46 protein-coding genes (2 of these 46 only partly in view) are annotated in these 57671 nt (G+C 50.9%); 28 read left to right on the top strand and 18 right to left on the bottom strand.

Annotation, left to right across the window (positions count from 1 at the left end; translation table 11 throughout):
* From ACTJJS_RS25425 to ACTJJS_RS25410, 4 genes are all read left to right on the top strand, one after another.
* Nucleotides 1-1387: the 3' portion of a RagB/SusD family nutrient uptake outer membrane protein gene (locus tag ACTJJS_RS25425; protein WP_440666046.1), read on the top strand. The gene continues 41 nt to the left of window position 1, outside the view; the window shows 1387 of its 1428 coding nt (coding positions 42-1428); its start codon lies off the left edge, out of view; its stop codon occupies nucleotides 1385-1387.
* Nucleotides 1388-1407: 20 nt separating this feature from the next.
* A complete protein-coding gene (locus ACTJJS_RS25420) occupies nucleotides 1408-2493 on the top strand; it encodes a redoxin domain-containing protein (protein WP_440666044.1) in 1086 nt (361 codons plus the stop codon).
* 24 nt (nucleotides 2494-2517) lie between these two features.
* Nucleotides 2518-3726, top strand: coding sequence for a redoxin domain-containing protein (locus tag ACTJJS_RS25415; protein WP_440666042.1), 1209 nt, complete (start codon nucleotides 2518-2520; stop codon nucleotides 3724-3726).
* A 69-nt stretch (nucleotides 3727-3795) separates the two neighbouring features.
* Nucleotides 3796-4155: a DUF2200 domain-containing protein gene (locus tag ACTJJS_RS25410; RefSeq protein WP_168874633.1), complete on the top strand. Its 360-nt coding sequence runs from the start codon at nucleotides 3796-3798 to the stop codon at nucleotides 4153-4155.
* 56 nt (nucleotides 4156-4211) lie between these two features.
* Here ACTJJS_RS25410 and ACTJJS_RS25405 read toward each other — a convergent pair whose 3' ends face one another.
* The 5 genes from ACTJJS_RS25405 to ACTJJS_RS25385 form a co-directional block, all read right to left on the bottom strand.
* Entirely contained in the window at nucleotides 4212-5813 is a 1602-nt protein-coding gene (locus ACTJJS_RS25405; RefSeq protein ID WP_440666040.1) for a RagB/SusD family nutrient uptake outer membrane protein, read from the bottom strand.
* A 55-nt stretch (nucleotides 5814-5868) separates the two neighbouring features.
* Nucleotides 5869-9024, bottom strand: coding sequence for a SusC/RagA family TonB-linked outer membrane protein (locus tag ACTJJS_RS25400; protein ID WP_343746210.1), 3156 nt, complete (start codon nucleotides 9022-9024; stop codon nucleotides 5869-5871).
* A 120-nt stretch (nucleotides 9025-9144) separates the two neighbouring features.
* Nucleotides 9145-10323, bottom strand: a complete 1179-nt coding sequence (locus ACTJJS_RS25395) for a FecR family protein (protein WP_440666037.1) — start codon at nucleotides 10321-10323, stop codon at nucleotides 9145-9147.
* Nucleotides 10324-10407: 84 nt separating this feature from the next.
* Entirely contained in the window at nucleotides 10408-10998 is a 591-nt protein-coding gene (locus ACTJJS_RS25390; protein ID WP_440666035.1) for an RNA polymerase sigma factor, read from the bottom strand.
* A 203-nt stretch (nucleotides 10999-11201) separates the two neighbouring features.
* On the bottom strand, nucleotides 11202-11684 hold the full coding sequence (locus ACTJJS_RS25385; protein ID WP_168874640.1) for a DUF4199 domain-containing protein: 483 nt from the start codon (nucleotides 11682-11684) through the stop codon (nucleotides 11202-11204).
* A gap of 327 nt (nucleotides 11685-12011) precedes the next feature.
* Here ACTJJS_RS25385 and ACTJJS_RS25380 point away from each other — a divergent pair, with 327 nt between their 5' ends.
* The 13 genes from ACTJJS_RS25380 to ACTJJS_RS25320 all read left to right on the top strand — a co-directional run bounded on the left by ACTJJS_RS25380 (nucleotide 12012) and on the right by ACTJJS_RS25320 (nucleotide 27175).
* A complete protein-coding gene (locus tag ACTJJS_RS25380; protein WP_440666033.1) occupies nucleotides 12012-12620 on the top strand; it encodes a DUF6630 family protein in 609 nt (202 codons plus the stop codon).
* Between the two features lie 111 nt (nucleotides 12621-12731).
* Nucleotides 12732-15140, top strand: coding sequence for a TonB-dependent siderophore receptor (locus ACTJJS_RS25375; RefSeq protein WP_440666031.1), 2409 nt, complete (start codon nucleotides 12732-12734; stop codon nucleotides 15138-15140).
* Between the two features lie 24 nt (nucleotides 15141-15164).
* Nucleotides 15165-15866 (top strand): hypothetical protein, encoded by a 702-nt coding sequence (locus tag ACTJJS_RS25370; protein ID WP_440666029.1) that lies wholly within the window; start codon nucleotides 15165-15167, stop codon nucleotides 15864-15866.
* Nucleotides 15867-15871: 5 nt separating this feature from the next.
* Nucleotides 15872-17077 (top strand): PepSY-associated TM helix domain-containing protein, encoded by a 1206-nt coding sequence (locus tag ACTJJS_RS25365; RefSeq protein ID WP_440666027.1) that lies wholly within the window; start codon nucleotides 15872-15874, stop codon nucleotides 17075-17077.
* Between the two features lie 56 nt (nucleotides 17078-17133).
* Complete coding sequence (locus ACTJJS_RS25360; protein WP_168874645.1) at nucleotides 17134-17793, top strand: response regulator transcription factor; 660 nt, start codon at nucleotides 17134-17136, stop codon at nucleotides 17791-17793.
* A 208-nt stretch (nucleotides 17794-18001) separates the two neighbouring features.
* Entirely contained in the window at nucleotides 18002-19321 is a 1320-nt protein-coding gene (locus tag ACTJJS_RS25355) for a lysine N(6)-hydroxylase/L-ornithine N(5)-oxygenase family protein (RefSeq protein ID WP_440666025.1), read from the top strand.
* A 1-nt stretch (nucleotide 19322) separates the two neighbouring features.
* The gene (locus ACTJJS_RS25350; RefSeq protein WP_440666023.1) at nucleotides 19323-20495 is read left to right on the top strand and encodes an MFS transporter; all 1173 of its coding nucleotides are present in this window, start codon (nucleotides 19323-19325) and stop codon (nucleotides 20493-20495) included.
* 2 nt (nucleotides 20496-20497) lie between these two features.
* Nucleotides 20498-21073, top strand: coding sequence for a GNAT family N-acetyltransferase (locus ACTJJS_RS25345; RefSeq protein WP_440666022.1), 576 nt, complete (start codon nucleotides 20498-20500; stop codon nucleotides 21071-21073).
* 27 nt (nucleotides 21074-21100) lie between these two features.
* Nucleotides 21101-22936: an IucA/IucC family protein gene (locus ACTJJS_RS25340; RefSeq protein WP_440666020.1), complete on the top strand. Its 1836-nt coding sequence runs from the start codon at nucleotides 21101-21103 to the stop codon at nucleotides 22934-22936.
* Entirely contained in the window at nucleotides 22933-23538 is a 606-nt protein-coding gene (locus ACTJJS_RS25335; RefSeq protein ID WP_440666018.1) for a nitroreductase family protein, read from the top strand. Before ACTJJS_RS25340 ends, ACTJJS_RS25335 begins: the two co-directional genes overlap by 4 nt.
* 26 nt (nucleotides 23539-23564) lie before the next feature.
* Entirely contained in the window at nucleotides 23565-24524 is a 960-nt protein-coding gene (locus tag ACTJJS_RS25330; protein WP_440666017.1) for a sterol desaturase family protein, read from the top strand.
* Nucleotides 24521-25639 (top strand): taurine catabolism dioxygenase TauD, encoded by a 1119-nt coding sequence (locus ACTJJS_RS25325; protein ID WP_440666016.1) that lies wholly within the window; start codon nucleotides 24521-24523, stop codon nucleotides 25637-25639. The genes ACTJJS_RS25330 and ACTJJS_RS25325 overlap by 4 nt, the downstream gene beginning before the upstream one ends.
* A gap of 24 nt (nucleotides 25640-25663) precedes the next feature.
* The gene (locus ACTJJS_RS25320; RefSeq protein WP_440666014.1) at nucleotides 25664-27175 is read left to right on the top strand and encodes a pyridoxal phosphate-dependent decarboxylase family protein; all 1512 of its coding nucleotides are present in this window, start codon (nucleotides 25664-25666) and stop codon (nucleotides 27173-27175) included.
* A 50-nt stretch (nucleotides 27176-27225) separates the two neighbouring features.
* Here ACTJJS_RS25320 and ACTJJS_RS25315 read toward each other — a convergent pair whose 3' ends face one another.
* The gene (locus ACTJJS_RS25315) at nucleotides 27226-28362 is read right to left on the bottom strand and encodes a hypothetical protein (protein ID WP_440666013.1); all 1137 of its coding nucleotides are present in this window, start codon (nucleotides 28360-28362) and stop codon (nucleotides 27226-27228) included.
* Between the two features lie 176 nt (nucleotides 28363-28538).
* Between ACTJJS_RS25315 and ACTJJS_RS25310 the strand changes: the two genes are divergently transcribed.
* Nucleotides 28539-29180 carry an NADPH-dependent F420 reductase gene (locus ACTJJS_RS25310; RefSeq protein WP_440666012.1) on the top strand — a complete coding sequence of 214 codons (642 nt, stop codon included), beginning with the start codon at nucleotides 28539-28541 and terminating at the stop codon, nucleotides 29178-29180.
* Here the strand turns inward: ACTJJS_RS25310 and ACTJJS_RS25305 are convergent, their stop codons facing one another.
* Nucleotides 29181-29750 carry a hypothetical protein gene (locus ACTJJS_RS25305; protein WP_440666010.1) on the bottom strand — a complete coding sequence of 190 codons (570 nt, stop codon included), beginning with the start codon at nucleotides 29748-29750 and terminating at the stop codon, nucleotides 29181-29183.
* Between the two features lie 234 nt (nucleotides 29751-29984).
* Between ACTJJS_RS25305 and ACTJJS_RS25300 the strand changes: the two genes are divergently transcribed.
* Both ACTJJS_RS25300 and ACTJJS_RS25295 read left to right on the top strand, forming a co-directional pair.
* Entirely contained in the window at nucleotides 29985-30530 is a 546-nt protein-coding gene (locus tag ACTJJS_RS25300) for a Crp/Fnr family transcriptional regulator (RefSeq protein ID WP_440666008.1), read from the top strand.
* Between the two features lie 67 nt (nucleotides 30531-30597).
* Nucleotides 30598-31065, top strand: a complete 468-nt coding sequence (locus tag ACTJJS_RS25295) for a nuclear transport factor 2 family protein (protein WP_440666006.1) — start codon at nucleotides 30598-30600, stop codon at nucleotides 31063-31065.
* A gap of 62 nt (nucleotides 31066-31127) precedes the next feature.
* On the opposite strand, the gene ACTJJS_RS25290 is transcribed toward ACTJJS_RS25295, so the two are convergent.
* The 8 genes from ACTJJS_RS25290 to ACTJJS_RS25255 form a co-directional block, all read right to left on the bottom strand.
* Nucleotides 31128-31520: a DoxX family protein gene (locus ACTJJS_RS25290; protein WP_440666004.1), complete on the bottom strand. Its 393-nt coding sequence runs from the start codon at nucleotides 31518-31520 to the stop codon at nucleotides 31128-31130.
* A 34-nt stretch (nucleotides 31521-31554) separates the two neighbouring features.
* Nucleotides 31555-32532: an alpha/beta fold hydrolase gene (locus ACTJJS_RS25285; RefSeq protein ID WP_440666001.1), complete on the bottom strand. Its 978-nt coding sequence runs from the start codon at nucleotides 32530-32532 to the stop codon at nucleotides 31555-31557.
* Nucleotides 32533-32534: 2 nt separating this feature from the next.
* Nucleotides 32535-32966, bottom strand: coding sequence for a hypothetical protein (locus ACTJJS_RS25280; RefSeq protein WP_440665999.1), 432 nt, complete (start codon nucleotides 32964-32966; stop codon nucleotides 32535-32537).
* The gene (locus ACTJJS_RS25275) at nucleotides 32963-33925 is read right to left on the bottom strand and encodes a heme-binding domain-containing protein (protein ID WP_440665997.1); all 963 of its coding nucleotides are present in this window, start codon (nucleotides 33923-33925) and stop codon (nucleotides 32963-32965) included. Before ACTJJS_RS25275 ends, ACTJJS_RS25280 begins: the two co-directional genes overlap by 4 nt.
* Before the next feature lie 123 nt (nucleotides 33926-34048).
* Nucleotides 34049-34825 (bottom strand): DUF1223 domain-containing protein, encoded by a 777-nt coding sequence (locus tag ACTJJS_RS25270; RefSeq protein WP_440665995.1) that lies wholly within the window; start codon nucleotides 34823-34825, stop codon nucleotides 34049-34051.
* Between the two features lie 77 nt (nucleotides 34826-34902).
* On the bottom strand, nucleotides 34903-35676 hold the full coding sequence (locus ACTJJS_RS25265; protein WP_440665994.1) for an alpha/beta hydrolase: 774 nt from the start codon (nucleotides 35674-35676) through the stop codon (nucleotides 34903-34905).
* Nucleotide 35677: 1 nt separating this feature from the next.
* On the bottom strand, nucleotides 35678-36103 hold the full coding sequence (locus ACTJJS_RS25260) for an organic hydroperoxide resistance protein (RefSeq protein ID WP_440665992.1): 426 nt from the start codon (nucleotides 36101-36103) through the stop codon (nucleotides 35678-35680).
* Between the two features lie 41 nt (nucleotides 36104-36144).
* Nucleotides 36145-36612: a protein-disulfide reductase DsbD domain-containing protein gene (locus ACTJJS_RS25255; protein ID WP_440665990.1), complete on the bottom strand. Its 468-nt coding sequence runs from the start codon at nucleotides 36610-36612 to the stop codon at nucleotides 36145-36147.
* A gap of 312 nt (nucleotides 36613-36924) precedes the next feature.
* On the opposite strand from ACTJJS_RS25255, the gene ACTJJS_RS25250 reads away from it, so the two are divergent.
* The 6 genes from ACTJJS_RS25250 (at nucleotide 36925) to ACTJJS_RS25225 (ending at nucleotide 44741) form a co-directional block, all read left to right on the top strand.
* A complete protein-coding gene (locus tag ACTJJS_RS25250) occupies nucleotides 36925-37950 on the top strand; it encodes a sensor histidine kinase (protein ID WP_440665988.1) in 1026 nt (341 codons plus the stop codon).
* Complete coding sequence (locus tag ACTJJS_RS25245; RefSeq protein ID WP_440665986.1) at nucleotides 37931-38692, top strand: LytR/AlgR family response regulator transcription factor; 762 nt, start codon at nucleotides 37931-37933, stop codon at nucleotides 38690-38692. The genes ACTJJS_RS25250 and ACTJJS_RS25245 overlap by 20 nt, the downstream gene beginning before the upstream one ends.
* 134 nt (nucleotides 38693-38826) lie before the next feature.
* Entirely contained in the window at nucleotides 38827-42117 is a 3291-nt protein-coding gene (locus ACTJJS_RS25240) for a phage baseplate assembly protein V (RefSeq protein ID WP_440665984.1), read from the top strand.
* A gap of 17 nt (nucleotides 42118-42134) precedes the next feature.
* Nucleotides 42135-42788 carry a hypothetical protein gene (locus ACTJJS_RS25235; protein ID WP_168874666.1) on the top strand — a complete coding sequence of 218 codons (654 nt, stop codon included), beginning with the start codon at nucleotides 42135-42137 and terminating at the stop codon, nucleotides 42786-42788.
* A gap of 9 nt (nucleotides 42789-42797) precedes the next feature.
* Entirely contained in the window at nucleotides 42798-43136 is a 339-nt protein-coding gene (locus ACTJJS_RS25230) for a DUF4280 domain-containing protein (RefSeq protein WP_440665982.1), read from the top strand.
* A 657-nt stretch (nucleotides 43137-43793) separates the two neighbouring features.
* Complete coding sequence (locus tag ACTJJS_RS25225) at nucleotides 43794-44741, top strand: terpene synthase family protein (protein ID WP_440665980.1); 948 nt, start codon at nucleotides 43794-43796, stop codon at nucleotides 44739-44741.
* On the opposite strand, the gene ACTJJS_RS25220 is transcribed toward ACTJJS_RS25225, so the two are convergent.
* Nucleotides 44742-46541 carry a hybrid sensor histidine kinase/response regulator gene (locus ACTJJS_RS25220; RefSeq protein ID WP_440665978.1) on the bottom strand — a complete coding sequence of 600 codons (1800 nt, stop codon included), beginning with the start codon at nucleotides 46539-46541 and terminating at the stop codon, nucleotides 44742-44744.
* Nucleotides 46542-46744: 203 nt separating this feature from the next.
* Here ACTJJS_RS25220 and ACTJJS_RS25215 point away from each other — a divergent pair, with 203 nt between their 5' ends.
* Nucleotides 46745-47905: a cytochrome P450 gene (locus ACTJJS_RS25215; protein ID WP_440665976.1), complete on the top strand. Its 1161-nt coding sequence runs from the start codon at nucleotides 46745-46747 to the stop codon at nucleotides 47903-47905.
* Here ACTJJS_RS25215 and ACTJJS_RS25210 read toward each other — a convergent pair.
* A complete protein-coding gene (locus tag ACTJJS_RS25210; protein WP_440665974.1) occupies nucleotides 47891-48874 on the bottom strand; it encodes a terpene synthase family protein in 984 nt (327 codons plus the stop codon). The genes ACTJJS_RS25215 and ACTJJS_RS25210 overlap by 15 nt on opposite strands.
* Nucleotides 48875-48946: 72 nt before the next feature.
* A complete protein-coding gene (locus ACTJJS_RS25205) occupies nucleotides 48947-50701 on the bottom strand; it encodes a hybrid sensor histidine kinase/response regulator (RefSeq protein ID WP_440665973.1) in 1755 nt (584 codons plus the stop codon).
* Between the two features lie 685 nt (nucleotides 50702-51386).
* Here ACTJJS_RS25205 and ACTJJS_RS25200 point away from each other — a divergent pair.
* Nucleotides 51387-57671 carry the 5' portion of an Ig-like domain-containing protein gene (locus tag ACTJJS_RS25200; RefSeq protein ID WP_440665971.1) on the top strand. 1485 nt of this gene lie beyond the right edge of the window, so the window shows 6285 of its 7770 coding nt (coding positions 1-6285); it begins with the start codon at nucleotides 51387-51389; its stop codon lies off the right edge, out of view.

Here is a 57671-nt window from a genome sequence, read left to right as displayed (position 1 = left end):
AGTGGTGATGACAAGTGTGTCCTGCAAAAAGGAACTGGGAAAATTGCCGGAAAACGCCAAAGTGGATGGCAACACCATCATCGACCAACGGACGTCCGAAATAGCGCTCAACGGCGCTTATTACCGGTTTGCAGCGGTGAGCGGCGATAATATCACGAAATGGTTTGAACACGAGGTGCCGCCTGCCATGTTTGCAGGGTATATGGGATACGGTTACGGGGCTGACCAGTCGGAGATAGACAATAACTACGCAAAGTCCGGTTATGCGAACATCTACTGGACATCTTCCTATCAGCTGATCAATGCTGCCAATGGGGTCATCAAGGGCGTGACCGCGCTGGATGACAAACGTTTCACCGGCAACCGTAAAAAGGAGGTGCTGGCTGAAGCGCGCTTCCTGAGGGCGTATGCGCATTTCAAGCTGCTGAGTTTCTTCGGGCAGTGGTTCGACCTTGGCAGCCCGTACGGAGCGCTGCTCCGCGAAGATTTTACACAGGTGGACGCTTTGCCGAAAGCCCGCAGCTCAGTGAAAGACAGTTATGCTTTTATCCTTGCCGACGTAGATGACGCCATTGCCAATGCCCCCGCGGAGAACCCGGCGTGGTACGCTACACGCTGGGCGGCCATGGCGCTCAAAATGCGGGTGCTGATGAGCCACGGGCAGCCGGAAGACTATAAGCAGGTAGCGGACCTGGCAGATTCCATTATCCTTCGCAGTAAATACACGCCGGAGCCACAAACGAAAGATATCTTCTACCTGAAAGGCCTGGGCAGCACCGAAGTCATACTGGGCGTCAAACCACAACAAAACCAGGAGAGCTTCTATTATGTGCTCAGCCGGCAATACTGGCCGGGGGCCTCTTCTCTGTACGTGGCTAAAACAGCATTGAAAGACCTGTTGCAGAATGATCCGCGCGCCTGGATGATAGGCACCGAAAACCGCTATACGAAAGGCACGTATTACTTCCTGAAATATATCAAACAGGGCGATGCGCCTTCCGTGTTGTCTGAAACGGCCTATGCTTTCCGGTTGACAGAAGTGTACCTGTTGAAAGCGGAAGCTATTGTCCGCTCCGGTGGCGGTTTACAGGCCGCCCGCGATATCCTCAGGGCGGTCATGGGCCGCGGCGGTGTGACTGATTTCAGCGCGGTAGACAACGCGGTATCTGTCAATGACCTGTTGAAACAACTGTACCTCGAATTCGTACGAAACCTGGTGGCAGAAGATGGGCAGGAATGGATGGCGCTGTTGCGCCTGCCTCCTTCGTTGATACAGGAATTAAGGCCAACGGCCAACGATAAGGTTAAATATATTTTGCCGATACCACATAGCGAGTTCCTCTACAATCCCGCTATCGGTCTGCAGAACCCGGGTTATCAGAAATAATTCACTTTAAATACCAAACAATGCATACCCACACTAAAATCTTCATGGCCGCCTTGTTACTGGCAGCAGGCTGTAAACAGGCCGCCACGCCGCCGGCCACGCTTACGGCAGAACTGACAGGACTGAAAGACACGGTTGTTTTCATCTCCGTGCCGGTAGCTGATTCTGCTAAAACCGATACCGTGCCGGTAAAAGATGGCCGGTTCACCTGGACAGGAAACATTACCGAACCGCAGAAAATTTTTATCGGTACTTCCACCCGTTATCTGCAGCTGTTCATGGAGAATGCCGCCGTAAGCCTCAAAGGCAATATGGATTCGCTGGACAAGATGAAGATCACCGGTTCTGCCACGCAGGAGGCTTATGAGGCCTATGAAAAATCCATTGCGGATATTACTGACCAGCAAGATGTACTGTACCAGCAGTACCCGCAGGTGAAGGGAAACGATTCGGCCCAGGCAGCGCTGGAAGCTAAGATAGATGTGCTGCGCCAGCAACGGCGGGAGCGGAGCAAACAATACATTGCTGCCCATCCGGAAAGTCCGGTAAGCGTAGACCTCATTGCGGACATGGCTGTCATCGGCGAATACGCGCCGCTGGACAGCCTGTACCGCCAACTGGCGCCGGCAGCGCAACAAACAGCCGCAGGTGCACGCCTGGCCAAACGGTTGGCTATACTAAAGAAGAGCGCTGTCGGTCAGCCGATGATCGACTTTACACAGGCCGATGTCAACGGCAAACCTGTACGCCTGTCAGATTTTAAAGGCAAGTATGTGCTGCTCGATTTCTGGGCCAGCTGGTGCGGCCCGTGCAGAGCCGAGAATCCGAATGTCTTAAAAGCCTACAACACTTTTAAGGATAAAAACTTTACGGTTGTCGGCGTATCGCTGGATGATAAGGCCGATAAGTGGAAACAGGCCATCGAACAGGACGGTATGCCCTGGATGCAGGTGTCTGACCTGAAAGGGTTTCGCAATGAGGTGGCGCAGCAATACGGCATACAGGCCATACCTTGTTCCTTTCTCATCGATCCGCAGGGGACCATCATTGCGAAAGACCTGAGAGGAGCCGCGCTGCATACCAAACTGGCGGCCACGCTTCAATGATTTTTTAATAATAAATAACACCATATGAAAAATAACTGGGTTCTTTTTTCTTTGCTGCTGCCCGCTTTACAGGCAGGCGCACAAAATAAGCAGGCTTTTACTTTAAAGGGAGATATCAAAGGACTGCCTGATCGCTACATCTACCTTAGCTATCCGGAGGGCGCCGCCGTATATAAAACAGACAGCGTGATCACACACAGCGGTAAATTCACTTTCACCGGTACGGTGGAACAGCCGGTGCAGGCCCGGTTGTATACCGACAAACAGAAAGCCATGTATGGAGAAGGTGATGCGGCCTCCTTTTTTATAGAGCCTGTGCCTATGCAGCTGAAGTCGGCCACCGGCAAACTGAAAGATGCCAGACTGACTGGCTCCAAAGTACAGCTGGAACAGGATGAATTGGAGGCAATGAGAGCGCCGGTGATGAAACAGCTCAGTCCATTGTCTGCTGCCTACCACAAGTTGAACAACGAGTACATTGCCGGTATGCGGGCTAAGAAAACAGACGCCGCGCTGAAGCCGCTGAAAGATAAAATGGATAAGCTGAAAGACCAGATGGAGCCGCATTATGAGGCCATGGAGAAAATCGATAAAGCATTCATCGATAAATATCCCAACTCTTATGTCAGCGCACAATTGCTGCGCTTCCGTGTAAGCGGTATCCCGCTGGCGGAAGGGGAAGCTTACTATGCCCGTATGTCGCCGGAAATGCAGCAGAGCGCTGATGGCAGGGAGATCAAAAAAGAACTGGACGGCCTGCGTGCCGGTTCACCGGGAAGCGTGGCACATGTTTTCACCAAAACGGACATCGATGGCCAAACGCTTAACCTGGCCGATTTCAAAGGCAAATACGTGATGCTTGATTTCTGGGCCAGCTGGTGCGGCCCCTGCCGCAAAGGCAACCCACATCTGAAAGAACTGTATGGCAAATACAAAGACAAAGGCTTTGAGATCATCGGCATTTCAGACGACGATTCCAATCATGCTGCCTGGAAGAAAGCGGTGGAACAGGACGGCATCGGTATCTGGCGTCATGTGCTGCGTGGCCTCGACTGGGAAAAAAGGAAGAAAAACCTGCCTAATCCCGAAGATGTCAGCGATGACTACGGCATCCATTCCCTGCCCACCAAAATCCTCATTGACCCGCAGGGCATGATCATTGGCCGCTATGGCGGTGGCGGCGAAGATGACGACGCCATGAATAAAAAGCTGAAAGAGCTATTTGGCGCATAACCTAAAAAGCCTTGTGAACGCATTGTTTACAAGGCTTTTTTAATTCCACATTCGGAAGTATATTTGGATATGGACACTCATACACACGATCAGCGTATCGCTAAAATGACTTTCGCTTCTGTCTATCCTTTGTTACTCGCAAAAGTGGAACGGAAGGGCAGGACAAAAGAAGAGCTGCATCAGGTGATCACGTGGCTGACAGGCTTCGATGACAAGCAGCTGGACAAACTGATAAAAGAAAAAGTCACTTATGAAACGTTCTTCCAGCGTGCATCGCTGAATCCCAACGCAGGCCTCATTACCGGCGTCATCTGCGGTTACAGGGTTGAGGATATCGAAAACCCGCTGACGCAACAGGTGCGTTACCTGGACAAGCTGGTAGATGAACTGGCGAAAGGGAGGAAGATGGAGAAAATTTTGCGGGGGTAATCCATCATAATATCAGCCGTATACCCGCTGCAAGCGGACATACGGCTGATCATAAATTAATATCCCGGGTTTTGTGTTAGTCCCGGTTCTATTTTCAAACTACCGGAGTGAAACGGCCACAGGTAGTTACGCGCTTGAAAAGAGCGGTCTTCTATCTTCAGTGAAACCAGGCTGCCGTTCACCAGCCGGGTATGTCCCAGTGCGGGTTTGGTCATTACCTGGTCACCGATTTTCCACCTGAGGATGTCATCATATCTTACGCCTTCTCCTGCCAGCTCTATTCTTCGTTCATTCCTGATAAGGTCGGTCCATTGTTGCTGCGTATAGGCGCTGTATTTAGCCAGCGTTACGTCTGCTTCGGTCATATCGAGGCCGGCCCTGGCCCTGAGCTGGTTGATACAGCTTTTGGTGAGGTTATCAATTTTGTTCTGCATGATCGTGGCTTCTGCGTATGTCAACAGCACCTCTGCATAACGCAGTATCGGGAAATGCATATTGCCGGCGTCGCGGAAGGCATCAGTTTCGTCTACGAATTTCCGGAACCAGTAGCCGGAGCGGCTGGCGCGTTCTTTTTCATAGAACATAGGACTGTTCTGGTCATAGATGTTGATCGGCTCGTTGACGAACATGTCGCCCTGGCCCATGATGCTGGCGGCATAGCGGGGATCACGGTTCAGTTTGGGGTCCAGTTCGTAGTCCTGTTTGCTGTGATAGGGGCACTCATCGATCTTGTTGCCCTGTAATGTCCAGTAGGCGTCTACCAGTGATTTTAAGGGCACGGCGTACGACTGGCCTTTGCCCGTCCGGAAATGTGGCCCCAGGTGCTCAAAAGAGTTCGTGCCGCTGTTACCATGACTGGGCATGTCCATTGTTATGATAAACTCTTTGTTGATTTTATCGCCCTTATAGTTGAACAGGTCACGGTACACCGGGTACAGGGAGTAATTGCCGCTGTCCATGATCTCTTTGGCCAATCGTGCCGCCAGCTCATAGCGGCCATTGTACAAGGCGTAACGCATGATCAGGGCTTTGAGCGAGTATTTGTTGAACATATAGCCGTCGGAGTTATATTCCTTGTCCGGCAGGGTGTTGGCGGTGGCTTCCGCCATCGGGAAAAGTGTGTTGAGTATTTCCTCTTTTGATTTAGCCGGTTGTGTTACCTGTGAGATATCTACCGGTTCGAGATAAAAAGGGACATTGCCCCAGCGGGACACTATCCTGAAATAGTGCCAGCAGCGGAGGCCTTCCAGGATGCCTTTGTATTTGGTGCGGATGGCCTCATCTTCCACATAAGGCGTATTGATGCTTTTCAGGTAAGTATTCAAACGGCCTATATGTTTCATGTGGATGGTGTAGTAATATTCAAAGGCGCGGGTGTTGGCATCATAGCTGCCGTTGGCAATGCGCTGATGATTATCGCCTTCCACTCTGCTGTAGGCGTTGTCTGATTTGCTGTCTTCCATGTAGAAGAGCAGCCTTCTGTCGCCCTGGTTGGTAAACACGTCCAGGTAGGTGCTGTACACAACGCGCCGCAGGTCTTCTTCTGTATTAAAGAATTCGTCAAACTTAGTGGCGGTGGGGTCCGGTTTGTCCAGGAATTTCTGGCATGCCGGCATGATAGCGGAAAGTAAAACAAGTAGGATAAGTCTCTTTTTCATCGTATGCATATTTTGCAGTGGATTGAAATAAATTTTCGTTGGTGCCACAACGTGACTAAAACAGGGTGGCCCTTACGCCCAGGCTGTACACGGCCATGCGGGGATAGTTGCCATTGCCGCCGTCACGCTCCGGTTCCAGTCCTTCCCATCTGGTGAAAGTGATGGCATCCTGTGCGTTCACGTATACACGTACGTTGCGGATGGTTTTGCCCTGTAACGGGAACGTATATCCCAGTTGCAGTACTTTCACGCGGAAAAATGCTGCATTGCCCAGCCATACGTCGCTGAGGTAGGCGTTGGTGCTGGAGCCTGTCCATACCCTGGGGAACCTGCTGTCAGGTGTCTGTGGTGTCCAGCGGTTGTCTGCATAGTACTGTTGCGGTTTGCCCAATGAATTGCTGCTGCCGTCCACCAGGATGGGATAACCTTCCATACCGTTGAGGCGGCCGGTCCTTTTTCCAACGCCCTGGCCCAACAGGTTAAAGTCCCAGTTTTTGTATTGCAAGGCCAGCGTAACGGAATAGTTCAGATGGGGGAAAGGATCACCGAGGTTGATCCTGTCGGCATCGTTGATGATGCCATCACCATTCTGATCGATGTATTTGATATCGCCGGGGAGCGTGTTGGGAAGTTTAGCGGGAGTATTGTCCACATCGCGCTGATCACGGAAGAAACCATTGGCTTTATAACCATAATAGTTATCGATGGCGATGCCCTTGTACCATATTTTGTCGTTGTCATCTTTGAAGATGAGGGTGTCTCCGTCGCGGTAGCCGGCTTTCAGCACTTTGTTCCTGTTGTCGAACAACATGGCGCCGATGCTGTAGCCGAGGTTGCCGATTTTATCCTGCCACTGTACAGAAAGCTCATAGCCGTTGTTTTCCACTTCTCCGATATTGAAAGCGGCTTCGAGGGAGCTGGAGCCGGTGATGGGTGGTACCGGGAACCTGGAATAGATGAGGTCGTAGGAGTTCTTTTTGTATACTTCTGCTGTCAGGCTTAACCGGTTGTCGAGTACCGTCAGTTCCAGGCCGATGTTTCCCTGTTTTTGTTTTTCCCAGGTGAAATTCATGTTGGGCACGCGCATCAGCCAGCCCCACTCGTTGACGTTCTCTTCCCACAGGTATGGGTCTACGTTTTCGTTGCCGATGAGGCCATAGGAAGCCCTTAGTTTGATGTTGTTGATGATGCGGTTGTTAACCAGCCCCTTCATGAACTTTTCGTTGGTAACGTTCCAGGCGACGGCTCCTGCGGGGAAAAAGCCCCACTGCTTACCGGGTGCAAATTTACTGCTGCCATCGCCACGGGCGGTGAACTCGAGGATGTACCGGTTATCGAAGGAGTAGTTCAGTTTACCGAAAAAGGAGGCTTTGGCTATTTCCTTATAGTCGGTGAAATTGAAGGTCATCACTTCCGAACCGGCGGTGACATATATCTTGTCGGCCTGATGGCGCAGGCTGCCGGTATAGTTCAGCAGTCCGCGGGCGGTCAGCTGGCTTTGGCTGACGTCCTGGTCGGCGCCGACTTCATTTTTCCATATTTTTACCGGTTTCCCGTTGCCGTCGTAGAATTTGAATGTCTCGCGCTGACGTTTGTTGGCCGATTTGCTGATCTGGTAAGACACGTTTCCTTCCAGGCTGAGGTGCTTGCTGATATTGTATCGTGGCCTGAGGTTGACGGAGCTGAAATCGTACAGGTTGTTGCGTGAGCCTCCCCGGTTAATGGAAGCTATCGGGTTCATATCATTGTACAGGATGTAGTGCTCGGGGATATCACTGGCAGGGTAGTATATCTGCTGCGCGGGATTCATTTTCCAGAGATTTTCGTACAGGCCTGTTCCATCGTCGTTTTCTTTCAGCCGGTTAATTTGCAGGCGGTGCGCGTAGAAGTCGGCCAGCAGCACGAATTTGTCAGCGATGTTCACATTGGTGTTAAAGCGGGCGGAGTATTTTCCGGAGCCTTCGTAGGAGTTAAGGCCGTTTTCTTTCAGGTATCCCATCATCAGGTTAAAAGAGCCGATACCGCCGCCGCCGGACACGCTCATGGTCACGTTTTGGGAATTGGCTTTACGGGGCATGCCTTCTTTCAGCCAGTCTACGGAAGGTGTTTCACCGGATTCCATTTTGCTGATGTCCTGATCGGTATAGAGCGGTGTTTGTCCCTGGAAGGTACGGGCTTCATTGTTAAGCCGCATGTAGTCCACGCCGTTCACAAATTTGGGCAGGTCGATGGGTTGTTGTAAGGCGGCCCAGGTGTTGACGTCCACTTTGAAACGTCCCATCTGTCCGCGTTCTGTTTCTATAATGATTACCCCGTTGGCGCCCCGTGAGCCGTACATAGAGGCGGACGCTGCATCTTTCAGCACAGTGATGCTTTTCACCTGGTTGGGATCAATGTCGTTGAGGCTTTGTTCCATCCCGTCTACAATAACGAGGGGGCTGGCATTCTGCAAGGTGCTGATACCCCTGATAGTGATGCCGGGCACACTGCCGGGGAGGTTGGTGGTTTGCTGGACCGTCACGCCCGGAACGGTGCCGGTAAAGGCTTCCTGCAGTTTGGCGATGGGCCGGGTCTTAGTAAGTTTTACATCCACCTGTGCCACGGAGGAGGCCACGTGCCGGCGCTCTACTTCAGAGAAACCCATTACTACCACTTCAGACAGGTTTTTGGTGCCCGTTTTTAACCGGACCTCCATGTTGGTGTGCAGTTGGGCACTTACTTCCGTGGGTTGAAAGCCTACAGCGCTGATGATCAGGGTAACGGCTTCCTTGGGGATTTTGATTTCGAAGCGGCCGTCGTTGCCGGAGGCCGTGCCGATGTTGGTGCCTTTGATGAGGATACTGGCGCCGGGTATGGGTTCGCCTTTTTCATTGCTGACCCTGCCGGTGGCCACCAGCGAGGAATCTGCTGCGGCAGTGCTGCGACTGTTGAGCAGGATGCGGCCGTTGTTGATGGTATAACGCACCGGCTGGTCGCGGAGGGCTATTTCAAGCACGTGCTCCACAGAAGCGTTTTTTACATCGATGGTGACAGGCCTGGTGACGGCCATCAGGCTTTCGCTATAGGCCACTGACATGCCGGTCTGGCTGGCCATTTCTTTCAGCACCTTTTTGAGCGGTGCATTTTTTTCCGATAGCGTGATCTGCTGCGATAAGGCTACGGCACTGGTTTGCAGGCCGACCGCCAGCAGGAGAAGGGCGGTAAATCTCATAACGTAGAACATTTTGGTTGAACAGAGCGGTTTTAAACCACAACCCGTTTGGGTGCAGTCGTGTTAGGTTTTTTCATTGTGATTTATTGATACTTTATATGCTTACATGGGCTGGCACTTTTACCTGGTTGATATTACTTTGATGGTCCTGCCTTCCAGTTTCAGTTTTACGTTGTCTGTTTCCAGCATTGGTAATACCTGCTGTAGTGGCAGATTTCGGTTGATGTAACCACCGAGGCGGTAGTTTTCCGGTATGGTCTGGTCATCGGCTTCCACATCATACCATCTCGATAGCTGCCTGAGTATGCTGCCAAGGCTGGCATTTTCAAAGTTGAAGAAGCCTGTTCTCCAGGCGGTCGCTTCCCGGAGGTCTGCTGGCTGCACGGAGAGTGACCCGGTGGTGTTGTTCACTGCGGCGGCTTGCCCAGCGTGCAGGTAGCCTTCATTGTCGCCGGATTTAACTTTCACTGCTCCTGTTATCAGTGTGGTGCGGGTCACGGGTTCATCGGCATAGGCCATGATGTCGAAGCTGGTGCCCAGTACCTGTACTTCTGTATTGTTCACTTTCACGATAAACGGTTGGCCCGGAACAGGCTTGATTTCAAAATAGGCCTGGCCTTTTATTTCCACGGTGCGGTTGTTGGCAGGGAAGGCCGTAGGGTAACGAAGGCTGGATGCGGCGTTTAACCATACCCGGCTTCCGTCGGGCAGTACTACGTTGAATTGTCCGCCACGCGGCACGGCCAACAGGTTGTAACTTACAATGGAGGAAGGGCCGGCAGTAACAGGGTATAGCAGCTGTCCGTTATGTTGCTGCACCGTAACGTCTCCTTGTTGGAACACCTGGTTGCCGGTGCTGTCCAATGTCACCACGGAGCCGTCTGAGAGGGTGAGCTGCGCTTTGTTGCTGCCAGGGGTGCCTGCCCGCGGGGCATGCCGCAGCGCCAGTGCAGGCGCGGCAGGAGGGCGGGTAGTATAAAAGATGGTGGCCGTTGATAACAGTATCATAACGGCTGCGGCTGCACTCCATTTCAGATACCGGAAGGAGCGCACGGGCACCACCTTGTTCCGGCTGATTTCCTGCAGCAGCCTTGTCTCAATACGATTTCCTATGGCTTCGGGCACGGTATGCTCTTCGCTCATGACACGTTCAAATTCCTGTTGCATGGCCGTCAGCAGGGGCCGCTTCGATCCGGACGTGTTCAGGTACCCGAACAGCTCATCCAGCTCTTCCCGGCTGCATTGGCCATCCAGGTAGCGCTGTAACAGTTGCTGGTGATAATTTTCTGGTTGCGGCATATTCGTTTCCCCCCATTGAAAACAAACGGGTACTATATACTATCCGAAAATGAAAGTGGAGGGTACCCCTGTGAAGAAATTTTTTTAATAAAAAGTGGAGACCAGCCAAATGGCCATAAAAATGTCACCATGACGGTACACATAATCTTCGATGAAACGCATGCCCAGTACCATGTGTTTTTTTACCGCGCTGCGGGAAATGCCCAGCAGGGCTGCCGCTTCGTCGTAGCTTTTCCCTTCCTGGCGGCAAAGGCGGAATACTTTCAGCCGCTGGACGGTCAGCTTGGACAACGCTTCTTCGAAAAGACGCTCATATTCCTTGGTCCGTACTACTTCGTCGGAATTCACCGGGTCGATGCCGGCCAGCTGCTGGTATAGCTGTTCCCGCATTTGTCCGTCGGTGGCCAGCTTAGATATGGTTTTAAAGACATGGTTGCGGGCGATACGGTAAAGGTACCCGCTGAAAGACAGCTGGGGGTTAATACGCTCTCTTATCTCCCAGATTTTGAGAAATACATCATGCACGAGGTCTTCCGCAAGGGAAGGCACCTTACAGAAGCGCAGCAGATAGATGTATAAAGAGGGATGGTAATGCCGGTAGATACTCGAAAAAGCCGATTCATCTCCCTGGACCATCCGCAACAGCACTTCTTCCTCCATGGACATACGCTCCATACCTTTTGAAAATGTTTTTATATAGCTGGTTTATCAACAAGAAAATTATCTTGTATAAGCTACCTGTAAAGATAGAAAACAGGAGAAGGAAATAAAAGCCGGCTGGTATTGTTGTGGGAAAATGAAAAGTCCTGCATCAGGGCCTGTAAATTTACCAGGGTTCGGATGCAGGACAGTAAGTAGCTATATTAAGGTCATCGGGGCTATTTGGCATCTTTACGGGCTATAGCAGCACCTATTACGGAGGCTATTACGCCGCAGATCACACTCAAAAATATTCCCCCTATTACCATAAATATCAGGAAGAACTTCCTGGCAAAGTTGATGCCCTGTTCAATCTGTTCCTCCGGCATACCCTTCTTTTCCATATCCAGCCGTGAGGTCTCCATTATTTTTTCTATTATATCAGGGAATATTAGAACCATGATCACAGAGAAAATAACAGTAATCACAGCGATGATCAGCGAAGCCTGGAAGCCGTTCATAAAAACATTGCCAAACGTTACATGCCCGTCATTGATTTTTGAAAAGTTAATGCTGGCGAGGACAATACCCACGCCCATGACCAGCGTGCCCACCCACTGGGCCCATTTTTCCTGGCTAAGGTTCAGAATGTAAAAGAGGACAGACAGTACCACCATGATTGCGCTGATGATCAGACCATACTGTACGTAGTTTTTGTTCATGAGGTGATTGTTTTATAAGGATGATAGAATGTGCTTGACAGGGAGATTAAACATGCGCTCTTTAACTGGTATCTAATATACATTGAAAGCAATAATGCTCAAATTATTTTTTATGAAATAAGAAATTGGCTGACAGTCAGTTTGTTGGCTATGGGACGTAATTTACTTAAAAAAAATGTAAGTAGCTATACATATGCTGTTGCTACTGGTAGCTATTCACTGATTTTCCCGCGTAAAAAACTATATTGCGTTAAAGTACTGCAGCGCTGGCAGCCACACTGCTTTTGCTTATATGTAACCGATTTTAAAAAAAAACAACCATTCCCAATGAATGCAAAATTTCTCCGTTACCTCGTTTTACCCGAAGAAGAAAAACAACTCAGCACCGCCACGGATGATGAACAACTGCTCGAATTATTGTTGCAACATCAATACCTGACCGTCACCGACTGGAAAGGAGAGGAACAACCCGGGCAGATCGGGAATTTCTTACACGGAAGGCTACACGCCTTCAAGCCAGAAGCCCCTTTGGATACAGACGGCGTGTATGCGTCCATGCAGGCGGAAGCCGGCGGCTTCAAAGCCGGTGACAGTATTCCTTTTCTGTTGACATCGTTCCAGGCTTTGCTGGAAGAAGAGGACTTCGTCATTGTCCTGCTGGACCGTGGCAATGATAGCTATTATATCGGCCTGATACCAGATAAAAACAAAAAAGACCTCAAAAAACAAACTACCCCACTGGGAAAATGGCGGGCTTTTGGAGAGCTTTCCGGGGAAGTGCTGTATACTGTCTATTGCTCTTGCGGCAGCATGAACGTATGGCAGGTGAAGCGAGGCGAATTAATAGATGAGGGAGGAAACTGTGAGGACTGTGGTAAAGAGATTTTTGATAAAAACGGCCAGACCACTTTTAAGGTGATCACAGAGTACATCTAGCACATAGACACTAATGAGCGATTTTTCCTGATTGCGAAAATCAATTTCCCGATGGCGTAACTATACCGGGATTAGCAGCCCCTACTTTTGCACGCAAATGTAAAAGATATCATGGAGCCATACTATCTGCGAATCCCGGTGAAACGCCTGACTATACTGTTAGTATTCCTGTTCGCCTTGTGCGGACAGGCCATGGCAGACGATATATTGTCTGCCATCAAAGGAAAGGTACTTACCTCAGACGGGTTGCCCGCACCTTACGTTACCGTTAGAATACAGCATTCCAGTCACGGCGCCCTGACAGATGCTAATGGCGAGTTTGTTATCAAAAGGGTAAAACCCGGCAAATATACGCTGGTGGTGTCGCTGGTGGGATATGAAAATGTAGTGCAGGAAGTGGAAGTGGAAACGGACAAGATCACGCAGACCGCCATTACACTGGGAGCTTCCGGTCAACAGATGAAGGAGGTGACCGTAGTAGGAGAGTATAACAAATATACCGTCCTTACGCCTTCCAATTCTCTCCGTCTCAATGCGCCCCTTGTAGAAATACCACAGAGCATTGCAGAAGTCTCTAAAGAAGTGCTGGCAGACCAGCAGGTATTTAATATGCACGAAGGCGTTACCCGCAATGTGAGCGGCGCCTCCCGGCTGGGCCACTGGGACATGTATTCCAATATCCAGGTCCGCGGTTCCCGCGCCAGCTCCCTCCGTAACGGCATGAACGTATATATCAGCTCCTGGAGCCCGCTCACGGAAGATATGAGCATGGTGGACAGGATCGAATTCGTGAAAGGCCCTGCCGGCTTTATGATGTCCAACGGGGAGCCCGGCGGTATGTACAACGTGGTAACGAAAAAACCTACCGGCATCAACCAGGGGGAAATAACACTGTCCCTTGGCAGTTATGACAACTACCGCACCACGCTGGACCTGGACGGCAAGCTGTCTAAAGACGGCAAACTGCTGTACCGCCTCAACGTCGCTGGTGAACTGAAAAACGGCTGGCGCGACTTTGATTATACCAACCGCTACAGCATTGCGCCGGTAGTAAAATACCTGATAGACGAGAAAAACAGTATTACGCTGGAATATAACCTCCAGTACATGCAGCTGCCCGTGATTGGCGGCAACTACTCCTTCTCCAAACGTGGCTACGGCGACCTGCCGATGAACTTCACCACCATAGAAGGCAATATGGACCCCACCAGAATCAGCGATAACAGCATAATGGCTTTCTATGAACATAAGTTCAACCCCGACTGGAAACTGACGGCGCAGTTTGGGTATTTCCACTACAAACAAACCGGTCAGAGCATGTGGCCTTCCGGTTTCTCCACGAAAGGGAACGACAGCCTGCTGCAACGCAATATGAACATCTGGGACGCGCTGGGGCTTAATAAAACCGCGCAGATATTTGTGAACGGCACGCTTCGTACCGGCGCGCTGACGCACAACATCCTTGGCGGCGTAGACATGAAATACAGCAACTATTACGCTGACTGGGCGCAGGGCGCTGCTTTCGGTGATTCTGCCTTCAATATCTATAAACCCAAACACGGCGGCGTAATACAGCCCAAGTGGGACCGCTCTGCGGATATCCGTACCCGTGGGGTGCAATATAACTACGGCTACAGCGCCTTTTACCTTCAGGACCAGATCGGCCTCTTTGATGACCGCCTGCGTGTAACGCTGGCCGGCCGCTACACCACCAACAATGTGGTAAGCCCGTACGACGGCACCAATAAAGACAGCAAATTCACGCCCCGCTTCGGTATCAGCTACTCCTTAGACAGGAACAGTTCCGTATACGGCGTATATGACGTGAGCTTTATCCAGAACCCGGGACTGGACTGGGAAAGAAAGGCCTTCGACCCCATGACCGGCGACAATATTGAGTTTGGTATCAAACGCGACTGGTTCAAAGGCCGCTTTACCTCCACGCTGGCGGTTTATCAGATCACTAAAAACAATGTGCTGACCACCGATCTGGACCACCCGGACCCCGTCACCAAAAATTTTATTTACAGCCGGCAGAATGGCCAGCAGCGCATTAAAGGACTGGAAGTAGATCTCCAGGGGGAAGTAGTGAAAGGCCTGAACGTGGTGGTGAACTATGCTTACACGGATGGTATTGTGTCTAAAGACGCCAAACCTGAATTACAGGGCAACTATGTGCCAGGCATCGCCAAACATATTCAAAACACCTGGCTGACTTATATGATTGGTGGTGGCATGCTGAAAGGGCTCCGCGCCAATGTGGGGTACCAGTACCAGACGGGCCGAGTGGCCGGTCAGGTATATGACAAAACGGAAAACTTCCTGCCCGACTATTTCCGCATGGACGCCGGTCTCGGTTATACGGTCAACAAGTTCAGCGTGAACGTGCTGGTCAATAATGTGCTGAACAAATACCTGTTCACCGGAGCACCTTCTGCGGACGGTTACGGCAATAAGATCTATTACTGGCAAACAGAACCCGGACGTAACGTGCGGATGAGCGTTGGCTATCGTTTTTAAAAAAACTTAAACCTGGATATAAACATGAAAAAGTTATTATTCTCCGCTTTATTATGCTGCTGCATGGCGACAGCGTTTGGACATGCCCTCTGGATAGAAACCATTGTAAACGGTAAGAAAGGGCAGGCACAGGAAGTAAAAGTGTTCCTTGGTGAATATGCTGAGAACGAACGTGACTCTACGCAGAACTGGTTCAGCAACATGCGGGATTTTAAACTATGGCTCATTGACCCTTCCGGTAAAAAGCAGCAACTGGAATGCACGCCCGCCGGTAACCATTTCAAAGCTACTTTCACGCCGCAGACAGACGGCGCTTACGTGCTGTATATCGATCACACCGTACAGGAAGTGTACAGTGGCAGCAAGATCCGTTATTATGCCCAGGGCGTTGTACAGGTAAACCATGCCAAAGGCATTGATAACCTGAAACAGAATGACTTTGTGCTGCTGACCGGCGACGCTAAAAAAATAAACGTGCCAGAAAAAGTTTCCCTGCTGCATAAAACCAAAGCCACATTGCCCAAGGCTGAACTGGTAGTACAGTCACCGGATGGCTGGACCAAAAAAGTGAAAGGCACACAGGATGCTTTCTCCTATGTACCGGTGTGGAACGGCAGATACCTGCTGGAAGGCACTTTTACCGAAGATGAAAAAGGAGAACATGAAGGAAAACCTTATGAGCGTGTATGGCATTGCGTTACCTATTGCAAGGATGTAACTAAATAATCCATATGCCCTTAAAAAAGACTATCCTGAAAATACATCGCTGGCTCGGACTTGCGTCCGGGCTGGTTGTTTTTATACTGGGCATCACCGGATGTATCTACGCCTTCGTTGATGAGCTGAAACCGGTCGTGTACCAGCAGCGGATGTTTGTGGAGGCGCCCGCAGGCACACAGCGTTTGCCTATGAACGTTATCATGGACAAAGCACAGGCTGCCATCGGCAGCAAATACAAGCTACAGCTGGCAGAAGTGGCCATAGGGGCAGACAGGAGCGTGTCGTTCCGGACGCTGAAAGTAAACCCGGACGGGCTGACATATGCTGCCTATATGGAATATTTCTACCGGATATACGTAGACCCCTACACGGGAAAAGTGTTGAAAATAGAAAATACCAAATGGGAATTTTTCAATACAGTGGTCAACCTCCATATCAATCTTTTACTCGGTCCCAGGATCGGCGGTACCATCGTGACTTGGTCGGTGATTATTTTTGTAGTGATGTTGATCTCCGGGATCGTGCTCTGGTGGCCGGCCAACAAGGCCGCCGCCAAACAGCGTTTCCGTTTCAAATGGAAGGAGTCTACCAAATGGAAACGCAAAAATTATGACCTGCACAATATCCTTGGCTTCTATGCCATGATCATATTGCTGGTCATCTCCATTACCGGCCTGGTGATTTCTTACCAGTGGGTCAGTAATGGCGTCCAGTGGATCGCCAATGGCGGTAAACCGACGGTATTACCTGCCCCGGTGTTTTCAGACACAACTAACGTGAACGCATATTCGCTGGAGAAAATACTGGCAGATGCCGTGGTAAAGGCGCCGGAAGGGACCACTTTTTTCGTGAGTGTTCCGAAGAATGAAAAAGCTGCCGTATCCGTGTTTGCCCGAAGGGACGGCAAACCTTTGTACAAAGCCACGCGCATGCAGTATGACCAGCATACAGGCACCTTGCTTGCCAGCCGCACCTTTGCGGACATGGGTAACGGTGAGCGGATCAACGCCATGAATTATGACATACATGTAGGCGCCGCGCTGGGCATACCAGGAAAGATATTGGCATTCCTGGCCTCTCTCATCGCTGCTTCCCTGCCGGTCACCGGATTTTATATCTGGTGGGGAAGACGGAACAAAAAACAAGCGGCGCCGCAGCCGAACAAAAACAGTCATCCTAAAAAAGCCCGGCAGCCCAAACCGGTAACCCTGAAGTAACATTAACCATATATCTTCTGCGTCCAAACAGGTCATTGTAAAGTGTTATCAGCATAATGAACAGTACAGTAAAGACCCGTATTATACTGGCGGATGCGCAACCTGTTTACAGAGAAGGGATCAAAAGTTTGTTGGCGGACCATCAAAATAACTACCAGATTGAAGAAGCGGGCAACAGCGAAGAGCTGCGGCCTGCTTTGCTCACCTTCCAGCCGGAGATCCTGATACTGGACTATGACCCGGCTTATTTTGATGCCGATGAACTGCTACATACCCTGTCTGTTATTCCGGAGTGTAAGGTGATACTCATTTCCAGCCAGAAAAAGAAAGTGGATATCTTCCGGCTGCTGGACAGTAACATATACTGTGTGCTCACCAAGGACTGCAAAAAGAAAGATATCCATCAGGCTGTCTGTTGCGCTCTGCGGGGGGAAAAGTTTTTCTGCACTTTTGCCCTTGATTTATTACTGGCCGACAGAAAGAAGTCGCCTTCCGTTGCCTGTTGCCCACCGGAAGGCTTGTCCGCCAGGGAAACAGAAGTCATCCGTCAGATAGTGACCGGGAAATCCAACAAGGAAATCGCCGGGGCCATGCACCTGAGCCAGCACACCATCCATTCGCACCGCAGGAATATCATGCGGAAGCTGCAGCTGCACTCTGCCGTGGAGCTGTGTAACTATGCCCTCGAAACCGGCATCGTTAAACCGGAAACCTGATGAGGCTATTGGCCTGTAAACCCCGGGGCAGCCGTATCATACGGCTGCCCCGTTTTTTTGTCCTAATGCAATACTGCCGCGCTGTATACCACGATCAGGGTAACGGCCTACCATCCGGCTACCATCTTTTTACCATCCCCGGGCGATTGTTGCCGGAAGGCAACACTTGTACTTTTAACCCTCTGCTATCAATTAAATGAAAATTTCTATGGACAAAAAGATCTATGACTTTGCGGCTGTTGGCGTTGGCCCTTTTAACCTCGGACTGGCTTGCCTCACCCATTCCATTCCGGACCTGGATGGCATTTTCCTTGACAAAAGACCTGAGTTCAACTGGCATCCCGGGATGCTGATGCAGGACACCACCTTACAGGTGCCATTCCTGGCAGATCATGTTACCCTGGCCGATCCTACCAATCCCTTCAGTTTTCTGAATTACCTCAAAGAACGGGGACGCATATACGCTTTTTATATCCGGGAACAGTTTAAAATGCTCCGCAATGAATACAACCAGTATTGCCAGTGGGCTATCCGTCAACTGCCGGAGGTACACTTTAATACAGCGGTGAAAAACATCGAATACGATGAAGCGGCGCAGCTCTATCTGCTGCACGCCGTTACGCCTGCCAATGACAGGCTGCTGGTGCGCGCACGTAAACTGGTGTTGGGCACCGGTACGGTGCCTTATGTTCCCGCCAGCTGCCGGGAGCTGATGAACAAAGCGGTGCATTCCGCCCATTACCTGCAACACAAACACGCGCTGCAATCAAAGCGCTCCATTACCATCGTGGGCAGCGGACAGAGCGCCGCTGAGATTTATTACGATCTGTTACAAGACATCGACACTTATGGCTACTCCCTGCACTGGATCACCCGTTCTCCCAGGTTTTACCCGCTCGAGTACAGCAAGCTTACCCTGGAGATGACTTCCCCGGAGTATGTCGATTATTTCTACAACCTGCCGCAGGCCAAAAGGGATGAACTGCTTCACCGCCAGAAGCACTTGTACAAAGGCATCAACAACGACCTGATTGCTTCCATCTTTGATACCATCTACGCCAAAAAGCTGATTGCTGATATTGATATCTCCCTGCGCACGAACGCCGACCTGCGGAACATCACCCATGACGATACCGACGGGTTCAGGCTCACCTTTTTCCAGGAAGAACAGGAAAAATACTATGCTCATCAGACTTCCGGGCTGGTACTGGCCACAGGTTATACGCACCGCATCCCTGATTTTATGGGACCAATCCTGCACAAGGTGCAGCTGGACGAAAAAGGCCGTTTTGCGGTGAACCGCAACTACACTGTTGATGCGGCCGGCACCATGTTCGTGCAGAACGCGGAGCTGCACACTCACGGCTTCGTGACACCTGATCTGGGCATGGGCTGCTACCGCAATGCCTGGATCATCCGGGAGATGCTGGGGCGTGAAGTGTATCCGATAGAACAGCGGATAGCCTTCCAGCAGTTTGCCGTGGATGCCGGTGAGGAAACCGTTCCTGTACACCCTCACCTGATATAACATGCCATTGCGATTTTATCTGATACTGATGACGCTGGTGGCCGTGGTCAGCGATTATATGATGCATCCGTTTTACCCGTTGTTCTTTGCTGCCAGGTTTGGCATGGAAGACCCACGGACCACCGGCATGTATTTCAGCGCCGTGTGTGCTACCGTGATGGTGGCGTTTCCCATATGGGCCATGGTGTCCCGGCGTATACCTGAGCTGCGCATACTGGTGTACACGCAGGCAGTGGCCGGCATACTGGCGGCTTCCTGCGCTTTTATTACCCATTATGGTCTGTTCTGGGTAGTATCCCTGGCCATCATCATTTTTAAGGGCAGCTACCTGCTGGTATATCCTTTTATTCTCCGTATAACGGCCACGGATAAACACGTAGGCGTTATCAGCATCCTGTCGGTGATCATTCACCTGGGCAGCGTACTGGGGGCGGTGTTTGGCGGCATGGTCATCGACTGGATGCAGCCGCAGTACATCTATCTGGGCATGGCTGCCGGCGACTTTTTCCAGGCGGGGCTGAGTGGCTGGCTGTTACATACCCGGAAAGACATTCCCGGTCCGGCAGTAACGGAGCGGTCTGCACGCAGCTGGTCTGAGCTGTTGCCTTCCGGTACTGTGTTGCGGCTGAGCGTGATCACACTGTTTTTTTACTATGGCGATTTTATCATCCGGCCGTTTTTTGTCCGGTATTGGGAAACCTTATCGGGCATACAGTTGCGGCTCATTTCCGGGGCGGTGTACGCCATCCCTGCGGCAGTAGCGGTTTTTGCGCTGTGGATGGACCGGCGGCGCAAAGTGCCGGACTCGCCCTGGCATGCCATATTGCCGGCATTAATGCTGGCGCTGGCAGGACTGCTGCTACAGTCGTGGCCATCAACAGGCGCTGTCATAGCAGGGCGCTGTCTCTATGGATGGGCATTTTTCCAGTCGGCCGTACGGTTTGACGCGTTACTGTTCCATGTCAGCGACCCTGCGTCCTATGCAGTGGAATACAGCAAGATCCACTTCTTTCAAAACCTGGGCGTGCTGACGGCATCATTTTCCGCCGGCATACTGGTGGAGCACTATCCGCTGAATGTACCGTTTATAGTGGCTTTCGCCGTATATCTGCTGGTGGCCGCCCTTTACTACCAGCTGGCACGCCCGTATGTTCATCCCGTTAATCAGTCATGACCATGAAAACAATCAACATCATACCAACTTATAGCAACGCCGGCCACCCGCTGGGAATCGTAGAGTTGTGGCCAATGGACCTGAAGCAGGACACGCCGGAGATCTATCGCTGGGTGACACAACCCTACGCACACTATTGGGGCATGACAGACAAAACATACGAAGAGGTGCTGGCGGAATATACCGCTATTCATCACAACCCGCACGCGGAGGCGCTGATTGGCAAAATAAACGGTAGCACCGCCTTCCTCTGTGAATGTTATGACCCGGCACATGACCTTATTGGCAGCTTCTATACGCCTGAACCAGGGGACATAGGGATGCATATACTGATCGGTCCCCCGGAAGAACCCGTCCACGGCTTCACCTGGCAGGTATTCTCCATTGTAATGGACTACCTGTTTGAAAACCCGTCGCACCATCGGGTAGTGGTGGAACCGGATGCCCGCAATGAAAAAATCCATCGCCTCAACAAAAGGGCCGGGTTCACCTATGAAAGGGAGGTGCAATTACCCCATAAAACGGCTGCCCTGGCCTTTTGCACCAGGCAGCAATATTTTAAGACAAAAGAAAAGTAACAACATATGTATACAAAAAACGCTATCATGAATTCCCCTGAATCTGTCGTTAATCATCTTCAGCCTGCGCTCTGGTCAAAGGCCAACAGGCTCCATGTGGCAAAGATCATCAGCGAGTTTGCCCATGAGCTGCTGTTGCAGCCCGAATGGATCAGTGACGATGAAGAATGGTCACAGTACCGGCTACACGCTCCGGACGCTGAACAGACAACTTACTTTTTCCGCGCACGGCTGTTGGGTCTGAACCACTGGTCCATTGATACGGACAGTATCCGGAAAGTAGGCGGCAACCGGGAACTGCCGCTGGACAGTATTTTGTTTATACAGGAATTTCAAAGCCAACTGAATATCGACCGGGAGAATATTCCGGCTTACCTGGAAGAGATCACCAGCACCCTTAACGGCAGCGCCTATATGATGAGCCGGCCACAATTGCCCATGGACAAGCTGGTCCGGTCAGACTATCAGACACTGGAGCATGCCATGACTTCCGGGCATCCCTGCTTTGTGGCCAACAACGGCCGTATTGGCTTTGATGCCAACGACTACCGGCTATATGCGCCGGAAGCCGACCAGCCTATTCAACTGATATGGCTGGCCGGCCATAAAAGCCGCACCGCCTACAGCGCGGTAGATGAACTGCCGTATCAGCAACTCATCGCTGCCGAGCTGGGAGAGGAGACACTGTCCCTCTTTAACAAAAAACTAACGGGCAGCGGGCTTTCACCGGATGACTATTTCTTTATACCAGTGCATCCCTGGCAGTGGTTCAATAAACTCGCCATTATCTGTGCGCCGGACCTGGCACATCAGCACCTGGTATGCCTGGGCTACAGCCCTGACCAGTTTAATGCGCAGCAGTCTATCCGTACGTTCTACAATATCACCCACCCCGGGAAGCACTATACGAAAACAGCCCTCTCTATCCTGAACATGGGTTTTGTACGCGGACTGACGCCGTATTACATGGACAGTACGCCGCCTATCACCGAGTGGATACGGAAATATGTGGGAGAGGACCCTTACCTGAAACAGAACGGCTTTACGTTGTTGTGCGAAGTGGCGACGGTAGGCTACCGCAATTTCTACTATGAGCCTTTCGGCAAACATGTGCCTTACAACAAAATGCTGGCGGCCCTTTGGCGCGAAAGCCCGGCTAAAGTGCTGCAACCCGGTCAGCAGCTGATGACCATGGCCGCCCTGCTGCATACCGATTTTCAGGGCAACGCGCTGCTGCCGGCACTGATCGCGGCCTCCGGCCTGTCTACCCATGACTGGCTGGAACGTTACCTGCGGGCGTACCTGACACCGCTGCTGCATTGTTTCTATGAACATGACCTCGTGTTTATGCCTCATGGCGAAAACCTCATCCTGGTACTGGAAAACCAGGTGCCGGTAAAAGCCATCATGAAAGATATCACCGAAGAAATCGGCGTGTTCCGCATGAACACCGACATCGCGGAGAAAGGAAGGCGTATATGCGTTACCGTTCCGGAAGAGCTGCGCATACTGAGCATCCTCACCGATGTGTTTGACTGCTTCTTCCGTTTTCTGTCCGATATCCTGGTGACAAAATGCCACTACCGCGAGGAGGATTTCTGGCAGCAGGTGGCTGCCTGCGTATATGCGTACCAGGACGACCAGCCGCAGCATGCGGCTAAGTTTGAACAGTACGACATGTTTGCGCCGGAATTCATTCTCTCCTGTCTGAACCGTTTGCAGCTGCGGAACAACCGCCAGATGGTGGACCTCGCCGATCCGGCCGGAAGTCTTCAGCTGGCAGGGATGTTACAGAACCCGATAGCGCCGTTCAAACGCGCGGCCGCCGTTCCCGCAACACTGGCCAATACCATTGACCAATGATCATGTTGGAAGAAAAGCATGATGTCCGGCAGCAGGTGCTGACGGACATCATCCGCCGGAGGAGAAGCGTCTTCGCTGACGACTACCTGGATGTGCCGGTACCGGAAGATATTATCCGGGAGATACTGACCAACGCCACATGGGCGCCGACCTATAAAATGACGCAGCCCTGGCGCTTTATTGTGTTGCAGGGCAGTCAGCGTGCGCCTTTCGGGGAGTACCTGGCAGACTACTACCGGCAACGGCTATCCGCGGAGGAATGGCCGCCAGGCAGACATGAGCGGGCGCGGCTGTACCCGTTGAAAGCGCCCTGCATCATCGTCATCGTTTTTTGCCGGCATGAAAAAATCGACATAAAAGAATGGGAGGAGATGGCCGCCGTGTGTTGTGCCGTACAGAACATGGCGCTGACCTGCGAAGCCTATGACATAGGCGCCTACTGGGACAGCTGCGACGCCTGTATCGCCTACGCCCGGGAACACTGGCTGGAAGCCAATGAACAGTGCCTTGGATTTTTTTATATGGGTTATTACGACCGGCAAACGCACCACAGCGCCAAAAGGCGCACCGGCATTGATAAAAAGACGACCTGGCTCTATTGATTTTTGACCCGCTTAATGACTATGCTATGGAAACTGTTCTCCCGCTGTTGCTGGGAAAAATGCAAACCGTATTTGGATATATCGTGTTGGGGCTGGTGGTACTGGAATGGGTGATACTGGTAATCTCCAAAAAGATGGAGAGCAACCGCGAAGGATGGGTGAACGTGATCTCTTATGTGCTGGACAGCTTCCCGTATTTTTTCCTCGGTAAGTTCGTTGTTTTCGGCACCATGATGTGGATGTACGAATACCGTTTCTTTACCCTCGGGTATGCCTGGTACATATGGATACTCGCTTACCTGACGTACGATTTTATGTTCTGGCTCGTGCATTATCTCGGGCATAAAGTCCGTTTCTTCTGGTGTATCCACGGCGTGCATCATACCGCCGAAGAAATGAAGCTGACGGTGGCCGTGCGTGGTTCCTTTCTGGGAATACTGCATATACCCCTTACCGTTATCGCCCTGCCCGTACTGGGCTTCGATCCTTTCATGATCTTCATATGCGAAGCTATTGCAAGGCTGTACGGCCTTTATGAACATGTGAACGACCATTTCGATGACATCGTCGGCAAACAGCGGTGGCTGGAGTTTTTATTCATCACGCCCTCGGCGCATCGCGTGCATCACGCCAAAAACCACATCTATCTCGACAGAAATTACGGAGAAACTTTTTCCATATGGGACAGGACCTTCGGCACTTTTCAGACCGAGATGGAACAGGTGAAGCCGGTGTATGGCATTTTGAACGACAAAATCAGCGGCAGGAACCTGTTACAGGTACAACTACAGTTGTGGCGTGATCTGTGGACCGACGTAAGACAGGCGCCCGGACTGAAAAATAAACTGAAATACATCATCATGCCTCCGGGCTGGAACCATATCGATGGCGGTAAAATGGCCGCCGCATACCGCGCAGAAGGCTGGAAAGTTCTGCGGGAAGAGAAGAAGAAAAAATTAGTTGCCCAATTAAACCCTTCAGCATGAAAAACATGACCATCACCACACCCGATATTATCAGGGACGTATGGCAGGAAACGGCCGTGCCGCCGCCATCTGCACCACTCATTGTAGACATTACCGCGCGGGAATCTACCGCGATGTACTATATAGGCCGGCAGCTGGTCCGCGAATACGGCAGCTATGAAAATCCCGCATTCATCGCCACGCTGCACCTCAATGCTTATCAGCTGTTACCCGAGCGTATAGCCCGCATCCTGAGCCACTTCGGTACCGATTATTCCGCCGGCCAGTATGGTGCTGTTGTTTTCAGGGGATTGGTACAGGTAGACCAGGACGACCTGGGTAAAACACCTTCCAGCTGGAAGGACGCCGACTACGATAAACTGAAAGCTTATGGCTTTATCAGTAGCCTGATGCATGGCGCCGTGCCCAGCAAGCCTGTTCAGTACTACGCGCAACGCAAAGGCGGTGGGTTGCTGCACGCCATCATCCCGGATGAGCAAATGAGCCATACGCAGACCGGCAGCGGTTCCCGTACCGATCTGTTTGTACATACGGAAGATGCTTTCCTCTTTCATCAGGCCGATTTCCTCAGTTTCCTGTTTGTCCGTAATGAAGAAAGAGTGCCTTCCACGTTGTATTCTATCCGTTCACATGGCGCTACCGACGAGGTGATGCGGCCTTTGTTCCGCCCCTTGTACAAATGCCCTAAAGACGCCAACTACGCCAGGGACGCGGCCGCAGGGGAGGAGGTAAGCACCGCTGTGCTGTATGGCAATGAAACATATCCTTTCATCCGCTTCGATGCCGCCGAGCAAATTCATAATCCGGATGCCGGCCAGAGCGCCGAAGCCATGCATTACCTGGAAGAGTTCTGGAAAGTGGCCAGGACGCATATCTACAATGATTTTGTTCCCGAAGCAGGAGACCTCATCTTCGTTAACAACCACCTCTGCGCGCACGGCAGAAACGCTTTTGTGGCCGGTTACAGGGAAGAAAAAGGCGTGCTGGTGCCCTGCGAACGAAGGATGATGTTGCGCATGATGAGCAAGACCAGCTTAATTCATATCCGTGCCGTCACCAAAACAGACGACCCATATTTTATCATGGAAGAGCATTATGGCAATGTCTTCCGCTAAATCATCTCCCGAAAAAAAATTGATATGCATACAGACCAGATCACCCTTGCAGCTCCTGTGCTGCCACAGGGCAAAAACAATAAATTACTGAAAGACATCTTCTATGAAGAAACGTCCGCGGAATATCACCAGGCGCTGGAGAAAGCGCGAACGACCGTGGAAGACTTTCTACACCATACTAAGCAGCCTTTTACCGGCATCCGGCCGGCGGATATGCACGAAGCGGTTTACAGCGTGGATTTGGACCGTCCGTTGAGCGGTTATGACGAAATGCTGGCAGAGGTGAATGAATTGTATGTTCGTCATGCTACCGCCTTTCACCTGCCGCAGTATATTGCGCACCTGAACTGCCCGGTAGTGATACCGGCGCTGGCGGCGGAAGTGATCATCAGTGCCATCAATTCTTCGCAGGACACGTACGACCAGAGCGCCGGCGGCACTTTCATCGAAAGAAGGCTGATCGACTGGACAGCTCACGAGATCGGCTATACGAACGCTGACGGCGTATTCACCGGCGGCGGCTCACAGTCCAACCTGATGGGGCTGTTGCTGGCAAGGGACCATTTTGCGATGCAACGCCTGGGACACAATATCAAACTGGAAGGATTGCCGGTGCAGGCCAGCCGCTTCCGGATATTTGTCTCCGATAAAGCCCATTTCAGTAACGATAAAAACGCTTCGTTGCTGGGACTGGGCGAGCAGGCTATTGTCCGGGTGAAAACGGATAGCCGTTTCCGTATGGATGCCGCTGCCCTGAAAGCAGCGTTGGACTGGCAACTGGGTCAAGGGAATATTCCGATTGCCGTGGTGGCCACCGCGGGCACCACTGACTTCGGCAACATAGACCCCTTGCAGCCTATTGCGGCCCTTGCGGCGGAGTACCAGGTATGGATGCACGTAGATGCCGCCTATGGCTGTGGTTTGCTGCTGTCCGGTAAATACCGGCATCTGCTGAACGGCCTGGAGCAGGCCGATTCTGTGACGATCGATTACCATAAGTCTTTCTTTCAGCCTATCAGCAGCAGCGCTTTTCTGGTGAGAGACAAAGCCACGTTGCAGCTGGTAAGGCATCACGCCGACTACCTGAACCCGGCGGAACAGGATTATGAAGCGCTGCCGGCGCAGATCAATAAATCGATCACACAGAGCACACGCCGTTTTGACGCGCTGAAACTCTGGTGTACGCTTCGGTTGATGGGAAAGCAGAAACTGGGCATTTATACTGATATGATCATTGACACGGCGGCAGGTACGGCCGCTTTGTTGCAGCAGGACCCGGAGTTTGACCTGCTGAGCAGTTCGGACCTGAGCGTACTGGTGTTCCGTTTCCGGCCGATGGCACTAGATACGGACCTGTCGGCGCTGAACCTGCGTATTAAACAATCATTGTTTTTCGATGGGACTTATATTCTTGCCAGTACTAAAGTAGACGGTAATTTCTACCTGAAATTCACCATACTGAACCCGGTGACTACGCTGGCGCATATAAGGGAAATTCTGGCTGCGGTGAAAGCGAAAGGATATAGTTTGTTGTAGGTGTTTATAGACCTGTTCCGGCGCCAACTGGCGCCGGAACAGTCATTTTATTACTTAACGATGACGCCGGCGGCGTCCCATTGCGTTTTAGGCAGGAATATCTTTCCGGATTGTGTGTCTACTTTAAACCGGGTACCTGTTTCGCCGATCCAGATAATATGGTCTTTACTGTCCCAGGTGAACTTTTTCGGAGATTCAAATATCACTTTCACGTTGTCGGCGCTTTGTTTCCATACCAGCTGATTGTTGCCATTGTCTGACTGTTCTACGGCGAAAACAGGGTAGACGACTGCCGGTTGCCCGTTCCTGCTTCCCGGAGGAGAAGGTGCCATGGGTGGTGGTGAAGTGGCCGCATCGTACAATGACAAGGTTTGGTTCATGATGGTGGACGCTTTCTCAGCCAGTTTTTCTTTGTCCTCCGTTTTCATCTCAAATTTTTTGACCAGCTTCATTTTGGCGTCGTACAAGCTGTGTGTGTGGTCCGTGCTGAACAGGATAGCATAGAAGACCGGCTGCGCGCCGATCTTAAAGGTCTTTACTTCCACGATGCCGGCGGAGTCTTCGGACTTGTTGTTGTACAAGGGAAGATAGGATTTAAACAATCCTTTCATGACCGGTTTTAATGTTTCGTCATCATCGGCAATAACGGCGTAATGGTCAAAACCTGGTGGCGGCGGCATCGCCGGTGGTGGCGGTGGCGGGGGCGGGGCCAGTTTGTTCGGGCTTTTGGTGGGCTTTGGCATTGGCGGTGGGGGCGCTACTACTGCTGCATAATATTTGGCAATAATATATTTTCCCTCATTTTTGAAATCGGAATATTCTTCTTTCAGCGGAATGATCTTGCCATCCTGTTCGCTGCGGAGGTACAGCTTGTTTTTATCGTGTACATACGTATAGGCGTTATTGTTAACCTTTACTTCACCCGGTTGAATATAGGAAAACGTCAGGATGTTGCCTGTGGAGGTGTTTACAATCAGGTCTTTGACTTCGTCGTCGAAGTTGTACAGCGCCAGTTCGTTGCCTGACTGAAATTCCTCGCAGTACTTGTGAACTGGTTTTACCAGTTCATTGCCCAGCGTATCTGTAACACCATATTTGCCGCCTACTTTGAAGGAATAGTACTTGTTTTGGGCCAACACGGTACTGCTGACTGCCAGTAACAGCGCAGTGGTCAATAGTTTTTGCATGCTCTTGTATGTTGTGGATATAGAATAACAGGTTAGTTTTGGGTTAAACGCGCGGGAGCGAAAATAGGGATTTTCCAGGGTGTTTCTTTGTTTTAAATTGATTATTTTCGTTTCCTGTTTAACCATTTCTGTCTGCTGCGAGCATTATTAGTATCTGTCACCCAAAAAAACATCTTATGAAAATTGGTATCATTGGTTCCGGCGCCGTAGGGCAAACACTGGCTAAAGGGTTTCAGCAGGAGGGCCATACCGTCACCCTGGGCACCCGCGACACTTCCAAACCGGAAGCGGTCCAATTCAATAAAGACACCGGTATTACCGTAGCAGATTTTGAGACGACCGCGAAAACGGCGGAACTTATCGTGCTGTCCACCAAAGGAGCGGTGGCGGCTGACGCGCTGCGGCTGGCGGGCATCGCCAACCTTGATAAGAAGATTGTCATCGATACCACCAATCCGCTGGCGGAGAAGGGGCCCGAACATGGCGTGTTGCACTTCTTTACCACGCTGGAGTTTTCGCTGATGGAGCAATTGCAGCAGCTGGCGCCGGCTGCCAGGTTTGTGAAAGCATTTAATTCCGTGGGCAATGCCAGGATGTATAAGCCTCAGTTCAGCGAAGGCAAACCGTCTATGTTCATTTGCGGCAATGATGACGAAGCCAAGAAAACGGTGACCGGCCTGTTGACGGCTTTCGGCTGGGAAACGGAAGACATGGGCACTGTGGAGGCTGCCCGGGCCATTGAGCCGCTGTGTATCCTGTGGTGCATCCCCGGTTTTCTGCATAACAGCTGGTCACATGCGTTTAAGCTGCTGAAATAATCATCCCGCAGAAAGATATAGCCGAAGGATATACGACATTTCATAGAGCAGGAAAATCATGACCAGCGCTCCGTGAAATGTCTGGTTACTTATCCTGATAGCCATCAGGCAAAGCACTACGTGCGCGATATTACGCGCCGGATACTCCCATCCGAAATGGTGCAGGTACAACGTGCCTTTCAGCATCGTGTCCACCACATCGGCCACAAAGGAAAATGCCAGCACGCCAAAGAACCATTTCCGGCGCGAGAAAAAGTAACCCTTGTAACCGTCGTATTCTTTTACGTCGTCGGGATATAGTAACGCACAAAGCAGGAAAAAGGTGGTGATAAAAAGCACCACAAAGATATATTCAGGGAATGTCCAGCGTTTGATGACGTGCAGGGGTATTTCCCACCACCAGAAATGTACCAGCAGGATGAAGATGTATCCCACCCAGCTGAGATGTATCCAGTAAGGCTTTTCACGTCCGGGATGCTGGATGAATTTGGCGGTGCCTTTGAGAAGATGAGCAAGGCTCAGGCTGAGAATAAACCCGATGACCATTCTAACGTGGCCGAATGTTTCCATAGCGTGCGTTTATCAGTGTTCAAAATCAAATAGAGGTCACTGTTTTTTGTTTTTCCGACTACATCACCAGCGGATATTTTGGTTTTACGATGATAATTGAATTTAATCAAATGCCGCCGAAAAACAAAGGACGAAGACTCAAAACAATCAAAAGTGTTTATCTTCATTGCTTAATGTGCCGTCATGCATCCATCATTTCAAATATTTCGCGATGTAGTTAATAAAATCAGTCCCATGGGGGATAAAGACTGGCAATTGTGTGAGCCTGGCCTGGGGCTCAAAACCCTGGCCAAATCGGCCTTCTTTGTAGAAGAAGGAAAAGTATACCGCGAAATCGGATTTGTTGTAAAAGGATTACTGCGCTCTTATTATTTGGTGGAAGGCGAAGAGATCAACACCGCCTTTTTTACGGAAGGTCAATGGCCCAAAGCCTATCATAGCTTTCTCACACAAACAGCCAGCAGGCAATGGATACAGGCACTCGAAGACTCAGAATTGATAACGATCAGTTATAAACAGCTGCAATATCTGTTTGCAAACAGCCCCGCCTGGGAACGGTTCGGACGTATTGCAACCGAAAACCTGTACATAGCCTCACAGCTACGCAGTGAAATGTTATTGCTCGAAAAACCCGCCGAAAGATACATCAACCTGGTCAAAACACATCCCCACTTACTGGAGCGCGTGCCACTCTACCATCTGGCTTCCTACATTGGCATCAAACAACCATCCCTCAGCAGGATCCGCAAAAGGCTTGCAAAAATAAATACCGCCATATAACGATTATAACCTGGGTTATAGGACCAACGTTGCCACCTGCTTTACCTTCGGCAATAAAAAGAAGGTTATGAAAAAAGCGATCCAGGCCATAATCCTGTCATTACTGCTCTTATTTCAATCCCGGCTTCATGCACAAAATGAAAAAACAACAGCCATGCAACAAACGATCATTCAATTACACCGCACCATCATGAAAGCTGTCAAAGACAAGGATGGCGCCCCCTTGCACGAATCATTGAAGAGCGATTTTATCTTCACCTCTGCCACTGCCGAGCTGTGGGACAGGGATAAATTCATCAATGGCTTTGCCTTAAACCCTTCCCTGCAGTTTCCCGAATTTGCACCACAGGGCCAGCAGGTGATCATTAATGATAATACAGCCGTACTCACCGCGCTCGTGCATATCAAGATCGTTCGCAGCGCCGCCGCACCCCAGGAGCTGTGGGAACGTACCACTGAAACCTATGTAAGGCAACAAGGCGTATGGAAACTACTGGCTCTCCATGCCACCTTTCTGCCCGGTCTCCCAAAATGAAAGAAGCTGCCTCCAATTAATTTTGAGGCAGCTTCTTTCGCACTTTAAAAAAACACCGGTCATCACGATACTACTGCTGCATAATTCGCCGGGTACAGTCTTCTGAACATCAGGTAAGCGGCGGATAACACGGTGAAGGCAATGATAGCGTCTACCGTGGCGGGGAAGCCCAGCACGCTTATCTTCGAGAAGAAGGCAAAAGTGATATCGAAGAACATGCCGGCAAACACCCATTCTTTCAGCCGCAGGAATTTGTTGGGGATTAGAAGCGTGATAATACCGGCAATTTTAAAAACTCCCAGGATGTAAATGAAATGCGGAGGATAACCTAACTGCTGCGTAATGCCCCATACGATTGGGTTGCCGGTCAGTTCAAAGAAACCGCTTGCGCCAAACCAGAGTGACATAAAAATAGTGGCGGACCAATAGACGATAGTAGCTGTCTTTGTGTTCATTGTTTTATTTTTTATAAGATGAAAGGAGATGGATTTATTTTGCTAACTGTTCTGCCTCTACGATAGCCGCTGTAAAGGCTTCGGGAGCTTCGGCGGGCAGGTTGTGGCCGATGCCTCCCGTGATGGTATGATGTACATATTTCCCTTTAAATTTGGCGGCATAGGAGGCAGGATCTGGGTGTGGCGCGCCGTTGGCGTCTCCTTCGAGCGTCACTGCCGGCACGTTGATCACGGGGCCCTGTGCCAGTCTTTTTTCCAGCGCGTCGTATTGTTTTTCGCCCTGTGCCAGTCCCAGTCGCCAGCGATAGTTGTGGACGACGATGGCCACATGATCGGGGTTATCAAAGGAGGCGGCGCTTTCTTCAAAAGTGCTGTCACTGAAATGCCACTGTGGTGAGGCTGTTTGCCAGATAAGCCGGTTGAACGCACGGGTGTTGGCCTGGTATCCTGCCTGCCCCCGCTCGGTGGCGAAGTAAAACTGGTACCACCATGCCTGTTCTGCTTTCGGGGCCAGGGGCGCCTGGTTAGCCTGCTGGCTTCCGATCAGGTAACCGCTGACAGATACCAGCGCTTTGGTGCGCTCCGGCCATAGGGCGGCGATGATATCTGCCGTGCGCGCACCCCAGTCAAATCCGCCGATAATGGCCCGTTTTATTTTCAGTGCATCCATCAGGGCGATGATATCTGCTGCAAAAGCAGACTGCTGGCCGTTGCGCATGGCCTGTGCTGAAAGGAACCGTGTACTGCCGTAACCGCGCAGATAAGGCACGATCACATGATAACCCTTGCCTGCGAGCTGCGTGGCTACGGCGGTGTAACTGTGGATGTCGTACGGCCAGCCGTGAAGAAGGATAACAGCTTGCCCGTTTGCGGGGCCGGCATCTGCGTAACCTACGCTCAGCACACCGGCGTTGATTTGTTTGACAGGCCCCATGCTGTCTGTGGCGAATGCCGTGGTGCTTCCCGCTATAATAAGCAGCGCTGCTGCGATAATGTGTTGGACCGTTTTCATGATTATGGTATTTGAACTGGTTTATAAGTCATGATGTAAGCTATTCTCTCTGCCCGTGGCGTCTGGTGTTGCAACGTGCCTAAATCAAGGTGATAGGCAATGGAGTCGTTACTGCCGGCCTGTATGGTTTCTACGCTCAGCAACTCGCCGTTTATCTTGCTGCCGAAGTATTGCGGATTATCGTGATAACGCCAGGTGACCAGTTTCATGACGGCGCCGGCTATTACCTGATGGCCGTCTTTGGAGAGTGACCGGAGGGCGCTGTCATTGCCGTACAAAGCGGACATAGTTTCCTGTTTCGGGTTCAGCGAAGAGGCGATGAATGACAGATCGCCAGGTTCAAATACAATGCGTGCCTGGTCATTGGAGGACTGCTCATTTTTGCAGGCGGTGAAAAAGGCAGCGGTCAGTAACAGGAGAAGCATACGGCTCATTGGGCAAGAATTTTTTCGGTTAAGCTTTTCGGATTTACTTTCATGGGAACATCGAAGAGATAGCCTGTGGAGGCTGACAGTTGCCGGTGGCAGCCGATGCAGGACTGCTGTGCAAACAGCGCGTCTTTTCCGGTCGGCGCCAGTTGCTGTCCGCTGAACTTGGCGAAGCCCCAGCCTTCTGTGTCCTTGTATTTTTCAGCGTTCTTTTCCATGAACTGTGCGTTCACGAATTCGCCGGGCCTGATTTCCCCGTTGGGCTGTTCTTCCTGTTTCCATACGGCTTTCACTACAATGGCGCCGTCAGGCCAGGGAAAGAAGCGTTCTTCACGCACCGCTTTTACGGCGATATCGTTGCCATAGATAACCCGGATGGAATGATCGAAGAGGGTGCTCATACTGATGACGGTCCACTGTTTGAAGGCATCGGTGTATTTCACGCCATTGGGAGACACCGGGAATGTTTTAGGCAAGGCGCCTGCAGCAGCCAGTGGCGTGCTGTGTGGCGCTTCGTTGCCGGAGAGGGACAGCGTATATTTTTTGATGATGGCAATATCCTGCGCTGTTACTTTTGCACCCGGATGCAGCAGCAGGTATTCGCGGAGCGGCATCCTGCCGGCCTGCATCATATTGAGGATAGCATACATTTTGCCGGTACGCTCACCGGCGGACAGCTTGTCCCATTCGGAGAAATTCATCACTTCCCGGGCGCGGTCCACATCCTTTTTTACAGCCCAGGAGGCCGGCGCCAGCTGATCGAACCAGCTTAGCTTTTGTTCGTTGGAATGGCAGTTGTAACAGGAGCGCTGCAGGATGGCCAATACGGCCGCCGGCGCTTCGTCCATATGGCCGGTAACGGGTTTGGAAGAGATCGGCCGGTTGAACAGTTGCAGGGCCGTCAACACTGCCACAACCGCAGCCGGAATGAAGTAAATGCGTTTTATGTTTTGGATCGTTTGCATGTGGATTGTTTTTCCGTGTTTGATAGCTCAAAGGTAGATGCAGCGTGGCCGGGAGGGAACCTGAAACTGGCGGGCCGGACATATTGGAGGCTGAATCGGACATTTCCGGCCTCCAGTCTGATATCACCATTCCAGTTTGGCGGCCTGGGTGATGGCGCCGGTGTTTTTATGCTGTACAAAAGCTATTACCTCCCATCCGTTCTGACGGAAATCTTCCGGCAGCGAAAGACTTACTGCACCTCGTTCTTTCAGCTCCTGCTGCTGTAGCTGGCGGACAATCTGCACATGGACCAGCTGTTTGCCTGCGTTCTCGCCGGCGTTTACCTGTGAACTGGCGTTTTTCTGTACCAACGCCACCACGATACGGGCTTTTTTGTTGGCCACGGCGCCGTCATAGGTTATTTTCAACTCCCGGTTGGCCTGCACTGCTTTTAAAGAGAGCGGTTGGGCGCTGGTTTCTTGCAATGCTGCGCTGACAGCCCCTAACACGGCGCCTTCTTCTGAACCTACCATTTCTGTTTTGCCGTTAACGATCAGCTGTGGTGTGTAGATATTGTTGAGACGCAGCCAGGAAGCGTATTGTTTTTGTCTTTCGGTAAAATCAGGTTGACTGAAGCGGTCTTTCCATCCCTGATGGTCCCAGTAATCCACGTGAAAGGCCATGATGTAAAGCTGTTTGTTGTTGTTGCCTTGTTGCAGCTTCGCGATGAGCGCATCTGCCGGCGGGCAGCTCCAGCAACCTTCGGAGGTGAACAGCTCTACCACCGCAAACCCTTTGTCATTGTTGTCTTTCTGAATATTTTCCAGCATGGTTTTGTGGCTGGCGTTGCGGAATGCCATCATGGCAATAAAAATCAGCGGGAGGCCAATGTACAAAGCGATTTCTTTAATGTATTTCATGATGAATCTGTTTTAAACGGTTAATGACAAAGGGTTTGGTATGGGCCTTTCTTCCTGGAAGAAAGGCCCGTAGTGGTTTACCGGGAGGCTGCGATGATCACATCGGCCACTTCCTTCGGATGGGAGACGAATACCGCGTGACTGGCGCCTTTGATCTCTGTGATGGCAGCGCCGGAACGTTGATACATGTTTCTTAGAATAATGGGATTGATGCTTTTGTCGGCCGTGGGAACGATGCCAAACGAAGGCTTGTTATGCCATGCCGCGGCGGTGATAGGCGTGCCGAAAGAAGCCGCTGCTATGGGTTTCTGGGCGTCTGCCATAAAAATTGCCTGTTCATGGGAGAGGTCTGCGGCGAAACCTTTGTGGAATTTTTCGCGGTCGTAGTATACCAGCCCGTCTTTGTCTGGCGGCAGGATACCGTTTTCCGGCAGGGCGGGAGCGGTGCCTAGCCATTTCGTAGTGGCTTCACCGTTATCCGGCTGAAAGGCCGTTACATATACGAGGGAGGCTACTTTGGGATGGGCGCTTACTTCCGTGATCACGGTGCCTCCCCAGGAATGGCCAACCAGTACGGCCGCCCCGTCTTGCCGGTCCAGCGCTTTTTTCACTACGGCGGCATCGTCCTGCAGGGAAGTAAGCGGGATCTGGGCGATGGTCACGTGGTATCCTTTTTTAGTAAGGATATCATAAACCCCTTTCCATCCGGAACCATCCACGAAGGCGCCATGTACGAGGACTACGTTTTTGATTTTTGAAGCGGTGGTTTGCGCGGAGGCGATGGCGGTGCTGAATAATACCGCGATGATGGCCGAAAACAGGAGGCTGAGTTTTTTGCTGATGGTGTTCATATCAGATAATGTTAGTAGTGACGTTGATGTTTCCTTTGATGGCTTTGGAGTAAGGGCAGGTTTGGTGGGCCAGGTCTACCAGCTGTTGCGCCGTTTCCGGCGCGACGCCGGGCAACTGGACGGCAAGGCGGGCCTGCAGGAAGTAGTTGCCGTCTGTAGTGCCAAGGTCTACTTCCGCGTCTACCAGCGTGTTCGGTGGCAGGGCGATGCCCAGTTTTTTAGCGGCCAGTCCCAGCGCGCCGATGTAACATGCTGACCACCCTGCGGCAAAAAGTTGTTCCGGGTTTGTGCCGGCGCCGCTGGTGCCGGGAGGAGACAATAATATATCCAGTCTGCCGTCGTTGCTTTTGGCGTTTCCTTCCCTGCCGCCGGTAGTGCGGGTTTGAGCGGTGTACAATACTTTCTCAATGGCTACGGTGTTGTTCATCGTTTTAAATTTTAATAAGGGTGATGTGAATGTTTTTTTATTTATTTGATGTGGATATTAAAAGAGATGGTCTCCGGCGGCAGGCATTGGCGGGGACTGCAAACGGTGAATTCGATGGAACCCTTTATGTTGGCGCTTTTTCCAGTCAGCTTGACTTTCTGCTGAAACACTGCTTCATGCTCGAAATAGCTGATGTCTGCACCGAACAGTTTTTCAAAGCGGGTAACAGGTTCCGGCTGGTTAATCTTTCCTTCCAGGCTGTAAGACGAGTCAGGAAGAAAACTGAAAGCCAGTCTCACCGGGCTGTTGGCCGGATTGTTCAGTGCGTACAGGTGCCATCCGTCAGCCAGGGTGGCGGTGATCAAGACGACAGCCTCGCCGGTGGCTGTTTTCCGGGCGCTATAGCTCCACTTAACAGGTTGTTCTGCCGGTACAGGCGTCGCTGCATGGCTGAAGCCTGATAAAGGGCTGGTCAGCAGCAATAGCAGTGTGAAAAATATTTTTTGCATCTTGGGTGTTTTTTGATGTTGCTGGTAGATGGTTGCCCTGCTAATCCTGCGGTGAGCAACGATTACAGCACAAAGAGAACACAAACCGGGGCAAAGGCATAGTACAAACCTGTTGAATCCGGCATCCGGGCGGCTGAAATGGACAATGGCCACCCTGAAGGATTTTAGGCCCAGTGAGGTGATAACAAGAGGATTGTCTGATTCAGCGGACAGATTGCCCGGTCCAGAGGCTGATATGCCTGGTCCGGCCACTGAAATGGCGGCTTTCCGGCGTGGGAACAATACATTTGCAACAGATCCAATTATTAAAAGGTGAATACACAACAACAACCGGCATTTAAAATATCCAACCGGATCATATGGTTAAGCTCCATCTCGCTGGGGATACTGACCGCTATTCCGAAAATCGCCGATCATCATTTTGTGCTGTATGAAGCATTGGTGGACGCTGCGGTCACCTCTGGGTTCTCGCTGTTGATATGGTACTATAACGTATATACGTTTCCGTCATATACCGCCAAAAACGCCGGCGGTTTTGGTACCAAACGGCTGTTGCGGAATTTGCTGGTCGGCCTGGTCATCATGTTTATATTATCCTGTATCCAGCAGTATCTGTTGTCCCACCTGAATTTCGGCCCGGTGATGCTGATGTTTGAGGTAAGGGGGATATTGATCAACCTGACGTTTTATATGTTTATTCACCTGCTGCACCAGAGTTACCTGAACCAGCAGGTGTCCCTGGAGCTGGAGCGCACTACCTCCGCCAATCTGTGGGCGCAGTATGAGTTGCTGAAGCAACAGGTGAACCCGCACTTTCTTTTCAACAGCCTGAACACGCTGAAATACATGGTGGAGAGCGATGACCGGCAGGCGGTCAACTTCATCCTGAAGCTGTCCGATTTTTACCGGTTTACCCTGGAAAGCCGGAAACTGAACCTGATAAGGCTATCGGAAGAAACTGAGATACTGGGTTCCTATGTATATCTGCTGAAGGCCCGTTTTGAAAGTGGTTTTGAACTGGAGACAAATATTGCCGAAAACGTATATGCGTCAATGATACCGCCTTTTACGTTGCAGCTGCTGATAGAAAACTGTATCAAACATAATATTGTTTCGGAGGAAAAGCCTTTGCGTATTGCGCTTTATTCCACCGCGGAGCATATTGTGGTGGAAAACAACATCCAGCTCAAACGGGTGCCGGAATCCTCTACGGGGATAGGTTTGGAGAATATCAGCCAGCGGTATCAGCACCTGCTGGGCGGTGAGATGATCATCGATGTTACTGCTGAAAAGTTTATCGTTAAACTACCGATTATATATGAACGCCATCATCATTGAGGATGAAATCAAGGCCGCAAGGTCACTGGAAAACCTGATCGTGAAGTTACGCCCGTCTATCCAGGTACAGGCGAAGCTGCAGAGCGTGGAAGCGGCCATCGACTGGCTGTCGCACCACGACATGCCCGGCCTGATTTTTATGGACATCCAGCTGTCTGACGGCCTGAGTTTTGATATATTCAAGTCCGTTACCATTAGCTGTCCGGTGATATTCTGTACGGCCTACGGCGAGTACGCGCTCGACGCCATCAAAGCCAATGGGGTGGACTATCTGCTGAAACCCTTCTCCGAAGACGACCTGAGCAAAGCCCTGGAAAAAGTGGATAATTTCCGGAATTTTTTCCAGCAGCATTCCGGCGGCAACCTGGAAGACCTTATCCGTAAAATAAGTGTGGACGAAGGAAAGAAGAGTTTCCTGGTGTTTAAGAACAACAAGTATTTGACCGTGCAAACCGATCAGATCGCGTATATCTATATCAAATACACGTCGCCTTCCATTGTCACATTCAAAGGGGAGGAATATACCATCACCCAGTCGTTGGACCAGGTGCAGCAGCAGTTATCGGCGAAGCAGTTTTACCGGTTGAACCGCCAGTACCTGATCAATTTCACCGCTATCCGGGAAGTAGAGCATTATTTCGCGCGGAAACTACTGGTAAACCTGCATGTAAATACTCCCGAAAAACTATTGATCGGAAAAGAGAAAACGGCTGTTTTCCTGCGCTGGCTGGAGGAAAGGTAGGGGTGACGGGGTTGATATGATAACAGATATTATATATGCCGGGGGATGAAAAGATATTGCAGGGAAATGAATTTTGTGTAAATTCACGCCATCATATCTTTTTAAACAAAATATTGTATTAACCCTTTACATGTATGGCCCAACTGACCGATACCATGTTTAGCATTGATGGTAACCCCGTATTACAGTTCACCTCTTTTGCGCTAAACCAGTCCATATTTAATCATCATCAGTTTACATTAATTTGTCCGGCACAAGCCATCGATGGCCTTAGCGGCATTTTTTCGTCTTCGCGGGACATGATCGGCAGCTCCTTTGGGGCGCACATCACCGGCGTAGGGCTGAAAGGAGACCTAACGTTTAATGGTATCGTTACCAGTGTGGAAACGTCGCGGGTAAACGGCCAATACGGAGAAATCATCATCTCCGGCTATAGTCCCACTATCGTGCTGGACAACGGCCCGCATTGCAAAACCTGGGAACAGAAGCCGTTGCGGGACATAGCGCAGGACGTGCTGCGGTTCTTCCCGCAAAATCAATTGTCTCCCAAAGTACAGCCACTGGCAAAGGAACCATATGATTATATGGTACAGTACAAGGAGACAGCATGGGCCTTTTTGCAGCGTATCAGCGCTGAAAACGGGGAGTGGTTGTTCTGGGACGGCCGGAACCTCGTACTGGGGCCGCCCACCGGCGATGCTAAAACTTCCCTCGTATATGGAAGCACGTTAAGCCACTTCAATATCAACCTGAATGCCCGTCCTACGCGGACACAATATATGGGCTGGGACTACCAGAACAGTGAATTGTACACCAGCGTGCCCCAGGCCGGGAACATAAGCCAGAAAGCAGGGCTTAATTCCCTCGGTGAAAAAGTTCATGAGAAAGCGCAGGCCATCTTCAGCACACAGCCCAAGCAGTGGAACTTCCGGTATACCGGCAGCAAAAAGCAGCAGGACGAAATGGCTACCCTGCACAGTGCCATGGAAGGCAGCAAGATGGTGCGGCTGACCGGCCATAGCGGCCATCCCGGCGTGGCCATCGGGGCCAGGGCCGAGATCGTGTCCAACAACGTATTTAATGGCAGCACGGAAGGTTACGGAGAATATATTGTGACCCACATCAGCCACTTTGTAGATACCAAAGGCGATTACCGCAACGAGTTCACGGCGGTGCCGTCGTCCGTTCACCTGCCGCCGGTTTCCATACCACAGGCGCCTGTTTGTGAAACGCAGAGCGCTATCGTGACCGACAACCACGATCCTAAGGGCATGGGCCGGATCAGGGTAAAGTTCCACTGGATGAACGGCGAGGAAAAGACGCCCTGGGTGCGGATCGCATCACCTCATGGCGGCGGCGGCAAAGGACATTTCTTTGTCCCTGAAATTGACGAGGAAGTGATCGTGGGCTTTGAAAATGACAGCGCCGTCAAGCCTTATGTCATCGGCACCGTTTATCACGGCAATGCCAATACTTCCTTCAGCAACGCCGACAACGACGTTAAAACCATACAGACGCGCAGCGGCAACAAGATCGTCTACAACGACGGCAACAACAGCATGATCGTACAGGATGCCAGCGGCAATACTGTCACCATGGACGGTAACGGCAGCATCATCATCGACGCGTCCAGCGCCAACGTGACCATCAACGCACCGAAGACCATGAGCCTGCGCTCCACAGATATGAACATCGTGGTAGACAATATGCTGCACATGACCGTCGGCAATCTGCTGCAGATGGACGTGGGCAACCAGATGATGATCAACGCTATGGCCCAGATGCTGGTCAATACGCCAGAAATGAAGCAGCTGGTCTCTAAATACATGCACCTCCAGGCCACCAAAGCGCTGATCCATACCCCCAAAGGGGAGATGAAGATCGAAGCCGAGGATTTCTATATCGCCGGGCAGAAGAAGCTGTTCCTGCATTCCGATGAAACGGCCACGCTCAACTCCAAAGGCACCGCCGAAATGAAAGGCGAGCAGGGTAATAAACACAGTAATACCCCCATGCAGTACGAGCCGGCCACGCCGGCCATACAATCCAAGTGTATCGTGCATTTCCGGCCCAAAATTGGCTGGGCAGGCGAAGACTTCGGGTTTGACTGGTACCGCAATAGCGACACCAGCGCCCCTGGCGACGTCGACTATGATGAACATGTCGGCAAACACTACAGGGACGCTGCTTTCACGCAGCTGCTCACCAACCTGAATGATTATTCCGCCCATTTCAAAAAGGACGATGCGATGGTCCGTTCACTGAAGTCCAACGAATACCATGCGCATAAGATAGTATGGAAGGCCAAAAAAGACGCTTCCGGCACAGAAATGAAGGATGCCAGCGGCGCTACCATCTATGAGCAGTATTTTGGCGCATGGCTGAGCCTTTACCCGTCGCAGAAGACCACGCCGCCGCCAAAGGCCGCTGCCGCAGGGGCTCCGGCGTCTACACCGCCCGCACCGGTGGCCACAGGGTATACCAATACCAAAGCCACGCTGAGCCTCTATGTGGAAGTTGAAGAAGAACCCGATCTGCTGCGCTTTGAAGACAACAGCCACTTTACCATTACCCCCAAGGAGACTCCCTTAAAAGGAATCGGGAAAGGGCTGCATAAAATGAATGATGCCGTCACCATAGAATGCCTGACCGCATTTGCCACCGACCAGACGATTGTGGTGAACGCCGTCACCAAGAACCCTGATGGTACCGAAACCGTTGCGAAGGCCGGTTTTGTGAAGGTGATGGCCAATAATTCCGCCAAACGCCGGAAAAAGAAGATCGTGCTGGTGAAAGTGGCCACCCCGCCTATGTCTACCGCCGTGGCGCAAACCGGCAGCACCAGCGGGCAGAAAGACCTGTTCGCCAAATACCTGAAGCAGGCGCTGATCAATGTGGAAGTGGTGGAAGAAACACTGAATGTGACCGCTGATCCCGGTTTTCAGCCAGGAGGCGCCTATAACAACGGCGGCCAGATCGTAGCTTACTATATCGGTGGCGCACCGTCAGGTTTCGTCACCCTGGAGAACCACCTCTATAGCAAACTGAAAGCGCAGCTGAAAGCAGCCAATCCGGCGGATGAACATAAATATGACCGGTACTTCAGGGCCTATTACATGGGTGAAGGCGGCGGATATATGGAAAGTGGCAGCCTCAATGGCCTCAATGGTTATTCCATCGGCAGCTCTGTGATGCTCTTCCCCACGAAGAACGACCAGACCGCCGCGCATGAGTTCCTGCATTCGCTGAATCTGCCGCATTCCTTCAGCAATCCGGGTTCCAGCCCTCACGCCAAGTATACCTATGAAAGCAGGCTTACAGAGAACTTAATGGACTACTCGCACCAGGTCATCCCGGCTATCGTAAGAAGCTCCCTGTGGCACTGGCAGTGGGTGATCGCAAACGCCAAAGCAGACCCGGAATAAACTATAAAACCATGTTTATGACTAAATACATCCTGCTATTTTTACTGACCATAGGCGCTGCATGTAATGCACAGGTAACGAACCAGACCAAACAAACAAAAGGAAATAACATGAACAATCCTGTTGTAACAAAAGACTTTGAAAAATTCGATTCCGTACTGTTTGATAACAGAAAAGATAAAAGTGAAAATGTGCTGAGGGCCACGCAGCCCGACGGCTCCTACCTGGAGATGAGCGTCTGGGACGGCGGTATGGGCTATAGCCTCACGCCCCGGTCTTCCTATTATATGCTGCAGAAAGTATATTACAGGAGCAACGGCAATATCAGGGCAAAAGGCCTGTATTTTAATAACGGGTTCCTGCAGCTGGGCACCTGGTACGAGTTCGACGAACAGGGCAGGCTGGTCAGGGAGGTTAACTATGACAAGGACTATCACCTGAAGCTGGAAGACGTGCTTCGGTTCTGCGAGCAGGAACGTATCCCGGTAGACAGGGGGCCGATTCTCCAGAGCACTGGTTACCATACGAAGATCCGCAGGGCCGGCAACACCCAGGGAAAAACCTGGACCATCGAGTGGCTGAAGGAGCCTCAAAAGGTGGAGAAAATCATGCTCGATGACGCTACCGGCAAGGTACTTAACAGAACAGAGACGAATTTCACCAATAATTAAGCGCTTGTTATGCCGCAGAAAATAACAGAACAGGCCGTCCTGGTGTGCGATAAGGGCGCAGCGCCTTCAAAACTGAAAGTCACCAGCCAGCAATTCTACGAAGTGGAAGGCAAGCTGGTGGCCACAGAGCAGGACAAGGGCGCCGAAGTGAACATCCCCAGCTTCGGCGCCTGTACCGTTACCCGGGGCAAATGTGTGCCTGCGCCCGTCGCCTGGCAGCAGCCCGCGGAAAAAGATACCATCAACGATATGAAGCTGCTCACCGAAAAATCTACCTGCCAATGCGGGGTGGGCGGGAAGATCTCTATACAACATAAAGGCTTCGGGGAAAATCACGAGGTAGCTTAACCAACCAAAAACAGATTTTTTACGTAACTTATAGAACGGGGAGCATTTGCCTCTGCCGGTGATGTAGTATTGCCCATCCCTATTTGCCCCGGCCGGGGGCTGATTTTTACCACCCTGCCGAGGTGTTTTGCGTTGCTGCCGCGGGGAGCAACACAGTCCACCAACATAGAGAGCGTAATAGCTACCGCCAACGGGCTGATTAAAAAACCCTGGTTATCAGACTATTTTTACAAAACGGAACATCAGCGAACTAAACAGCCAACAGTAACTGTAACTGGTAAATGAAGAAGCACAAACAGATTTGCATTTGAACAGACAGCTGGAAGCTGTATTTATTGCCGGCGAAAATGAAACTGTCACGGGAAGGTACGGGACCTTTGTCGATTTGATTAATGTTTTATTAAAGCATATCTCATTGGATTAGCCCAGGGTATTTTATACTTTGGGCTTTTTGGGCTGCACGGCTACGGCAGCGCCTATACGATTTAGGTAATATGTGATTTTTTGCTATCTTAATAAAACAACGACACATTTTTTCTTAAAATAGCCAGACCATCAGCTTGTACCCTTAGCGATTGGTTAGATCTACACTTTAGAATGCTACCACCTTATTTCATTTCTTATTTTTTTCTCCTTCACTTTTTAAATCAAATTGTTATGTTAAATCGAAAGTATGCAATGGTCACTATCCCTGGTGACGTTAAAATCAGCGATTATAGTGAAACCGTACAGGCCAACACAGTGAACTGGGCGCAGGAATTTAACCTGTCGCCTTTTTTTAAACCGTTGAAATGGTACGATCGGGCCCTGTTTGGGGTACAGGCCGCCCGCGAATATCCCTTTGCCAGTCTGGAACACATTACGTTGGCAGGAGAACTGCTGACATGGCTGTTCACTGTTGATGACAGCTGTGACAGAGGATCGGAAGACAAGATCAGGGCCGTGCAGATGACTGCGCAGCTGGACGTATTCATCAGTATTTTGCAGGGAAGGATTTATCAGGGCAACGGACAGCTGGAGCTGGCGCTGGGGAATATTGTTGGTAAGCTGCGGACTATTTGCAGCGACCGGCCTTTCCTGTATCAGCAATTTAGTATCCACATGACAGACTACCTGACCGAATGCAAGCTGGAAATCAAAATGCAACTTCACCGGCATCGGATGACCATAGAGGATTATTACAGGGAGCGTCCGTTTACCGGCTTTTGTATTATGTATCCGTTGGTGGCCATGTTTGCCGGGTTACGTATTCCGGAGGAGGTATATACGCACCCTGTCGTTAGAAAAATTGAACTGGAGATCAGTTTGTTGGGCTGCTTATCCAATGACCTGCATTCTATTCGTCGTGAGGCGGAACTGGAAGAAGGTGGATTTAACCTGATACTGATTGCCAAGAGAGAACTTAATCTAACAATGGACGATGCCATTGAATTTGTCGCGGAGGAACATAGCCGTCATCTGCGGGAATTTGAAACAGCACGTACGCTGCTGCCTGATTTTGGGGACCGTATCAATACACAGCTGGCGAAATACATAGCCGGCGTATATCAGATCGTGCGAGGATATGATGATTGGGCCGTACTGGACACGGAGCGTTACCGGTAATTACATCAAAGCCCTGTAGGGCAGGTACTTAGCCAATGCCAGACATAGTTCACCAAAATCAATCGGCTTTTTTAGGAATCCATTGGCGCCGATAGCTACAGCTTCATTTTCAGAGAATGCTTCGCTGGCACTGACAATTAAAACAGGGATGCTTTTTAAGGCGGAGTGTTCCCTCATCCGCTTTAAAAGCATCTCGCCTGACAATCCGGGCATGTTGAGGTCGGTAATGACAAGATTGGGATTGTCTGCTATAATACTGGCAATGGCGCTGTCGACATTTGCATCTTTGTATAATTTGGCATCTATGCCCCATTTCTTCAGGAAGCGCATGACCCATCCGGCTCCCATCGCGTCGTCTTCAAACATGGACACCTTTGATTTCCAGAAGATGTTCTTTCCATCTGCCACTTTGTTGAGCTGCACAACAGGTTTTTCGCCGGCCTCATAGGGAATCTTTACGAACATGGTTGTCAGCTCAGGGTCGGGCTGTGGCACGATGGAGATTTTTCCTCCAAGCAGCTCCACCATGTGTTTGGTGATGGCCAGGCCTAATCCGCTGCTGGATTCATTTTCGCTTTTTGCCACAAAGCGCTCAAATGCCGCCTTGGCAATCATAGGATCTATTTTCCCGGTATTCGTGATTTCCAATGTCCACCAGGCATCAGCTTTTTTAAGCACAACCTTAATCACTGTATTGTTGGTCGTATATTTAATACCGTTAGACAGCAGGTTATTGAAGATTTTGGTGATGATCATTTTATCGCTGTGAATGGCTTGTTTGAGCGCATCATCAATTTCCAGTTCTATCTTAATGCCTTTAGGGGCGGCCAGATAGGAGTGGGCGGCGATGGTGGAATTGACAAGGCCAAACAGGGAAAAGTCTTCTTTGTTGACTTCAATAAACTTACCGCTTTCAATTTTGGCGATTTCCAGCACATGATTGATGATATTGCGGGTAAGTGCAGTAGAACTATAGAGTTGGTCCGCCATTTCGCCACCATGAGGCAGTTGGTATTCTTCGGCGGAGTCTTCTTCTTCCAGTATCGATAGCTTGTCTTTCTTCAACAGGAATAACTGAGCAATGCTGTATACCACATTTAACGGCGTTCTTACTTCGTGAAAGACTTCTGACAGATAGGCGGTTTTTCGTTCAGATGCCATTTGAAGCCGGCGGGATTCGGCCAACAGACCATTAATTTGCGCAGCGTAGGACGCCAATATGGCCAAAATAATGATCAACAACGCAACACTCGTTGACCAGCGCATGATGGTGGTGGTGCTTTTGCTGAATTCCAACGGAGTGACGAACCGGAGGTAGGCATTCGAGATAATATAGACCACCATGGCCAGACATCCTATTACTCCATATAACAGCGCTTTGTTTTTTTTATAAAGTACAAAGGAAGATATCAGATAGAATGTCATCACCGTCATAAACGCCAGCAGCATTTCAAGGGAAATGCCTTCACCCAGTACAGTAGACCAATAGCCGATAAAAGCCACATTCGTGATCAGCATTACGAGTACTGCCCGAAAAAACTGTCTCTTTTGATTCAGCAAAACTACACCCAGAAAACAAAGTGTTTCAAGTGGAACACCGATTAAAAACAAGGGGCTTCGTTTGAGGGAGTAAAAGTATCCACCAATACCAACAACTAACAAGGCGAAGACAATTGCAATGACGTTTAGGGATATGGCTGAGCGTCTTGCCACTTCTTTTTCGTCGACGTACATGCCTGCTACCGGTTGTAACAGCATTTGTTTGGTCACGTCAGACATTGTAATACGCTCTGGTTTCATATTTCGGATATATTGAGGGTCATAGATAGACGAACTTCTCCTCCTGCACGTTGTAAGCGGGTATTCATTAAAGGCCTTAGTTTCACTTTTTTGGGTTACGGAATCAGGGTACAGTTTTGTGGGTAAGATAAATAAAATTATCGAATTTCTAAGTAATTTACCACCAAAGTGATTGTTCAACATTCTCTAATCCATTACTAAACATGAAAACGCCTTTGAGCCAACATCCCCTGCATCCGCGTATGCAGGCTGCACTACCTTTTTTCGACACCGGTTTCACCCCTTACTATTCAGACCATATTCCCGGCGCCTGGCAAGTGACGCGTTATGAGGATGTGGTGGCTGTATTGAGTGACTATGCTACTTTTTCCAGTGAGTACATCCCTAAAACTGATGACAACGTATTTACGCGTAACCTGAACGTGACAGACCCGCCGAAACACAAGCACCTGCGGGCGTTGGCCACCAAAGCGTTTTCGCCGGCCATCATCGCCCAGTCTGAAGGCTGGATACGGCAACAGTGTGAAGAATTGTTGTTGCCACATCTGTCTGCCGGTTCTATTGAATTTGTGGGAGACTTTGCTTTACAGTTGCCTCATCGTGTGATCTCCCGGCTGCTGGGCGTACCGGATGCGGAGGTGGAGAAGGTAAGACAATGGATCATTGCGGTGGCAGGTGATCCACGGGTGATAGGGGTGGAGATTTTCGGCCGCTCCATGCAGGAAATGAGCATCTTTTTCTCTGACCTCATTCAGAAACGGACAGCGCATCCGCAAGACGACCTGATTTCACAGCTGATCACTTCTGAAGTGGAAGGCAACAGACTGGAAACGATGGACGTGATAGCGATGTGCGTAGCTATTTTCCTGGGAGGTTATGAAACCACGAAGAGCTCCCTGGCCAATGCCATGTATATCTTCTCCCAGCTGCCGGACATTCAGGCTCACCTGGCGGGGCATACGGAAGATATTCCGAAGGCTGTTACGGAAGCGTTGCGGGTATTGTCGCCGGTAAAAGGATTTCCGAGAATAGCTGCGAAGGACACCATGGTTTCCTCCGCAGCCATTAAAAAAGGTGATCTGGTAAATGTCTCTGTGAGCACAGCGAATAAAGATGAAGCTGTTTTCGCAAATCCGGACGCTTTTGATATGGACCGTTCCAACCTCAACCAGGCACTGAGTTTCGGGCATGGTATCCATTATTGCCTGGGTGCGCCGCTGGCCAGGGTGGAAACACGGATTGCTTTTGAAACGATCTTCAGCCATGCGCGGGTGCGGCTGGCGACGGCCGTGGAGCCGGAACCTGAAATCAGCGCGCTGGTATACAGCTTAAAAAGCCTGCCGCTGGTATTAGACAAGATCTAACGCCACGTGGCCATATTCAAAGTTGTACCGTGCTGTTTCCCGGTAGCTCCAGTCCATGTTGCCACGCAGAATAGCGCCAAGAATGCGGACATACTTTCTCACAGCGGCATCATAGGCGCCGAAGGAGGGGAGCTGGGCAGACACTTTTTCGAACTGTCGCATTTCCTGGTCATGCAGGGCAGCCGCCTGTACAATGGCCTTTTCCAGCGAAAGTTTCCTTTCAGCTTTCATGATCAGCACCATGTTATGCTGGTCGCCATGGTCCAGTTCCTTCGACAGGGAAAAGAGATCGTTGGCCCAGCATACCAGGTTGCGCGCCAGCACCACTAATTCCGTCACTGCCGGATGTTGAAGGATATCGGCCGGCAGTGATATCTCTTCTATCACTTCGATCATGTCTGTGCTGACATGCGCCGCTCCGAGGTATTGCCTCCTCTTGTAAAACTCAGCTACGGACGGGAGCTGACCGGTTTGAACGTTACCATATTCCCACAATCCTGCGGCAAACATTTTATGCAGGCTTTCCACAAAGTGGCGTTGCCATTCGGGCGTGCTGATGGCCTTGAAACGGATCCATACGTCCGCCAGCGCTGCCATGACGCCGGTATCGCCTGCTTTGGGCGGTTGCGGGTCTGACAGGATCTGTTTACAGGCCGCTACAAAACTTTCAAAGTTTAAACGGGACTGTATCAGTTCATCGCGCTCTATCTGGTTGTCCATGGCGTCGTCCATCACAAATAAAAGCACGTTGGCATCGTTGGCCAGCTTCAGCTGGTCCAGCCCGCATTCGGGATAAAACCGGGCAGTCATCATTCCAAAGTTGTCATCCAGGTATTTTTCGTAACTGCTGTCTGTGTGCAGTGCAAATCTCTTTACCCACGCATTGGTGTGGTCGATGGCATGTTGATAGTTTGGATTGATCGCTGGCTCGATAGGGCAGTAGAGGATTGGAAGAATTATTGCATTCATATCACATAATTTGGACATATCAAGTTACGGCTAAATATTAATATTTAGCCGTTGACGTTATAATTGCCCGCCTTAGTGACCCGCTTCCGTGACGAGCCTGCTGGACAAAAAAGGTAGTAAGGCATAGTATAATTGTTCCAGCATAATGGGCTTGGAAAGGAACCCTTCGCCATGGGTCCTGGCCGCCGCAATCTCTGCTGTATCTGCATTTCCGCTGATAAAAATCACCGGGACATGGCGCAGCAGGTTGTCCTTGCGGATCTTTCCAAGCAGGGCCATACCAGATATTTCGGGCAGGTAGTAATCGAGCAATATTACGTCGGGCATAATTTCGTGAGCTTTTTCCAGCGCTTCGGCGGAAGAGGCCGCGAAAGCGGTGGTGCAGCCTAATCGTTTTAGTTGCAGTTCAGCCAGCAGCCGGTTGCTGTGGTCGTCATCCACGCAGAGCACTTTGGCGCCGTAAAATTTCTCAAATTCATTCGGCTGCTGCGGCTGTGATTTCCGGCTGTTATCGGCCACCATCGGGATGCTCAGCCGGAAGGTGCTGCCTTTGCCGGTTTCGCTGGTGGCGGTGAGGGTACCGCCCAGCGTCTCGGCTATTTTCCGGGAGATAGGCAGGCCCAGGCCGGTGCCTTCCCCGGGTTTGGAACCGGTGATATATAAATCGAAAATTTTGTCCAGCTCTTCGGCGGGAATGCCTTTTCCTTCGTCACTCACTTCCAGGATAAAATACCGGTCGGTAGCACGGGCGGTGATGGTAATAGCGCCGCCGGGACAGGAAAATTTAATCGCGTTGGTGAGCAGGTTGCTCAGTATCCGTGTGAGCAGCGCGGCATCTGACACGATGCGGCCGGGGATGCCGGCGATCTTTACCTGCAGCGGTACCGGCGAAACGTACTGGTAGCTGTCCAGCTGCTGATAAAGCCATTGCCGTACAGAAAACGGCGCCGGTTGCGGCACATTGTATATACCTGCTTCAATACGGGCGGTGTCCAGCACTACGTTGGTCATGTCGAGCATATTGCGGGAAGAGGCGTACAGTGCGCGGACCACATCGGTAGATACCTGTATGTGGTCGGGCATGCCTTCGTCTTCCGCCTGCAATACCAGTTCATGCGCCAGACCGTAAATAGGGTTCAGCTGCGTACGGTAGTCATGTGACAGGGAGTTGAGATAAGTAGTTTTATAGCGGTTGGCCTGGTCCAGCGCCAGGGTCCGTTCTTCCACCAGCTGTTCCAGTTCGCGGTTGCTTTTATTGACGGCCCGCTCGTAGAAGTAGAGCAGGAGCGCGTTCATCAGCAATACCGCCCCGGCCGCGAAGAAATATACCAGCCGGTTGTTACTGATGCTCAGCGGCAGCGGGTCTATCAGATTGCCATACCAGATCACTTTCAGGATAACCGTTACCGTTAACACAAAGGTGATGGCTGCCCATTTATAGCGGCTGGATTTGATGATCAGCAGAGCAGCGCCGCAGAGAAAAACGGCTAGCGCTTCTATGTTGATGGCCGGTCCCAGCAGCGCGCCGTAGTACATAGCGCTGAAGGACTGCAGTATAAAGATGGTCAGCAGGGCGGAGTTGGTTTTGCCGGCCTTGTTAAACAACGGCACGCCCAGGTAAATAATGGCCATCGCGTAACCGACGCCGGAGATACGAATTTCGTGTGCTGTGTTCCATAAAACCGTTGAGATCAGGAAACACAGGAAAGAGGTTAATAAAGCCAGGGAGTTAAGGATGATGATGACACGCTTGCTGTTTAACGGAAGCGGTGCCCCATCTGTACCAAGGAATGGAAGAGTTTTCAACAGGCGCCATAATCTACGCATACATTCGTTATGGGTTTTTTATCGGGTCAAAGTTATCAATTGAGGGTCTTGATTGCAATGATGCCATTACTTTCGTTTTACAGGGTACCGGTGTGTTACCTGATTATAAGGTTTTCTGAACAGTTGTACATCGTTGTAGTAAGTCTTGGATACAAGATACGAAATTGATAAATTTTTTTAGTTATTTATTTAATAATTGATAACAATCGGAAGCTGGATAAGTTCTGTAAGGCGTGAATGGGAGAGGTATTTCCGCAGCGGACCAACCTTCTTCCAAAATCCCGGGTGTATATTTTGAAATTTTGAATATCTTTGCGCCCGTTAATTTTAACCAATATCCCCAATTGCTAAGCCGTTACCCCCTTTTGTCCATTCGATATCAACCCGCGTAAACCACAACGACTGTATGTATCAGACTGAAAATCAGTATTTCCCACGTAATGCTAATGTCCCGTTGCCAGTGTGGACCACACCTGTGGCCAGCTGCTATGCTATGATCCCGGAAGATGATATGGCTTACCCGCGAGGCCAGTCTGTAATTTTAAGCGTATAGCCGTTGCCGGCAGATAACTGTCCCGTATAAACGTTTTCCTGATAAAAATCTTGTTCTTCTAAATAAACAGGGCATGAAAATGCACCGGAGCGACACGTTCCGGTAAAAACCTGTGGCTGTTAATTCGATAGTATGTATATCCCTAAAATGATCCGTTCCGGATGGTCCTGTTTGTTGTGGTGCCTGATGCTGGCCGCTATGCCCGCCAGTGCGCAGCTTTCTGTATCTGACTTTGCCGCTGACCCGCAACATACAGCTATTACACACGACCGGAACAATAACATCTACACGGTGGCCTATGACGCTAACGGGAGGGTGATGGTCCTCAAATATGTGAGCGGTGGTTCCATATACGGGATTTATTCGGAACAAACCAGTGGGCTGGGTTTAGATGGCACCTTTTTCTCCGGTATCGCCGTCAACTCAAAAGACGAAGTGTTTCTGACCACTTCCTTCAATGAAGCCGGTGGCAGCAGAATTCTTAAAATCCGATTTAACGGTAGTGGTTATGACCAGGCCCAGGTGGTCAGATCGGGGGAAGGATATACCAACCTGGCCTTTGATCAGCAGGATAATCTGCTGGTATTGCAGACGGACGTGGTAACCCAGGAATGTAAGCTGGTAAAGTACCTGGCCGGGCAGGAAAACGGAGCGGGCACTGTGTTGTGTGATGGTTCCAATGTGCCGGGCGGGTTCAAACAAAAGGATTATATGTATTATCCATGGGGCCTGGCTGTGGATAAAAACAACACGGTGTATTTTACCACTTGTTTTGGTTCACCTGAATTTCCTTCTCCGGCAAACTACAACAAGGTGTTTCGGTTAAAGTCAGGAGAAACCACTCCCACCCCCATTGGTTCCGGGGCTTTTACATCGCTGGCATGTGATGATAACGGCAATTTGTACGCGATGGAAGCGGACTTGAATCTTAATAATACACCAGGCCGGATTTGGTGGGCGCCGTCAGGCTCGCAGCTTTATTCAACGCTTTATGGGGGCGTTACCACTAATTTCATGAATGGCTTCATTCCGTTGGGGATTACAGCAATCGGTACCGGTTCGACGATTTATTTTGACCAGGTCAATGAACACCGAAATAACCCTATCGCGGGCGTGAAAAAACTGGCTTTTGCGCCGGTAACGGTGACGGAATTGTCGGCCATGAACCCCACCGTTACCAATGCGAACACCGTACGTTATAAATTTGCCACCAATCCGGCACTAAGTTATGTGCCGGGGGCAAATGCTTTCCTGCTGAACACTACCGGGCTTACCGGCGCTGCTGTTACGAATGTGATTCCTGACAACAACTATTGCATGGTAGACGTGAACACAGGTACCGGAGATGGTACGCTGACACTGGTACTTAAAAATGGCGGGTTGATGAATGCTGTCAGCAACGCGCCCTATACCGGAGCAACTTACACGATTGACAAAACAGCGCCTTTTGCCAGCTTTACCGCTACTCCGCCGGCAGCCACCTCCAGCAGGACCGCCACATTTCTTTTTACGGCCAGTGAAACAGTTACCTATGAAGCCCAACTGGATGGGGGCACTCCGGCCGCAGTCACGTCTCCGCTTACCTTCACGGGGTTGTCTACCGGTGCGCACGCATTGTCGCTGAGAGCGAAAGACCAGGCCGGCAACCAGTCTGCCTGGGTGCCTTTTAACTGGACCGTCCTTTCCAATCCTACAGTCATCAACTTGGCTGTACCGGCCGCGAATTATTACCATACAACAGACGCACTGGTTTTTGATGTGACGTTCGACCAGGACGTGATGGTGAACATGGCTTCAGGGAATCCTTATCTGGACGTGACCATCGGTTCGCAGCCGAAACAGATCATGTACCTGAACAACCCTGCTCCCAATATCATGCGTTTCCGTTACCTGGTTGCATCCGGAGATGACGACCCGGACGGCATCACCATTAATAACCTGAACCTCAACGGGGCCACCATTCGTAATTGGGGTGGAGATAACGCTGATTTGACGCTGAATAACGTTGGCAATACTTCCGTCGTAAAGGTCAATACAACGATGCCTTCCTGTACGATCAGCATGTCAGCACCATCGCCTGTCAACGGGGATTTTATCCTGACCGCTGTTTACAGTGAACCGGTGACTGGTGTAAATGCATCGACTGTAAATGTCATTAATGCTACTGTGACGTATCTGGGAGGTACTGCCACTACTTATACCTTTAAGATCAGTCCTGCGCAGGAGGGGACATTTAACATGAATATGTCTCCCCAGAATGTCCGGCAGATGCTTGCGGGTAATAATGTCCTGCCGTCGAACAACATCAACTTTGTGGTGGACAAGACGGCGCCGAAAGTAAGCAGTGTGGCTGTTCCGGCTAATGGATATTATCATGAAGGAGCCTCGCTCGATTTTGATGTTACGTTCAATGAAAATGTTGTTGTGAATACTGTGGGCGGTGTACCGTCAGTTCAGTTGAACATCGGTGGCGCGACAAAGATGGCCACTTTCCTGAACAGCCCGTCCCCGAATGTGGTACGTTTCCGTTATACCATTGTTGATGGAGACCTGGATATGGACGGTATTGCCGTCACTGCCCTCAGCAACAATGGAGGCTCCATTCGTGACGCGGCCACCAATGATGCTGATCTGACGTTGAATAACATCGGCAATACCACCGGTGTGCGTGTTAACGCTGTTCATCCCTCCGTGGTGATTAGCACCAGCGTTCCTTCGCCTGTGAATCATTCTTTCACGGCTACCCTTGTCTTCAGTGAGGCCGTAGTCGGCTTGACGACCACCAAGCTAACAGCTACCAATGCAGTGGTATCTGCCCTCACCACCAGCGATAACAAGACTTATACCGTTACCGTTATACCTTCAGGAGATGGGGCCGTTACACTCCAGGTTCCTGCGGACGCGGCCATGAATGTAGGCGGCAGTGGCAACCGGGCTTCCAATGTATTAAGCCTCACAGCAGATATGACGGCGCCCAAGGTGTCCGGCGTAGCTGTTCCTGCTGCAGGGTACTATAAGATCGGCAGCAACCTGGACTTCGATGTTGTGTTTAATGAAGATATAACAGCCACCACCAGTGGCGGCATTCCCTATATTAATATTACCATCGGATCGCAGGTGAGACAGGCGGCGTATGTAAGCAGCCCCGCTACTACCACTATGCGTTTCCGTTATACCGTTGTGCCGCAGGATGAAACCGTGACGGGTATCACAGTTAATACACTTAACCTCAATGGCGGCATTGTCCGCGACCTCGCAGGCAACGATGCCAATATTACCCTGAATAATATAGGAAATACCAGTGGCGTAAAGGTCAATACGATCATGCCTGCCTGTGTTATTTCCATGCCGGCTTCACCTGTCAGCAAACCCTTTACGCTCACGCTCACCTTCAGTGAACCGGTGACAGGACTTACCCTGACATCGCTGATGATTGCCAACGCGGACCTCAGCAACCTGGTGGCGATGAATGCCACTACGTACACCGTCACCGTGGCCCCGAAGGTGCCAGGCAACTATACGGTGTATTTACCTGCCGGTAGCGTGCAACAGGCAGCGGGCGGCAATGACAACCAGGAATCGAACAAATTAACATTCGTAATGGATGTGACGCCACCGGCTGTGACATCGGTAACGATGCCACCGAACGGTTACCACAAGACAGGGGCACAGTTGAGCATCGCTGTAGTTTTCAGTAAAAACGTGTCCATTACCGGCACGCCTTCAGTGCCGATCATCATCGGCAGTAAAACAGTGCAGGCTAATTATAGCAGCAGTGCAGGATACAACACGGCCCAAACGTTTACCTATACAGTCCAGGACGGAGATGAGGACCTGGACGGCATCGCCCTGGGTAGCAGCATCAACCTTAACGGCGGCACAATAGAAGACCTGGCCGGTAACACCGCCCTGCTGGCGTTAAACAACCCCGGTAACAGCTCAGGTGTGCTTGTACACACAGCAGTGCCTTCCGTAACACTGAGCAGCAACACGCTGCCGCCTGTTGGCAAAACATTTATCCTGAAGGCCACTTTCTCTGAAAGGGTGACCGGCCTGACATCGGCAGATTTTATAATGACCAATGCCACCATCAATCCTCCATTATCGACAGACGGTGGACTTACTTACACGATGGTGGTAAAACCCGTCACGGATGGTCCTGTTTCCGTTTCCCTGCCGGCCAATGTGGCTGTGAACGTTGCAGGAACGGGTAATACCGCGTCCAACATACTGAGCACAACTGCTGACGTTACACCACCACAGGTGACGGCAGTGTCCATACCTGCCAGTGATGCTTATGCTGCCGGCCGGAACCTGGTTTTCCAGGTATCGTTTGACGAACCGACCGTCGTGACCGGAACGCCATTCCTGACGCTTACCATTGGCAGCCAAACCGTACAAGCGTCTTACACCGGCACATCCGGAACGGGCGCCCTGTCCTTCAGTTATCAGGTACAGGCTGGTGACAGCGATCCTGATGGCGTGGAACCAGCAACTTCCATTCAGCTGAATGGCGGCGCGATCAGAGATGCAGCAGGCAATGACGCTGACCTCACATTGCGTAACGTACCAGCTACCACGGGCGTTATTGTCAATACCGCCACACCGGCTGTGACATTGTCTACTGCCGCGGTATCGCCGCTCAACAGTCCGTTTGTGATAACGGCTACTTTCAGCGAAATTGTTACCGGTTTTACTTTGGCTGATTTGCAGATCTCCAATGGGACAGCAAGCAACCTGGTGGCAAACGGGCCTGTTTACACCCTGATGATTACCCCAACCGCAGACGGCCCGGTGCAAATCGCGGTGCCGGCCAATGTTGCAGTGAATAATGCCCATACTGGTAACACAGCTTCCAATAATCTCAATATCATATTTGATGCTACTGCTCCTATAGTGAGCAGCGTCAATGTTCCCGGTCCGGGTAATTATAAGGCCGGCCAGTCGTTGAATTTTACCGTGAATATGCAGGAAGCAGTGCAGGTGTCCGGCACGCCTTCGATGCCCGTGATCATCGGTTCCCGGATTGTTCAGGCCACCTACAATGGTGGTTCCGGGACAACGGCGCTGACATTCCGGTATATCGTTCAGGCGGGTGACATGGACCTGGATGGTATTTCCCTTGGTGCTGCCATGCAGCTGAATGGCGGTACAATGAAAGATGCAGCAGGCAACAATGCCGATCTGACATTGAACAATGCAGGCAATGCCAGCGGAGTCCTTGTTACGGCGCAGCAGCCCGCTGTAACGCTTGGCACCACCGCTGTAAGTCCGGTCAGCCAGACGTTTACAGTGAAAATTGTGTTCAGCGAGGCCGTGACAGGATTTACTGCCGGCGATATTACCATCACCAACGGTACTGCCGGCCAATTGTCGACAGCTGACAATATCACCTATACAATGTCGGTTACACCAACAGATGGCATCATCACCATCAGCGTGCCGGCCGCTGTAGCACAGAACAGCGTGGGCAACGATAACCTGGCATCCAATACACTCAACCTCCAGGGAGACGTAACGGCACCAGTAGTAACCAGTGTGAGCGTACCCGCTCCTGGTTATTATAAAGCCGGTCAGCAGCTGGGTTTCAAGCTTAATATGTCTGAACCGGTAACAGCTGCGGCTCCCGCCTACATACCGGTGGTCATTGGTACAACTACTGTACAGGCGATTTATACCGGCGGTACGGGAACGGCTATACTGGAATTCAGTTATACAATACCTGCCGGCGCTATGGATATGGATGGTATCGTTGTGGGCACAGCCCTTAACGGTGTTGTGAAAGATATGGCCGGTAATGCCGCCAACCCAACGCTGAATAATGTTGGCAATACCAGCGGCGTATTTGTCAATACGCAACAACCTGTAGTTACTCTCAGCACTACAGCTGTAAGCCCTGTGCGGCAGGCATTCCCCGTGAATATTACCTTCAGCGAGGCGGTGACAGGGTTCACGGCAAGCGGCATCACCGTTACCAACGGTACTGCAGGTGCCCTGCAAACCACCAACAATATTATTTATACCGCGATTATTACGCCTTCGGCAGATGGTGCCGTAACCGTGCAGATACCTGCCGACGCGGCACAAAACATTGGACTGAATGGCAATCAGGCGTCTAATACGCTCAGTCTTCAGGCAGATGTGACCTCCCCGGTAGTGTCCAGTGTAGGCGTGCCCGTGAATGGCAGCTACAAAGCCGGCAAGCAGCTGAACTTCAGCGTTCAGATGTCTGAACCGGTAAACGTGACCGGTACGCCTTCAATACCCGTGATCATGGGCACACAAACGGTACAGGCTACCTGCACCGGCGGCACAGGAACGGCTACCCTGCAATTCAGTTATACCGTGCAAAACGGCGATAACGCTCCGAACGGTATCAGCCTGGGTAGTGCTGTAACACTCAACAGCGGTACCATC

It is taken from the genome of Chitinophaga sp. 22308, from assembly GCF_052045305.1.
In the GTDB taxonomy this organism is placed as follows: domain Bacteria; phylum Bacteroidota; class Bacteroidia; order Chitinophagales; family Chitinophagaceae; genus Chitinophaga; species Chitinophaga varians_A.
The sequence above is the reverse complement of the archived record's forward strand: the minus strand, read 5'-3'. Positions and strand labels throughout refer to the sequence as shown.

Excerpts from the sequence above, each read along its gene's own strand:
- ACTJJS_RS25290 (WP_440666004.1), bottom strand. The coding sequence starts at position 31,520 with ATGAACACAAAGACAGCTACTATCGTCTATTGGTCCGCCACTATTTTT.
- ACTJJS_RS25310 (WP_440666012.1), top strand. The coding sequence starts at position 28,539 with ATGAAAATTGGTATCATTGGTTCCGGCGCCGTAGGGCAAACACTGGCT.
- ACTJJS_RS25255 (WP_440665990.1), bottom strand. The coding sequence starts at position 36,612 with ATGCAAAAAATATTTTTCACACTGCTATTGCTGCTGACCAGCCCTTTA.
- ACTJJS_RS25330 (WP_440666017.1), top strand. The coding sequence starts at position 23,565 with ATGGAAACTGTTCTCCCGCTGTTGCTGGGAAAAATGCAAACCGTATTT.
- ACTJJS_RS25420 (WP_440666044.1), top strand. The coding sequence starts at position 1,408 with ATGCATACCCACACTAAAATCTTCATGGCCGCCTTGTTACTGGCAGCA.
- ACTJJS_RS25360 (WP_168874645.1), top strand. The coding sequence starts at position 17,134 with ATGAACAGTACAGTAAAGACCCGTATTATACTGGCGGATGCGCAACCT.
- ACTJJS_RS25415 (WP_440666042.1), top strand. The coding sequence starts at position 2,518 with ATGAAAAATAACTGGGTTCTTTTTTCTTTGCTGCTGCCCGCTTTACAG.
- ACTJJS_RS25315 (WP_440666013.1), bottom strand. The coding sequence starts at position 28,362 with ATGCAAAAACTATTGACCACTGCGCTGTTACTGGCAGTCAGCAGTACC.
- ACTJJS_RS25355 (WP_440666025.1), top strand. The coding sequence starts at position 18,002 with ATGGACAAAAAGATCTATGACTTTGCGGCTGTTGGCGTTGGCCCTTTT.
- ACTJJS_RS25335 (WP_440666018.1), top strand. The coding sequence starts at position 22,933 with ATGATCATGTTGGAAGAAAAGCATGATGTCCGGCAGCAGGTGCTGACG.
- ACTJJS_RS25225 (WP_440665980.1), top strand. The coding sequence starts at position 43,794 with ATGTTAAATCGAAAGTATGCAATGGTCACTATCCCTGGTGACGTTAAA.
- ACTJJS_RS25410 (WP_168874633.1), top strand. The coding sequence starts at position 3,796 with ATGGACACTCATACACACGATCAGCGTATCGCTAAAATGACTTTCGCT.
- ACTJJS_RS25375 (WP_440666031.1), top strand. The coding sequence starts at position 12,732 with ATGGAGCCATACTATCTGCGAATCCCGGTGAAACGCCTGACTATACTG.
- ACTJJS_RS25205 (WP_440665973.1), bottom strand. The coding sequence starts at position 50,701 with ATGCGTAGATTATGGCGCCTGTTGAAAACTCTTCCATTCCTTGGTACA.
- ACTJJS_RS25275 (WP_440665997.1), bottom strand. The coding sequence starts at position 33,925 with ATGCAAACGATCCAAAACATAAAACGCATTTACTTCATTCCGGCTGCG.
- ACTJJS_RS25365 (WP_440666027.1), top strand. The coding sequence starts at position 15,872 with ATGCCCTTAAAAAAGACTATCCTGAAAATACATCGCTGGCTCGGACTT.
- ACTJJS_RS25340 (WP_440666020.1), top strand. The coding sequence starts at position 21,101 with ATGAATTCCCCTGAATCTGTCGTTAATCATCTTCAGCCTGCGCTCTGG.
- ACTJJS_RS25230 (WP_440665982.1), top strand. The coding sequence starts at position 42,798 with ATGCCGCAGAAAATAACAGAACAGGCCGTCCTGGTGTGCGATAAGGGC.
- ACTJJS_RS25380 (WP_440666033.1), top strand. The coding sequence starts at position 12,012 with ATGAATGCAAAATTTCTCCGTTACCTCGTTTTACCCGAAGAAGAAAAA.
- ACTJJS_RS25295 (WP_440666006.1), top strand. The coding sequence starts at position 30,598 with ATGAAAAAAGCGATCCAGGCCATAATCCTGTCATTACTGCTCTTATTT.
- ACTJJS_RS25215 (WP_440665976.1), top strand. The coding sequence starts at position 46,745 with ATGAAAACGCCTTTGAGCCAACATCCCCTGCATCCGCGTATGCAGGCT.
- ACTJJS_RS25285 (WP_440666001.1), bottom strand. The coding sequence starts at position 32,532 with ATGAAAACGGTCCAACACATTATCGCAGCAGCGCTGCTTATTATAGCG.
- ACTJJS_RS25245 (WP_440665986.1), top strand. The coding sequence starts at position 37,931 with ATGAACGCCATCATCATTGAGGATGAAATCAAGGCCGCAAGGTCACTG.
- ACTJJS_RS25325 (WP_440666016.1), top strand. The coding sequence starts at position 24,521 with ATGAAAAACATGACCATCACCACACCCGATATTATCAGGGACGTATGG.
- ACTJJS_RS25345 (WP_440666022.1), top strand. The coding sequence starts at position 20,498 with ATGAAAACAATCAACATCATACCAACTTATAGCAACGCCGGCCACCCG.
- ACTJJS_RS25240 (WP_440665984.1), top strand. The coding sequence starts at position 38,827 with ATGGCCCAACTGACCGATACCATGTTTAGCATTGATGGTAACCCCGTA.
- ACTJJS_RS25220 (WP_440665978.1), bottom strand. The coding sequence starts at position 46,541 with ATGAAACCAGAGCGTATTACAATGTCTGACGTGACCAAACAAATGCTG.
- ACTJJS_RS25305 (WP_440666010.1), bottom strand. The coding sequence starts at position 29,750 with ATGGAAACATTCGGCCACGTTAGAATGGTCATCGGGTTTATTCTCAGC.
- ACTJJS_RS25370 (WP_440666029.1), top strand. The coding sequence starts at position 15,165 with ATGAAAAAGTTATTATTCTCCGCTTTATTATGCTGCTGCATGGCGACA.
- ACTJJS_RS25400 (WP_343746210.1), bottom strand. The coding sequence starts at position 9,024 with ATGAGATTTACCGCCCTTCTCCTGCTGGCGGTCGGCCTGCAAACCAGT.
- ACTJJS_RS25405 (WP_440666040.1), bottom strand. The coding sequence starts at position 5,813 with ATGAAAAAGAGACTTATCCTACTTGTTTTACTTTCCGCTATCATGCCG.
- ACTJJS_RS25300 (WP_440666008.1), top strand. The coding sequence starts at position 29,985 with ATGGGGGATAAAGACTGGCAATTGTGTGAGCCTGGCCTGGGGCTCAAA.
- ACTJJS_RS25210 (WP_440665974.1), bottom strand. The coding sequence starts at position 48,874 with ATGAATGCAATAATTCTTCCAATCCTCTACTGCCCTATCGAGCCAGCG.
- ACTJJS_RS25395 (WP_440666037.1), bottom strand. The coding sequence starts at position 10,323 with ATGCCGCAACCAGAAAATTATCACCAGCAACTGTTACAGCGCTACCTG.
- ACTJJS_RS25280 (WP_440665999.1), bottom strand. The coding sequence starts at position 32,966 with ATGAGCCGTATGCTTCTCCTGTTACTGACCGCTGCCTTTTTCACCGCC.
- ACTJJS_RS25265 (WP_440665994.1), bottom strand. The coding sequence starts at position 35,676 with ATGAACACCATCAGCAAAAAACTCAGCCTCCTGTTTTCGGCCATCATC.
- ACTJJS_RS25350 (WP_440666023.1), top strand. The coding sequence starts at position 19,323 with ATGCCATTGCGATTTTATCTGATACTGATGACGCTGGTGGCCGTGGTC.
- ACTJJS_RS25390 (WP_440666035.1), bottom strand. The coding sequence starts at position 10,998 with ATGGAGCGTATGTCCATGGAGGAAGAAGTGCTGTTGCGGATGGTCCAG.
- ACTJJS_RS25270 (WP_440665995.1), bottom strand. The coding sequence starts at position 34,825 with ATGAAATACATTAAAGAAATCGCTTTGTACATTGGCCTCCCGCTGATT.
- ACTJJS_RS25385 (WP_168874640.1), bottom strand. The coding sequence starts at position 11,684 with ATGAACAAAAACTACGTACAGTATGGTCTGATCATCAGCGCAATCATG.
- ACTJJS_RS25260 (WP_440665992.1), bottom strand. The coding sequence starts at position 36,103 with ATGAACAACACCGTAGCCATTGAGAAAGTATTGTACACCGCTCAAACC.
- ACTJJS_RS25235 (WP_168874666.1), top strand. The coding sequence starts at position 42,135 with ATGACTAAATACATCCTGCTATTTTTACTGACCATAGGCGCTGCATGT.
- ACTJJS_RS25320 (WP_440666014.1), top strand. The coding sequence starts at position 25,664 with ATGCATACAGACCAGATCACCCTTGCAGCTCCTGTGCTGCCACAGGGC.